Source organism: Paraburkholderia ferrariae NBRC 106233 (assembly GCF_000685035.1).
Lineage (GTDB): Bacteria > Pseudomonadota > Gammaproteobacteria > Burkholderiales > Burkholderiaceae > Paraburkholderia > Paraburkholderia ferrariae.
The window spans coordinates 1-55,338 of record NZ_BAYB01000038.1 but is presented as its reverse complement, the minus strand read 5'-3'; the positions used below and the strand labels follow the sequence as shown (position 1 = coordinate 55,338).

The following is a 55,338-nucleotide window of genomic DNA, read 5'->3' as shown; positions in this document are numbered from 1 at the left end:
TGCGGTCACGGATACGACGGTGACGGTGGGGCAGCTGCACTCGGCCACGGGCACGATGGCGATCTCCGAAACCGGCTCGATTCAGGCCGAGCGCCTCGCCATCGAGCAGATCAACGCCATGGGCGGCGTGCTCGGGCGCAAGATCCAGATCATCCAGGAAGATGGCGCCTCCGACTGGCCCACCTTCGCCGAGAAGTCGAAGAAGCTGCTGGAGAACGATCACGTCGCCGCGGTGTTCGGCTGCTGGACCTCGGCCTCGCGCAAGGCGGTGCTGCCGGTGTTCGAGAAGGACAACGGCCTGCTCTATTACCCGACCTTCTACGAAGGTCTCGAGCAGTCGAAGAACGTGTTCTACACCGGCCAGGAAGCCACCCAGCAGATTCTCTGGGCGCTCGACTGGGCCTCGAATACGAAGAAGGCCAAGACCTTCTTCCTGATCGGCTCGGATTACATCTGGCCGCGCACCTCGAACAAGATTGCGCGCCGCCATATCGAGCAGCACCTGAACGCGAAGGTCGTCGGCGAAGAGTATTACCCGCTCGGCACGACCGAGTTCGCCTCGCTGATGAACAAGATCAAGCTCGCGCGCCCCGACTGCATTTTCGCCACCGTGGTGGGCGGTTCGAACGTGGCGTTCTACAAGCAGCTCAAGGCAGCCGGCATTACGCCGCAGAAGCAGTTCCTGCTCACGCTTTCGGTGACCGAGGACGAAGTGCTGGGCATCGGCGGCGAGAACTTCGCGGGCTTCTACTCTTCCATGAAGTACTTTCAGTCGCTCGATAACGAGAACAACAAGAAGTTCGTCGCGGCATTCAAGGCGCGCTACGGCCAGAAGGCCGTGATTGGCGACGTCACGCAGGCGGCCTATCTGGGCCCGTGGATCTGGAAGGCCGCGTGCGAGCGCGCGGGGAGCTTCGACGTCGACAAGGTCGTGGCGTCCTCCGCGGGCATCGAAGTGGCCAACGCGCCGCAAGGGTACGCGAAAGTCGATGCGAACCACCACCTGTGGAGCCGTTCGCTGATCGGCGAAGGCCTGGCGGACGGGCAGTTCAAGGTGGTCGCCCAGTCGGCCCAGCCGATCCAGCCGAATCCGTTCCCGAAGGGCTACATGTAATCCGTCAACCGCAGCGGCGCGGCGACGTATGGCGGCGCCGCGCGAGGAGCGTTCGATGTCTGCCACCGACATTTTCAATATCACGCTGATGCAGGGCTTCGCGGGCCTGAGCCTCTTCAGCGTTCTGCTTTTGATGGGGCTCGGGCTTGCCGTGATCTTCGGCCAGATGGGCGTGATCAACATGGCGCACGGCGAGTTCATGACGATAGGCGCCTATACCGTCTACATGTTCTCGTGGTTCGCGCAGAACGTCTGGCACGCATTCACGCCCGTGTACTTCTTCTTCGCGATCTTCGCCGCGTTCGGGATTGCATTTGCCGCAGGATGGCTCGCCGAATGGGCGCTGATCCGCCATTTGTACCGGCGTCCGCTCGATACGCTGCTCGCCACCTGGGGCTTGAGCCTCGGCATGCAGCAGGTGTTCCGCTCGATCTTCGGGCCGAAGGAGGTGAGCCCCGCGCTGCCCGACTGGCTGACGGGGTCGTGGGAGCCCGCGCAGGGCCTGGACATTCCCGTGAGCGGCATGTTCGTGATGGGGCTCGCGCTGTTGATGACGGGTGGGCTGCTGCTCGCGCTCTACCGGTCGCGTTGGGGGCTGCGGGTGCGCGCAACGGTCGCCAACCGCCCCATGGCGAACGCGGCCGGCATCAACACGCGGCGCACCGACCGCATGACCTTCGCCATCGGCTGCGGCATTGCGGGCGTGGCGGGCGCGGCTTTCACCGCAATCGGCTCGACCGGACCGACGAGCGGCTCGCTCTATATCGTCGATTCGTTTCTCGTTGTCACGTTCGGCGGCGCGGCGAGCCTGCTGGGCACGGTGGCCTCGGCGTTCGGCATTGCGCAGATGCAGTCGATCAGCGAGTTCTTCCTCTCGGGCTCGATTGCGCGGGTGCTCACGCTGCTCACCGTCGTCGTGATCCTGATGCTGCGTCCGCAGGGGCTCTTCGCGTCGAAGGTCCGGCGCGTCTGATCGCCCGGTTTGGCAACACCCCGGCAACACCCCGGCGCGCCGGGTCATTCACAGTTTCATTCGTACGGAGAGGTGGACATGGAACCCATCCAACCAGCGGCGGGCGGCGTTTCCCCGCGCGCCGCGCGCGGCCCGGCGCCGGGCGGCTGGCGTGCGCTCGCGGTGCGGCTCGATGCGTCGGGCTATGCGGGCATTGCGCTGCTCGCGGTGCTGATCGTGGTTGTGTTTCCGCTTGCGCTCGACACGTTTCGCCTGAACCTGATGGGCAAGTACCTCACGTATGCGTTCGTGGCGGTCGGGCTCGTGATCGCGTGGGGCTACGGCGGCGTGCTCAGTCTCGGGCAGGGCGTGTTTTTCGGGCTCGGCGGCTACGCAATGGCGATGTTCCTCAAGCTCGAAGCGTCCAATCCGGCCGCCACGCACACGCAGACCACGCCAGGCATTCCTGACTTCATGGACTGGAACCAGCTCACTGCGCTGCCCGCATGGTGGCGGCCGTTTCACTCGCTGCCGTTCTCGATCCTGGCCGTGCTCGTGGTGCCCACGGCGCTCGCTTTCGTGATTGGTTATGCGATGTTCAAGCGCCGGGTGGGCGGCGTGTACTTCGCGATCATCACGCAGGCCGTCGCGCTGATTCTTTCGGTGCTCATCATCGGCCAGCAAGGCTATACGGGCGGGGTGAACGGCATCACCGACCTGCGCACGCTGCTCGGCTGGGACATCCGCACGGACCACGCCAAACTGGTGCTCTATTTCGTCAATGCGGTGCTTTTGATCGGCGCGCTGCTCGCGTGCCGCTGGGTCCAGCGCAGCAAGCTCGGCACGCTGCTGCTCGCCATGCGCGACAAGGAGGACCGCGTGCGCTTCTCCGGCTACGACGTCGCCATGTTCAAGGTGTTTGCCTTCTGTCTCGCGGCACTCCTCGCGGCAGTGGGCGGCGCGATGTTCACCCTCCAGGTGGGCTTCATGTCGCCTTCGTTCGTCGGCATCGTGCCGTCCATCGAAATGGTGATCTACGCGGCGATTGGCGGGCGCATGTCGCTGGTGGGGGCGGTGTACGGCGCAATTCTCGTCAATCTCGGCAAAAGCTGGTTTTCGGAGAGCTTTCCCAACCTCTGGCTCTACCTGATGGCGGCGATGTTCATTGGCGTGGTGATGGTGTTTCCGAACGGGCTCGCGGGCCTCTATGAGGAGCATGTCCGGCCGCGCGTGCGGCGGCTGCTCGGTGCGGCGAACAAGGGGGCGTGAGGCATGAGCAATACCGACTTTCTGCTCGCGATCGAAGACCTGACCGTGTCGTTCGACGGCTTCAAGGCAATCGATTCGCTGAATCTCTATCTCGAACGCGGCGAGTTGCGCGTGGTGATCGGGCCGAACGGCGCGGGCAAGACCACGTTGCTCGATCTCATCTGCGGCAAGACGAAGGAAACGGCTGGCAGCATCAAGTTTCGGAACGAGGAAATCACGAATCTCGCGGAGTTTCGCCGCGTGCGCAAGGGCATTGGCCGCAAGTTCCAGACGCCTTCGATCTACGAGAACCTGAGCGTTGCACAGAACCTCGAAGTGTCGTTCCCGCGCGGGCGCAGCGTGTTCGGCGCGCTGGCCTATCGCGAAGACGACGAGGTGGCCGGGCGAGTGCGCGACGTGGCCGAAGAGATCGGTCTGGTGGCCTCGCTCGATCTCGAAGCCGGGTTGCTCTCGCACGGCCAGAAGCAGTGGCTCGAGATCGGCATGCTGCTGATGCAGGACCCCGAACTATTGATGCTCGACGAGCCGATTGCAGGCATGAGCGTGCGCGAGCGCGAACTGACCGCCGAACTGCTGGACCGCATTTGCCGCAATCGCTCGATGATCGTGATCGAGCACGACATGGCATTCGTCGAACGCATCGCGCACAAGGTGACGGTAATGCATCAGGGCAAGATCCTCGCGGAAGGGCCGATGGCGCAGGTGCAGGCCGATCCGCGCGTGATCGACGTTTATCTCGGCCACTGAACGCCAGAACGGAGAACACATCATGCTTGAAGTGGACGATCTTGTCGTGAGCTACGGCCAGAGCGAAGTGCTGCACGGCGTCGGTTTTTCGGTGGCGAACGGCGAAAGCGTGGCGGTGATGGGCCGCAACGGCATGGGCAAGACCACGCTCTTCAAGGCGCTGATCGGCATGCTGCCGGCCAATCGCGGCACGGTGCGGGTGGGTGGCGCCGATGTTTCGAAGGACGAAAGCTATCGGCGCGTGGCGAAGGGCATTGGCTATGTGCCGCAAGGGCGGCAGATTTTCGCCTCGCTCACCGTCGAAGAGAACATTCAGACGGGCCTTGAGAATGCCCAGACCCAGCGTGTGCCCGACGATCTTTACGCGCTCTTTCCCGTGCTGTTCGAGATGCGCCGGCGCAAGGGCGGCAATCTCTCCGGCGGTCAGCAGCAGCAGCTTGCCATTGCACGCGCGCTCGCTACGGACCCGAAGGTGCTGCTGCTCGACGAACCCACCGAAGGCATCCAGCCTTCGGTCATCAAGGACATCGCGAAAGCGCTGAACCAGATTCGCGCGACCCGCAACATCGCCATCGTGGTGTCCGAGCAGGTGTTGAGCTTCGCGCTCGACGTGGCGGACCGGCTCTTCGTGATCGAGGGCGGCCGCTTCGTGCATCAAAGTACGCGCGACGCGGGCGATACCGACCGCATCCGCGAATACCTCTCCGTATGACTGCGGTGCGGTGTTTTCCTGCCGCACCATGTATCCCGACCCGCGAACCCGCCAACCTTCGAACCCAGGAGCGAACGCAATGCCCGAAACTCTCATCAAGGTCGATCTGAACCAGTCGGCCTACGAAAACGAGCAGGTGCACAACCGCTGGCACCCCGACATTCCCATGGCCTGCTGGGTCAAGCCCGGCGACGACTTCATTCTCGAAACCTACGACTGGACCGGCGGCTTCATCAAGAACGACGACAGCGCCGACGACGTGCGCGACATCGACCTGTCGATCGTGCACTTCCTGTCCGGCCCCGTGGGCGTGCACGGCGCGGAGCCCGGCGACCTGCTCGTGGTGGACCTGCTCGACATAGGGGCGAAGGCCGATAGCCAGTGGGGCTTCAACGGCTTCTTTTCGAAGACGAACGGCGGCGGCTTTCTCACCGACCATTTTCCCGACGCGCAAAAGTCGATTTGGGACTTTCACGGCGTGTATACGAGTTCGCGCCATATTCCCGGGGTGAATTTCGCGGGCTTGATTCACCCCGGCCTGATCGGCTGCCTGCCCGATCCGAAGCTGCTCGAAACGTGGAACGCGCGCGAGACCGGCCTGATCGCGACAGCCCCTGAACGCGTGCCGCCGCTCGCCAATGCGCCGTTCGCGGCCACGGCGCATATGGGCAAGCTGGCGGGCGAGGCGCGCGACAAGGCCGCAGCGCAGGGCGCACGCACGGTGCCCCCGCGCGAGCACGGCGGCAATTGCGACATCAAGGATCTGTCGCGCGGATCGAAGGTGTTTTTCCCGGTGTATGTGGACGGCGCGGGACTCTCGGTGGGCGACCTGCACTTTAGCCAGGGGGACGGCGAGATCACGTTCTGCGGCGCGATCGAGATGGCTGGTTGGGTGCATATGCGGGTGAATATCATCAAGGGCGGCATGGCGAAATACGGCATTCGCAATCCCGTGTTCCAGCCGAGTCCCATTACGCCCACCTACAACGATTACCTCATTTTTGAAGGCATTTCTGTTGACGAGCAGGGCGGGCAGCACTATCTCGACGTGACGGTTGCGTATCGGCAAGCTTGTTTGAACGCCATCGAATATCTGAAGAAGTTTGGTTATTCGGGGGCGCAGGCGTATTCGCTGCTCGGCTGTGCGCCGGTACAGGGGCATATCAGCGGTGTGGTGGACATTCCGAATGCCTGCGCGACCTTGTGGCTGCCTACGCAGATTTTCGACTTTGACATTCGGCCGAATGCCGAAGGGCCCGTTCGGTACATTCAGGGTGGAGTGGATTTGCCTTGTTCGCCCGATCTTGCGAAGGCTTGAAGGAATGTAAACAGGAGAGGATGTCGTGCCTATCTACGATTTCGAGTGTGGGAGTTGCGGGTCGTTTTCTGTCATGCGGCGCATCGCGGATCGTGAGAAGCCGTGTTCTTGTCCTGTTTGCGGGGGCGAGAGTGGGCGAGTGGTTAGTGCGCCTTCGCTTGCCTTGATGGGGAGTGCGCGGCGCGGCGCCCATGCAGTTAATGAGCGGGCGGCACATACGCCGCGGCAGTCTGGTGAGGGTGCTCCGCTGCGGCATCGTGCGGGATGCGGTTGTTGTTCGGGGAGCAGCGGAAGGCTTTCTGGTGCGGCGCCGGACGGGATCAAGAGGCCGGCTGGGCGGCCGTGGATGATTAGTCATTAGGGGGTGCCTTTTTTGCTCCTGTTTTTTGGTTTTCTGTTTTCGTGGTGGTCTGCCTGGGTTGCCCCTGTGCGGGGCGGCACCTACTTTTCTTTGCCGCTGCAAAGAAAAGTAGGTGCCGCCCCGCACAGGGGCAACCCAGGCAAACCACCACGAAAACAGAAAACCGCAAAACCGCAAAACCGCAAATAACACCCCCAATGCGCCCGCAAACCACCCCCCAAAACCAAACCTCAACCACTTTTCATAAAGAGGATACCGAACCATGCGACATGGTGACATTTCAAGCAGCCGCGATTGCGTAGGCGTAGCAGTAGTCAACTACAAAATGCCGCGCCTGCACACAAAGGCAGAGGTACTCGAAAACGCACGCCGCATCGCCGACATGGTAGTCGGCATGAAACAGGGCCTGCCGGGCATGGACCTGGTCGTGTTCCCGGAATATTCAACCCACGGCATCATGTACGACCGCCAGGAAATGTTCGACACCGCTTCGACCATACCCGGCGAGGAAACAGAAATATTTGCAGCAGCGTGCCGCAAGGCCAACGTATGGGGCGTGTTCTCGCTAACCGGCGAGCGTCACGAAGAACACCCCCACAAGGTCCCGTACAACACGCTCGTCCTCATAGACAATCGCGGCGAGATCGTGCAGAAGTACCGCAAGATCATGCCGTGGACGCCCATCGAAGGCTGGTACCCCGGCGACCGCACCTACGTAACGGAAGGCCCGAAGGGACTCAAGATCAGCCTGATCATCTGCGACGACGGCAACTATCCCGAGATCTGGCGCGACTGCGCGATGAACGGCGCAGAGCTGATCGTGCGCTGCCAGGGCTATATGTACCCGGCCAAGGACCAGCAGGTGATGGTTGCAAAGGCCATGGCGTGGATGAACAACACCTATGTCGCCGTGGCGAATGCCGCCGGCTGGGACGGTGTGTACTCGTACTTCGGGCACTCGGCAATCGTGGGCTTCGACGGGCGCACGCTTGGCGAATGCGGCGAGGAAGAGATGGGTGTGCAGTACGCCGAACTTTCGCTCTCGATGATTCGCGACGCCCGGCGTAACATGCAGTCGCAAAACCATCTGTACAAGCTGCTGCACCGAGGGTACACGGGCACGATCAACTCGGGCGGGAGCGCGCATGGCGTGGCAGCCTGTCCCTTCGGGTTCTATCGGGACTGGGTCGAAGATCCCGAAGGCACGCGACTGCGAGTCGAAGCACTTACGCGCGCGACACCGGGGACGGCCGAGTGCCCCATCGATGGCATTCCAAACGAAGGCTAGGCGCTACAGGGGTGCGTGCCGCGTTAGCCGCGCAACCTGTTCAGCAGTTTGAGCCCGCGCCGCGCCACGGCCGAGTAAAGCTCGGCGCCTTTCAACGCCGGATCGAAATGGCGCCGATACGCCTGGACCTTCACGGGAAAGTGCGGGGAGAGTTTTTCCACGACGTGCTGCAGCGGAATGCGCGTATTGCTCTGAACCACGGCGAACAGGCCGTCGCTCTCCGGCGCGAAATGACGTGCGCCACTCCAGGCTTCCATCTTCTCCGCGAACCAGACGCTTTCCGCGGCGTGCAGCGCGCGCTGGCCCGGTTGCGGCGTGGCGTGATAGCGCTCGAGCAGACCTTCGCGCTCCGCGTTCAGCCAATACAGCGTGTATTCGGTCCAGTCGATCGCGTAGTTGGCCAGCAGCACGCGCCGCCAGTCGGTGCCATGTACCGCTTCAAGTCGCTGCTGGAGACTCAGGCACAGCGTGCGCGACAGGATGGCCGGCGTCCACCAGATGCCGTCACGCTCCAGTTGCGGATCGACGTCGAGCAGTTTGGCCGAGGCTTCCCAGTAATACGGTTCGACGTTGCGCGGTTGCAAATGCGTAAGCGCCCGGCCTCCGGGCAGCAGGGTGCTCGCGTCGAACGCATGCGTGGCGAAGCAGTCGGGGTCGAGCACGAGAAAATACTCGGTCTCGATCCACGCGGGCGCGTAGAGCTTGATGATCTGCTGCCGGTGCCAGTTGCGGATCTGGTGACGCTGCGAAAATTCGCCAAAAATCCCCATGTACTGCGATTCGTCGATCACTTCGATCGGGAAATCGGACCATGCTTGCGCGTAGCCGCTGACTTCATCGACCTCGTCGTGCGGAACGACGAGAACGATGCGATGGAATGTATCCGGCTTCGCGAAGTGACGCAGCGACGAAAACAGGATGTCGCAGCGGCCGATATTGTCGGCGTAGTGCCTGCCCCGCGTTTTGATGGGCAAGATCGCACTGATCTGGGGCATGGTGTTCGGCGGGCGCTGCGCCACGTTAGAAGAAGCGGTAAATGAAGTCGGGGATATAACCGCGGCGGTGCGTGAGCGCGATGCCGATCAGCCGGCCGCCGGCGTCCTGAACCTGCGTCTTGAGCGTGAGTGCAATGGGCTTGCGCGTGGCTTCGGCGCGAACCGCGAGTATGGTCGCATCGGCGAGCGCGGCGTTTTCGATGCCGGCGAAGGACTGGCTGGCGGGCGGCGCATGCACCACGATGTAATCGTGCGACTTGCGCAGGGCCTCGAAGACGCTGCTGGTTTGCTGCCACGACGACGCGAACACCCCGCTGCGCGGCCGTGCGACCACGATGTTGTGGCCTTCCACGCGCTCGAAGACGAGATCGTTCGCGTGCACGGTGTCCGGCGGCAGCGCCGCCGTGCGGTCGTGAACGCCACCGTGGCCGGGCCAGGGCAGCAGTCCTTGCGCATTCAACGGGCCATAAAGCGGCGCATTGGGCGCGGACGCCATGTCGAGAATCAGGATGGGCTTGGCCGAGCGATGTTCGAGTTCGACGGCGAGTCCCCGGATCACCGGCAGCAGTCCGTCGTTCTGGCTGAACGAGAGCGCCATCACCACCTTGGCGGGGGCATCCGTACTCGCATTGATCGAGGCAATCATGCGCCCGTAGGCGAGGTGAGCGGGGCGTGGAGCCACGCTGCCCGTATCGGATGCGGCCATGCCCGATGCGCCGGGGCGCCGCACGCCGCCCAGCGAGAGCGGTGCGGCCAGCACCGGCAGCAGCAGGGAGCGCTCGACCTGCTCCGGGCTCAGGAAGGTTTCGCGCAGGCTGGCGAGAACCAGCACCACGAGCGCGGAAATGAGCAGCCCCGCCGCGACGCTGGCCGAGACGATCACGCTGCCCGACACGTTGCGCTCGGAGGGCGGGAACGGTGCCTGGATCACGCGCACGTTCGTGCTGTCGACCTGGCTGACCTGGCCTTGCTGGATTCGCGCGAGTTCGACCTGGCGGGAGCGCTCCTTGAAGCTGTCGGCCAGAATGTCGCGGTCCGCCTGGAGCTGGCGCATCTGGCTCGACACATCGCTCAGGTTCTTCAGGCGCGTGCGCGCGTTTCTGATCTGCTCGTCGAGCGTCTGCGCAAGCGCGGTTTCGCCGGCGATGCTGGCGTTCAGCGAGGACAGCTTGCCCTGCACCACGTCGTAATAGTCGTTGTGGCCGTAACGCGTAGCGGTTGCCAACTGCTGCTTCTGCTTCTCGATGCTGGCGCGCATGTCGGTCACCTGCTGATCGAGTTGCTGCACGAACGGCGAGTTGGCCATGTAGCGCGAGGCGAAATCGGCACGGCGCGTCTGGAGCTGCATCAGCGAAAGCTGCATCGTGTCCAGCGCGTGCGCGGCTTCCGAGTCGTCGGTGAAGATCGGGATGGTCGCCTTGACGCCCCTCGACGAAGCCTGCATCGACCGGAGTTCGCCGCGGTCCTGGGCCAGCTTGCTGTCGTTTTCGAGCTTGTGCTGCACGAGCTGGCTTTCGAGCAGCACGGAGCGGGAGATCTGGTCGTCGATATCGACAATGCCGTGCGTTTTCTGGAATGCGAGCAGGTCGGCATTGGCCTTGTCCAGCTGCGCCTTGACGTCGTCGCGCTGGCTGTTCAGGAAATCCACGCGGCCGGAAGTGAAGATGGTCGCGCGCCGGCGGAAGTACTTGTCGAGCAGGCGCGACAGGGCGTCCGCGGCCACCTTCGGGTCGGCGTCGTAGTAAGTGAGCTGAATGGTGTTGGCGGCATCGTTCTGCTCGATATGCAGATGCCGCTCGAAATCCTGAACCTGATTGTCGATTTCGCGCTCGCTGGCATTCGGTCCCAGCTTCGCAATGATGACGTCGCGATGAAGTTCAGGGCTGCTGAGGATCTGGGCTTCCACGCTGTCGAGCTGGCCGATCATCGGCTGCAGCCCGGCGGAGCCGTTAGGGTTGTTCGACTGGTCGTAATAACCCGCAAGCAATACGAGCAGCGTTGCCTGAGCGCGGTACGGCATGGGCACCATCACCGCCACGGCCATACCGAGCAGGACGACGGAAAGAAATACCGATATCGCGACCTTGCGATAGTAGAAAAACGTGTTGAGATAATCCCGAATCGTCAGTTCAACGACAGCAGTTTTTCGCTCAGGTCTTGTTCTAGTCGTAATAACCATACGGTGTGGTTCCAGACCCACAGGTTCAGTGCCGAAGGCGCATATAATACGTAAGAAAACATGCTGTAGCCTGATATTTTTATGAATTTGACGCAGGCTCTGTCGTTCCCAAAAGACACTTTTCTCATGTGAATCGTTTGCGGACCCGGACTCGGCAGTCAAAGCCATTTACCACACGCTCAATGAACAGACTCCGCCCGGTATTTGTCCTGGTGCTGATGTTGCTCGCCGCCTGCACCCGCACCTGGGTGGAGCCGCAATACCAGCGACCGGCCAGCTTCGCAACCTGGGTCGATACGACCCCCAGCGTCTATCGCATTCAGCCCGGCGACGATCTTTCGGTCGTCCTGCCGTTCAATGGCGAACTCAACTACCGCGGGCCCGTCGCGCCCGACGGCACCCTGAGCATGCCGTTTGCCGGCACGGTGCCGGCAGCGGGCCTTTCGGTGGCCCAACTCGCGGGCAACATCGACAAGGCGCTCGCCGCCAACGGCGTGGCCGCCCATGCTCAGGCATCGGTGGCCATCGCGCAGTCGTCGAGCCATGTTTATGTGGGCGGACAGGTTGCCAAGCCCGGTGAAATTCCGCTGCATCCGGGGATGAACGTGATGCAGGCCGTGATCGCCGCGCAAGGGCTGCTCGACACGGCGCGCACCCACGAGATCGTGCTGATTCGCCGCAGCCCCGACGGCCGGCCGATGCTGCGCACGATCGATGTCGATGCGTTCACGCAAACGGGCGATCCCGCGCAGGACGTCGTTCTCCAGACAGCGGACGTGGTGTTCGTGCCGAAGTCGTCGATTGCCGAGGTCGATCAGTGGGTCGATCAATACATCGACAAGGTGCTGCCGTTCAATCGGGGCTTCGATTACACCATCTCGAACAATCCCACCTATCCGTAACGCAGCGACGATGCCGGGGGCGGCGGCCTCGCCGCACGCTTCCGCCGCCGGCTTCACGCGTATTCAAGGCACGTTCAGGAAAGAGCAACGAGACGAGATGGAAACCGCCGCTTCGACGGCAGGGCTCGCCCCTGTCTTTTCGACCGAGCCGGCCAGAGCACGGGTCATGTGGTGCCTGCTCGCGCTATTGCCGCTGTTCGGCCAGACCTTTCACTATCTCAGTGCGCTCGCGCCGCTCTGGGCGCTTTCGAAGGCCTTTCCGGTCCTGTCGCTGCCTGCCGTTTTGCGCCTGGGTGGCGAGCAGCGCTTCCCGATGACGCGGCAGATACTGATCAGCTTTGCGTGGCTGGCCCTCGTGCCGAGTTTTGCCGCCGTGTTCTACTTTCACGAAAGTTTTTTCACGAGCATTACGGCGCAGGTGAAACTGCTGCCGATGCTGTACTTCTTTTCGTTCCTCGCCATTCTGCTTGCGTTGCGGCCCACGCTGGGCGAACTGCAGCGCAGCTTCCTGATCGCGGGCGCCGTGGTGATCGGCGCGTTGATCGTGCTGTGGGTCGTGGTGCCGTCCAGCTGGTATCAGGATTCTTATGTGATTGGCGTCGCACCGTTTTTCACGAACGATAACCGCGGCCATCGCATTCGCATGTCGATGTACTTTCCGCTCATCCTGCTGTTCTTCTGTTATCGCCGGGCTTTCTTCGAGCGGCATGCCGGCTACCTTGCCGGGGCGCTTGTCGCGTTCGCCGTGACGCTCTGGATCGTCAAGACGCGCGCCATGGTGATCGGCATCATGGGCGTGCTCGTGATCAACACGTTCTTCTGGATACGTCCGCTCGCACGCGTCGGGCTGCTGGTGTGCGCGCCGATCGCGCTGACTTCCATGTTCTCGGCGGGCTATCTCGCCACGGCTTTCAGCACGGACGCGGCTACGGGATTCGACACCCGCCGCATTTCGATGATTCTCGCGACGCGCTTTCTCGGCAGCGAGCCCGTGCGCTGGCTCTTTGGCGTGGGCACGATCAGTTCGACGAGCCGCGACAATCTGATCGACTACTTCCACCACTTCTTCTTTCTGGCCGATATCACGTGGCTCGGCATCGTATTCGAATACGGCCTGATAGGCGCGATGATCATTCTGTTCTTCCAGTTGCGCGGGCTGTTCTTCTACCGGCGCCTGCGGGCGAAAGTCGAAGACGATTTCCTGGGCGCGCTGTTCGACTACCTCGTCTACATCCTGCTCATCTCCTTCTTCTACCCGCCGACACTCACGCCGGGCGAAACGGCGGTGATACTCGCGATTTTTGTTTACGTGTGGCGCGCGGGCGATCTGGGCGAAGTGGATTCTCAGGCTGATGACCGGAGTGGCTATGCTGCGCCCGGAACCGCATAGGCTGTGTGCGCTTCTGAGTGCCGCCGCGCTGCTGTTGTCGGGCGCCGCTGCATGCACCGAAGCGAACTCCGATGATGCCTCGCCGGTTGCCATCTCGGTGGATGCGGCCGCCGCGCGGCATCCGATCAGCCCGCTGATCTACGGCATCAATTTCGGCAGCACCACGACGCTGCGCGATCTGCGCGTGCCGCTCAACCGCTCGGGCGGCAACAGCGCATCGGCCTACAACTGGCGCATCGACGCGCGCAATGCGGGCAAGGACTGGTATTACGAAAGTCTTGCGGTCGATCCGCTCGACATCAACGACCAGTTCGGCGACCGCTTCGTGATTCTCACGCAGGCGGCGGGCGCCACGCCCATCGTGACCATTCCGATGCTCGGGCGCGTAGCGAAGCTGGGCCCCGAACGGCAAACGCTGGCGAGTTTCTCGATCGTCAAATACGGACCGCAGCCGAACCACGATGTGGACGGCCACGCCGACGCCGGTAACGGCATGGCCCAGGGCGGCGCTCCGATCACGGGAAACGACTCTGACGACGCGACAGTGCCCGACGATCCGCAGAACGAAGGGGCGCGCGTGGCGTCGCTCGTCCGCCGCTTCGGCGGTGCGGACGCGGGAGGCGTGCGGTACTACGCGCTGGACAACGAGCCTAGCCTCTGGCAACTGATACACCGCGACGTGCATCCGGACGGCGCCCATGCCCAGGAAATGGCCGACAAGGTGCTGGCGTATTCGCGTGCCGTGAAGGCGGTGGATCCGCAGGCACAGATTCTCGCGCCGGAAGAGTGGGGCTGGCAGGGCTATTTCTACAGTGGCTTCGATCAGCAGTACGCGAACGCACACGGCTTCGATCATGCGCCCGACCGGCAGAACGAAACGGGCGGTTTGCCCTATGTGCCCTGGCTGCTCACGCAGTGGAAAAAGGCCGGGCATCCTGTCGATGTTTTCAGTCTGCACTTTTATCCGCAAGGCGGCGAGTATGCCGAGAACGGCGCTGCGAACACGCCGGCTATCGCACTCGCGCGCAACCGCTCCACGCGCGATCTCTGGGATCCGCACTACAAGGACCCAACGTGGATCAATAGCGTGGTGGCGTTGATTCCGCTGATGCGCCATTGGGTGAACACCTATTACTACCCGGGCACGCCCATCGCCATTACGGAGTACAACTGGGGCGGCGAGACGCTCATGAGCGGCGCCACGGCGCAGGCCGATGTCCTGGGCATTTTCGGTCGCGAAGGTCTGGATATGGCCACGCGTTGGGGCACGCTCGACCCTTCGATGCCGGTGTACAAGGCGATCAAGCTTTACCGCAATTACGACGGTAACGGTGGGGCGTTTGGCGCAACCAGCGTCGAGGCCACCGTTCCCGACCCGGACACGGTGTCCGCGTTTGCTGCCTTGCGCGAGAGCGATCACGCGTTGACGCTTGTCGTCATCAACAAGCAACTGGACCGGCAGGCAAGGGCCGCCGTTTCGCTCGCGCACTTCGCGGGCAGCGGCGCGGCCGAACGATGGCAACTGGCGGATGGCGTGCTGTCCCGCGCGGACGATGTGCGTTATGCGGACGGCACACTGAGCGCGGTGCTGCCGCCGCAAAGCGTGACGCTGTTCGTGCTTCGCGGGGCGCCCGCATGATGTGTCCACTCCACAACGGGAAAGCGCGCACGTGAGCGAGACGGAACCGCACGCCATGCCGGATGCTGCGCGCAATGGCGCGCAGCATAGCGCTTCGATCGTTCGCGGCTCGCTGATCAGCCTCGGCGTGCGGCTGCTCGATCTGCCGAGCCGGTATGGCTTCCATCTGCTCGTTGCTGCGGCGCTGGGCGTGGTCGAGACAGGCAATTTTTATATTGTGTTCAGCACGATGGTGGCGCTCGCGGGGTTTGGCCGCCTCGGCATCGATCAGGCGTTGACGCGGCAGATCGCAATGGATGTGGCGTCCGGCCGGCATGCGGCCGTGCGCTCCGCGATCCGCCGTGCGCTGGGGTGTGTGCTGCTGGCTTCCGCGGCCATTTCGGCGCTGCTTGCTTCAGGTGCTGCTGCCTTCGCCACGCATGTATTGCACAAACCGGCGCTGGCCGTGCCGTTGATGCTGGGCGCGCTCGCGTTCGTCCCGCAAAACGCGGGTGCCGTTTTTGCAGGGGCGCTGGCGGGACTGCAACGTGTGGGCTGCAGTCAGATGATCTATTCGTGGCTCTGGCCCGCGATCTTCTGCGCTGCCGCCGTGCCGGTCGTCATGGCCGGCGCGATGACCGTGACCCATGCCCTGCTTCTCATGACGGCCAGTTTCGCGCTGGCCGCGCTGGCCGGTGCGTTCCTGCTCAAGCGATTTCTCGAGGCAGTGCCGCGCACGGGCGAGTCGTCTTGCGAACCGCCGCGCCTGCTCAAACCGGGTCTCTCGCTGTTTACGCTCGAATTCACGAAGCTCCTGATTACATCGGCGCCGGCCATTGTGCTTGGCATCGTGGCGTCTTCGCGGGAAGCGGGTCTCTTCGCGCTGGCCTGGCGTCTCGCGCTCGTGGTCAATCTGCTGATTAGCGGCGTTACCGGCATGGCTGCGCCGCGATTCGCAAGTCTCTTTGCTCGCCACGATCGGGACGGATTGCAGAGGAGTGCTGCGCAAGCGACCGGTATCGTGCTGGCGTTGGCGCTACCGTTCACGCTCTGCATGCTGCTTGTGCCGGAACACGTGCTGACGATTTTCGGGCACGGTTACGGCGCCGGAGCGGCGGCGTTGCGCGTGCTGGCATTGGGGCAACTTGCCGCCGCCTGCTTCACGGCGATGCCGGAACTGCTCGGCATGACCGCGCATACGTCGGTGCTGTATCGCATCAACGTGGGGTCGGTCGCGGTGCTTCTGCTCGGGCTTGCGGCAATGGCACCGGGCGGTGGGAGCGTGGGCGCGGCGGCAGCGGCCTCGCTCGCCGTGGCCGTGAATGGTGCTCTCGCCGCCTGGGCGGCCCGGAAGCTACTCGGCGTTTCTCCGCTCGTCACGTTGTGGCGAGGCGTGTCTGGCCGCACGTAATTGCGTGCGGCCCGGTCAGGCAAGTCGCGGGTTTGCGTGCTTTGCTTCGGTCTGCAATGCCGCTTGCCACGGCGTCCATGCGAGGCCGAAAGTCTGCTCGGCGCGGCGCGAGTCGAGCCGGATATCCTGTTGCCACAGGTGCGCAAGCGAAGGCGGCAACGGCGGCGGCAGATTGCGGACTCCAACCTTGCGCGCAGCGATTTCCGCAAGCTTCAGAGCGGGCGCGAGCACGCGCGTTTCGAGCTTGAGGCGGCGTGCGCCGATCCGTTGCACCGGTGTAGCGCCCAGCGCACGCGCATACGCAACGAAGTACTCGTTCCAGCGCGGCGCGTTGGCCATCGCGAGGTTGTAGGCGTGGCCACCCGCTTCCGGCGTGCGCAGCGCAGCGAGCGCGGCGTGCACGACATCGTCGATATGCACGAGGTTGCTGCAACCGTCGCCGGCCGCACCGAGGTCTCCCAGTCGTTGCGCGCGCAGCAGATCGGCAATGCGTATCGACCACTGCGGGCTGCCGGCTCCATAGATGCAGCCCGGGCGCAGGCGCGTCACCGCAGGTAGCGGCGCGAGCAACTGCTCGGCCTCCTTCTTGGCGAGACCATAGGGGCTTGCAGCGTCGAGCGCAGCCTGTTCGTCGATGCGGCCTACGGCTGCCCCATACACGGCCATCGAGCTGAAGTGCACGACCGGCACGGGCGCGGTGCGCGCTTCGAGCGCGGCACGCAATGCACGCGCGTTTGCCACGATGGTTGCGGGTGCACCGGCTACGCAGTTCACGAGTCCGTCGATATCGGCGAGCGCGGCGCCGAGCGAGGCGGCGTCCGCGGCATCGACCTGACGCACGCCACTACCGGAGCGGCGCGATGTGGCCACGGGCTCGGCCCAATCGGTGCCGGCCAATGCCGCAACCACACGGCGGCCGACATAACCGTTTGCGCCAAGAACGAGGATGCGGGCTTTCATCACGCAGATTCCGTGGTGTGGGAAGTGGAGTCGTTCGGCATGGGCAATGCGGTGAGGTCCGCCGCGCTGCGCAGATGGCTGGCGAGCCGCAGCGCGAGCGCAACGATGCTCAAGGTCGGATTGGCCTGGCCCGAAGTCGGAAACACCGCGGCACTCGCGACATACACGTTATCGGTTTCATGCAGCCGGCAGTTGCGATCGACCACACTGGTGCGCGGATCGAGCCCCATGCGCGCGGTGCCGATGTGGTGGCCGCCATAGGCGCCGTAGCGCGTCATCTCCGCCTCGACCGTGTCGGGATCGTAGGTGAAGCGGCCCACGCCGCTGCGCTGGACTTCCTGCGCGAGTGCCTCCAGCGCGCGGCTGACCGTTGCGACGTCCTGGCGGGTATAGCGCCAGTCGACATGAATGCGGCGCAGCCCGAGCGCGTCGGTTTCGCGGCCGAGCGTAACGCGGCTCGCCGGATTGGGTTCCTGCTCCGCATGAAAGTCGAGGCTGAAGCGCAGGTTCGCCGGCCGCACGATCACGGAAGGGAACTTGCGGTCCGCCAGTGTGCGCTTGCGCAGCCAGTGCCAGAGGAAGGCGACCGTGTTCGGTGCGTCCGCAATGACGTTCTTCAGGTGGGCGAGCGCGGAACCGGCATCGTTGTCGGGCACATCGTCGTAAAGGCGCTTCGCGTACTCGTACGGGACGATGCTGCGTGCGAGGTACAGCGCGGACAGAATGCCGTTGCCGTGTCCGCTATCCGGAATGCGCGGGTGATGCAGGCGCGCGATAAAGTTGCCCGTGCGCAGCGCGCGTTGTGCGTCGGCGCTCAGCGCAAGCCGGCGCCGGCAATAGATGCCTTCGTCCGGGATATCGTAGCCGTGCCATACGGAACTGGCCTGCGCCAGGTCCAGCGTGCCGATGGTGCCCGCAAGATGGCTCATATAGTAGCGGCCGACCACGTCGTGCGCATTGCCGAGTCCGCGACCGCTCGCGCCGGGGCTGTTGAGCAAAAGACGGGGCACTTCGAGGCCGCCCGTTGCAAGCACATAGCCGCGTGCGGCAATGCGTAGCGCGGCGCCTCCCGTCACTCGCACTTCGGCCATGCCCACGCGCCGTGATTCGCCGGGCTGCAACGGCAGGCGGCACAGATTGGCATGCTGGAGCACGCGCACGCGGCCATTGGCCAGGCGCGCGCGGTAGCGTGCGCCGAAGTCGGTTGGGCAACTGAAGCGCTCTAGCGTGTGCGTGGTGAACACATCGCTGGCGAAGCCGCCGATCATGGGCCGCTGCGGCGTTTCGAATGCGCTCTCGCTCGTGTACGCGAATTCGCCGGCCTCGCACAGCGCGTTGGCTTGCGGGTACCAGGGCAGCAAGTCGGTTAGCGCAATCGGCCAGCCGCTGTGAGCGATCGCTTCGCGTGCTTCGAAGTCCAGCGCATCGAGCGGCATGCATCGGCCACCCCAGAGCGTGGTGGAGCCGCCGAAGCGGCGCACGCGGTAGTGTTCCGGCGAGGGATGGAGCCGCGAATCGGCCACCGTGCCCGCGTAGAGCGCCTGGATCGCGGGATCGGATTCGTCGCCGCCGCTTTCGAGCACGATGACGTCCAGACCGCTGTCTTCCAGTGCAAGCGCGAGCGTGATGCCGGCCGCACCGGCGCCTGCGATGCACAGGTCGGCGTGCAGCACGGTATTGGCGGGGATCTGGCGGGCGTCGACGATCATGATGCGCGACGTGCCGATGCGCGGCTTTGGGCTCGAGAAAGGCCCGTCAAAAGTCGCGCAAACGTTTTCGTCTGCATTTCGCACGGTTTATATGAGCACGCGGATGAATCTGCGTACATCGTTGCGTCGCTGCTTGCAATCCGTTCGAATACCGCCGGCATGTGTGCCGCTCCATTGCCCGCATTGTCGGGCCGCTGCGATGGTAGCCGATTCGCGCCGCGAATACGAAGCCTTTTGATGGGTCTTTTGAGGTTCTTTATTTGCTTTCGTGTATCGAAAAAAAGACGATGGCGATATCCGCCGCCACGAACGCGCTGTAACATCGCATCTGCAATAAAAAGCAAAAGACATTCTGGCATTGCCAGGAGACCAGAAAAACCACGCGTCGGACGCATGACGGGGCATGACGCCGGATTTCCGGCGCGGTGCCGGTTCAGGTCCGGCCGGGAAGTCGGGGATACAAGAACCAATGAGCAGTGTGCGTCTTCACGACGCGGCACCGAGCGTTGCCGCGCCTGCTGTATTCATGCCCAGTATTGCGCTGTTCGGACTCGATATCGCCGCCGTCCCGTTCGACACGGCGCTCGACGCGCTCTGCGACGCCGCGTCGCGCCGCGATGGCCGCGCGCGCGTGGCGGTCACGCCGAACGTCGATCATCTGGTGCGGCTCGATAAGCAGCCCGAACTCAAGCGTCTCTACCGTACCGCCGACTTCCTGTTTGCCGATGGCATGCCGCTCGTCTGGGCAAGCCGGCTGTGCGGCACGCCCTTGCCGGGCCGCGTGACGGGCGCGGATCTGCTGCCGGCGCTGTGCGAACGGGCGCGCACGCGCGGGTGGAAAGTCGTGGTAGTCGGCGGCCAACCGGGCCGCGAGCCGGAGCTTCTCGAAGGCATCGCGGCGCACTATCCGGGGCTGAATCTGGAGATCGTCGCGCCTTCCATGGCGTTCGATCCGCTCGGTCCCGAAGGCGACGCGATTGCCGGGCGCGTGTGTGCGATGGCACCGGATATCGTGTTCGTGTGCGTCGGCATGCCCAAGCAGGAACGCTGGGCGCTGCACAACGCAGGCAAGTTTTCCGGCGGCCTCGTGTTGTGTGCGGGCGCGGCCATAGAGTTCGCCGCCGGCCAGCAGCAGCGCGCGCCCGCCTGGATGCAGCGCAACGGGCTTGAATGGTGCTGGCGCATCAAGCAGGATCCCGCGCGTTTGTGGCGCCGCTATCTGGTGGACGACCGGCGCTTCCTGCGCATCTTCTGGCGTCAATGGCGGATCGCGCGTCTGGAGCGCGCTGCCGCGGGCATGGGTAGACTGCGCTGATCCGGTGGCCCGGCAGCGGGCCGCGCATCAGACCGCGTTGCGGCCCGCGATGATCTCGGGAATCGTTCTCAGCAGGATCTGCAGGTCGAGCCACAGCGACCAGTGCGTGATGTAGTAGCGGTCGTATTCGACGCGGCGCTGCATCTTGTCGGGCGTGTCGGTCATGCCCCGCAGTCCGTTGATCTGCGCCCAGCCCGTGATGCCCGGCTTGACGCTATGGCGCAGCATATAGCCGGGAATCAGGCGCCGGTACATTTCATTGTGCTCGGCCGCATGCGGGCGCGGTCCGACCAGACTCATCGAACCGCCAAGCACGTTGAACAGTTGCGGCAACTCGTCGAGCGAACTGCGGCGCAGATGCCGGCCCACTGCGGTGATCCGGCGATCGCCGGCATACGCCTGGCGCAGGCCGCTTTCGCGCGTGTATTCGTCGTCCTGAAACTCGACGTGCATCGAGCGGAATTTGTACACGACAATCGGCTCGCCATGTTCGCCGTAACGTAGCTGGCGGAACAGGATCGGACCTCGCGAATCGACGCGCACCGCAATCGCGATGGCGAGCATGACCGGCCACAGGAGCAACAGAAGCAGCGTTGCGCCGACGATATCGACGATGCGCTTGAGCATGCGCGAAAGGCCAAGAATCGGCATCTCGTGCAACGCGAGCAAGGGCACCCCGGCAAGATCCGTGCTGTTGGTCGCGAGATCTTCCACGAAGCGCGACTCGGGTACGAAGTAAATCGCGGCGGTCGAATCGTAGAGCTGCTTCACGATTTCGGCCGTGGCCTGCTCGCCGTCGAGCCGGCCCGTGGCGATGAACACGACCTCGAAGTCGTTGGCCTGAATGCGTTCGGCCGCATCGGCGTAGGCGCCTAGCCGCGGCGGCAGTGTTTCGCCGGCATCCGCCACCACGGGCACATCGCTGTAATAGCCGGTCACGCGGATACCGAGAATGGGCGAACGCGTGAGGCGCAGGTTCAGCTTGCGCGCCGCCGGGCCCAGACCGATGAAGATGGCGTCGCGCTGGTTGCCCGGTGCATTGTTGATGCTGTGCGCAATGCCGCGCAGCAGCGCGAGGCCCGCAAGCTGAAGCGGCAGCGCGAGTGCCGCCCATTGCGCGAGCAGCACGCACAACTCCCTCGCGCCACAGTCGGCGCCCGGCAGCAAGATCGCCAGTACGAACGGAAGGCGGCACCAGCGCAGTGCGCCGCGCTGGAGCATCCACGAAAGTTGACGTGCACTCGCGATCAAATGAAAGCGCACAAAGACCACGAACGCAGCGACGGCCAGCATGCCGGCCATGATGCGCAGCCAGGGCGAATCGGCCATTTTCCCGTGGTGCAGCAGGAGCGCGACGAATGCGCCGGCATTGAGCGCCGCGCTAACGCCCCCCGCCAACGCCATGAAAAGGCGGTGATGGTGACTCGACTGAGTGGACATGGCGGGCTTGGCTGGTTCGTGTAGCTAACGACTCGACAGCATTCATCAGGCCCGGCGCCTGCGCGGCAACCGGGGCGTGGCCAGAGTGTCGGGGAGTTTCTGTCCGCGCACGGAGCAACGCGCGCCAAGCGAGCGGCGCGATCCGGCGGCGTGGCGAAGCCGGCGCCGGAAGGGCGTTCGATTGGGAGCATGCGGTGAGCGGCTGCACTCTCCGGCGTAGCGGGTGCGTGGTGCGCTCAGGCATGGGAGCAGACGGCCGTTCCCCATCGGCCTGATGCGCAGACTTTCGATCCGGCGGCACGAGTGGTCTAGGTTCGGGTCGATATTCCGGAACGGCGGGCTGCCATCCTCAATTCGCGCAGATTTTACCAGTGCAATATGTCTTTTGCGTATGCGGGAGAGCGACTTTTGCCAGGAATGCCGGGATTGTGTGGTCAATTCGTCACTGAGCGGAATCGCACGCTGGTTCTCGATTCCCCGAATTCCCGAGCGAAGAGATACGGGGTATTTTCGGCAAGAGAATTTATCGTCCTCACGCAAACGTTTAATGGATGCGCGCAAACGTTTTTTGTTCCGGATTGGTCATTGCCATGGCGCATTCGTGGCATGCAGACTTTGCCCGCAACGCGGTTTTGGCCGCCTGGGGGAGGCCCGAGCTATCAAGGTACAATGCGGCGCGTTGTCTTTTCGCCGTCATTCGAGGTCGCCATTGAAGCGTCTAGCGCTGACTTTCTGCTTTGCTGCTGCCGCGTGCGCGGCGCCCGCCACCGTCTTTGCCGGTTGCTCGGGCAGTCTCGCGTTTCAGAACTGCGTGGACGAGTCCGGAAATAATTACACCGTGCAGCGCTTCGGCAATATGACGCCGATCGACAGCGAAGGCGCTAACGCGAACGAAACGGCCAACCATATCGCCCAGACTAACGGAAGCACGACTTTCGTCAGCGGTATGGCGGCGGACGGCTCGACCTGGAACGAAACCATTACCGATTATGGCAACGGCACCCGGACTATCTCAGGGATGGACGGGCATGGCATTGTCTATAACCGGTATTGCACGGCGAGCGGCTGTCATTGAGCCGGCTTTCTTCTGCTTTTGCGGCCTTGGGTCGATCCGCCGTCGCGCGACGGTTTTTGCAGCGCAGCTAACGCGGCATTCAATATTTCGAGCCACCCGCTCTCATATCCTGTCCCGGCCTGCAGCACCACGCGTTGCAGTGCCGCTTCGCGGTCCTGCGGTTCGTCCGGAAAATCGCGCTGCTCGATTGCGCGATATTGCGCAAGCTTGTCTTCATGCAGCGCAATGCGGCGCCGAATCTCTTTCTCCAGCCCCGTGGGTCCGACCACGGCTTCCGCACGCAGCCGCACCAGGAATTCATGGCGCAGTACGGCAGGCTCTTCTTCCTGCGTAATCCATTGCCTCAATTCGTCGCGGCCCGCCGGCAAGATCCGGTAAGCGCGCTTGCGGCCCCGGGTGGCCTCCTCCGGTAGCGACTCGATGAGTTTTGCCTCTTCGAGGTGTCCCAGTTCGCGATAAATCTGCTGGTGCGTAGCGTTCCAGAAGTAGCCGATCGATTTGTCGAAGCGGGCCGCCAGTTCGGACCCGGAGCAGGACCGTTCGACGAGAGCAGTAAGCAAGGCGTGAGGAAGCGACATCGGGCGGGAGCAGAGGCGGGCTGGACTGAAGATAAAGGATTTCCTCTAAAACTATACATTCCCTTGCTCGTTTATGAAACTGGTTGCATGATGATGCCACCCTCTATGCAACTAGTTTCATAAATACCATGGAACACTATCCGAATCTGCTGCGCCCGCTCGATCTGGGCTTCACCACGCTGCGAAACCGCGTCCTGATGGGCTCCATGCACGTCGGCCTCGAAGAGGTGCCGAACGGCTTCGAACGCATGGCGGCCTTCTATGCGGAGCGCGCAAGGGGAGAGGTGGGACTGATCGTGACCGGGGGCATTGCCCCCAACGAGCGCGCGCGTCCCATGCACGGCGGCGCCATGCTGACCACCGAGGCCGAAGCCGACCAGCACCGGCTGATTACGCGGGCGGTCCACGCGGAAGGCGGCAAGATTGCCATGCAGATCCTGCATTTTGGGCGCTATTCGTATCAGCCGAAACTGGTGGCGCCGAGCGCGCTGCAGGCCCCGATCAATCCGTTCGTCCCGCACGAGCTGACCGATGAAGAGGTCGAGCAGACCGTCGACGACTACGTTCGCTGCGCGGCGCTCGCTCAGCATGCAGGCTACGACGGCGTGGAAATCATGGGCTCGGAGGGGTATCTCATCAACGAGTTCATCGTGCCGCGCACGAACCATCGCAACGATCGCTGGGGTGGCAGTTACGAGAACCGCATCCGCTTTCCTCTGGAGATCGTGCGCCGCATTCGGGAGCGCGTGGGCCGCGACTTCATCCTCATCTATCGTCTTTCCATGCTCGATCTCGTGGAAGGCGGTTCCACGCTGGAGGAGGTCATCGGGCTCGCGCAGGCCGTCGAACAGGCGGGCGCTACCCTGATCAACACGGGTATCGGCTGGCACGAGGCGCGCATACCGACCATAGCCACGAAGGTGCCGCGCGGCGCCTACACCTGGGTGACGCAGCGGCTGATGGGCAAGGTGTCGATTCCGCTTGTTGCCACCAACCGCATCAACACGCCCGAACTGGCGGAACAACTGCTGGCCGATGGGGTGTGCGACATGGTGTCGATGGCGCGCCCGTTCCTCGCCGACGCTGCTTTCGTGCGCAAAGCCCGGGAGGGTCGCGCCGACGAAATCAATACGTGCATTGGCTGCAATCAGGCGTGCCTCGACCATACGTTCGCAGGCAAAGTCACGTCCTGTCTGGTCAATCCGCGCGCCTGCCACGAAACGCAGATCGTCATTCAGCCGGCGCAGCAGCGCAAGCGGGTTGCCGTGGTGGGTGCGGGTCCGGCGGGGCTTGCGTGTGCCGTGACGGCGGCCGGGCGCGGCCACGCGGTGACGCTGTTCGAGGCCGGCCCGGAGATCGGCGGGCAGTTCAACATCGCTAAAAAGGTGCCCGGCAAGGAAGAATTCGAGGAAACGTTGCGTTACTTCCGGCGCCAGATCGAACTCAACGGCGTGGAGCTTCGCCTCAATACGCGCGCGACGGCGGAGCTGCTGATGCAGGGAGCGTTCGACGAAGTGGTGGTTGCAACGGGTGTCGTGCCACGCGATCCGAAGATCGAAGGCGCGAATCATCCGAAGGTGCTGGGCTATCTCGACGTTCTGCGCGACGGCAAACCCGTTGGGCGCGAGGTGGCCATCGTGGGCGCCGGCGGCATCGGCTTCGACGTGGCCGAGTATCTGGTGCACGAGGGCAAAAGCGCCAGCCTCGACCCGGCGAAGTTCTTCGCCGAATGGGGCGTGGATACGACCTATGCGGAGCGTGGCGGGGTGCGCCAGCCGCATCTGGAAGCGCCTGCGCGCCACGTGCATCTCCTGCAGCGCAAGAAGTCGAAGGTGGGCGACCGTCTTGGAAAAACCACGGGCTGGATTCATCGCACGGCGCTCAAGGCACGGGGCGTGGAGATGGTTTCCTCGGTGGACTACCAGCGCGTCGACGAGGAAGGACTGCACGTGACGATCGACGGCGAGCCGCGCACGCTGCCCGTGGACAACGTGGTGATCTGCGCGGGACAGGAGCCCCTGCGCGAACTCGCCGATCAACTGCAGGCCGCCGGACGCACCGTGCACGTGATCGGCGGGGCGGACGAGGCCGCGGAACTGGATGCCAAGCGCGCCATTTATCAAGGCACGACACTCGCCGTCGCGCTGTGACGGCCATTTTGTTCGGAGAACGGAGTTTTCATGAGCCAGTCAACCTTTCATGTTCATCCCGCTGTCGCGCGTTCCCTCGAAAAGTGGCACGCGATGGTGGAAAGCGGGGATCTCAGCGCATTGAGCAGCATCGTGCACCCCGATGCCGTTTTCCGTTCGCCCATGGCGTTCAAGCCCTATGCGCCGGCTCCGGCGTTGCTGATGGCGCTGCAAACGGTCGTCACGATCTTTCGCGACTTCACCTATCATCGTCAGTTCAGCAGTGAGGACGGACTGAATGTCGTGCTGGAGTTCAGCGCCAACGTGGAGGACAAGCAGCTCAAGGGCATCGATATGATCCGTTTCGACGAGGAAGGCCGCATTGTCGAATTCGAGGTCATGATCCGGCCGTTCAACGCGTTGCAGGCCCTGGGCGCGCAAATGGGCGCGCGGCTCGCGCAGTTTCTGCCGGCCTACAAGGTTTAGCCTTGGAAGACGACGTAGCCGCGCTTTCCGACGAACCCCAACCGCAGAAAAAGGAAAATCACCATGCCTTATTCGATCGACTCTACCGTACGCGATCTTCTGGAAAGCGATAGCGCGAAGGCCGTCGTCGAGAAGCACTTGCCCGGCATTGCCTCGCATCCGCTAATCGGTATGGCGCTTGGCATGTCGCTGGCGACTGCGGCGAAATTCTCCGATGGCCTCGTTTCGGCAGAAGTGCTTCAGAAGGTGGATGCGGACTTGCGGGCTTTGGGTTGAGGGTTGACGTTTGACGTCTGACGCGAGAGGGAGGCAGGATCAGGCGCCCGCTGTATGGCACACCACTTCGATGTTGTGCCCGTCCGGATCGATGACGAACGCGGCATAGTAGTTCGCGTTGTAGTTCGGGCGCAGGCCAGGTCCACCGTTGTCTTTGCCGCCCGCCTTCAGCGCCGCGCGATGGAACGCCTCGACCTGCTGGCGGTTCGCTGCCGTGAACGCGAGATGAAGGTGCGCGGGCTTTTCGGTGGTCTGATAGAGACACAGCGAAGGCTGGCCCGGCGGGCTCAACTCCACACCGTAGGTCGGGTCGCCCTCGGAGACCACCGCTACGCCCAGCGGTTCGAGCGCTGCGAGATAGAACGCCTTGCTTGCCGCATAGTCGGTGACTCCGAATTTGACGTGATCAAACATGAGTTCTCCTGAAGTGTGCGTTTGGACCTGTATGGGACCTGTATGGGACCTGTATGGGACCTGTGCGGGACCTGTGCGGGACCTGCAGGGATTTTAGGGCGAACTGCCATCTCAGCAGCGTGTTGCTGCAACGCCTTCAGGTGCCATTGCTGCTGAAATTGAGCAAGACAATGCCGCATATGGCCATGCACAACCCCATGGCCTTGAGGGCGTTGAGCGATTCCTCGAACCAGACCACACCTATCACTGCCGTCAAGGCAGCACTGCTTCCCGCCCAGGCCGCGTAGGCCATACCCATTTCGATTCGCTTCGTTGCGACAGCCATCAGAAAGACGGCCGTGACGTAGCAGATCACGGTGAGCACGGAGGGCAGGAACCGGGTGAATCCGGCGGAGAGCGTGAGACTGGCCGTGCCGAGCGCTTCGGCTGCGACGCTCGCAGCAAGAATGAGCCATGCGGCCTGTGTGGAGGGCATATGCGTACCTCGCCAGTCCAACGTTTATACCGAACGTTGGAGCAAGCGAAGAAAGGTAGCGGTACCCCGAAGCTGAGGAAGCATGGTCTCAGAGCGGAAACCGGTTGTCAACGCGCTTGCTTGTGCGCAGCGGAGTCCTCGCCAACCGCGATCGCTCCGTCGAGTCCCTCTGTTTGCGATGGGGGCTCGAAGAGTCTGAACGCCGGGGCCGCTCGCTGAGCGCCGCTGTCAAATCCCTGTACAACTGCTCCCAGGCCGCGGCGTTGCGTTCGGCCGTGAACACACGGCCGGCACCGGTTTGCAGGTAGTGGTCCGGGTTCAGATGCATGCGAGGCGTCTTCGCGCGATAGCCATGGCCGGCTTCGCTAAACGGCGGCGGAAAGAGCGGCGAGTTTTTGCACCGTGTCCGCGCACGCGTGTGCCGCTTCAGCACCCTTTACGACGAAATGTTCGCGGAAATAGCGGACATGCTCTTCGCCGTGGAAGTGATGGGGTGTCAGCACGGCGGAAAACACCGGCGTATTGGTCTCGAGCTGAACCTGCATCAAGCCATTGATAACGGCCTGAGCCACAAACTCGTGGCGGTAGATTCCGCCATCGACCACCAGTCCCGCCGCAACGATCGCAGCGTAGCGGCCGCTACACGCGAGGCGCCTCGCGTGCAGGGGAATTTCAAATGCACCGGGGACTTCATAAAGATCGATGTCATTGGCCGTATAGCCGTACTGCGTGATTGCATCGAGAAAGGACGTCTTGCACTGGTCAACGATGTCGCGATGCCAGCACGATTGCACGAAGGCGATGCGCCGCCGTTCTGCTGGAACGGAATCGAGCGGGGAGTCTGCGTGAAGAGAGGTGACAGTCATTTGCATGGGCCTGTTTTGTGTGAACAGGGCGAAGAACGGCCGCGCCGCTGCAAGACGCAGAGGCGCGTACCGCTCCGTTCTCTTTCATCCGGACTATACCGTCGGCCCCGGAATCTCACCAGGTCTGCTGACCTTTGCTTCATCACGTACCGCCGTGTCTGGCAAAGCGCTCGCGGGCTACGGATCGTGCCGACCCGATTACCGCCGGTGGGGAATTTCACCCCGCCCCGAGAACATGTTCAAAAGCGAACGAGACGTAAATTAGCACGAGAACGAAAATATTGCTGCCGCGTACCCCTATGCGAGGTGAGGTCATTATCGTTCGCGGGCGGGCGGGTTTGCCGCGTTCCGCCGTGCCCCATCGTGCCCGGGTCGCGGGGCAGTTATCATATCGACCTGGAAACTGCTAAAGAGGCGCATATGTTTACGGGAATCGTTCAAGGTGTCGGCGTTATCAAGGCGATTGAAGATCATGCGGAACTGAGAACGTTCAGCATCGAATTTCCCGAGGGATTCACCGCGGGTATCGAAATCGGTGCCAGTGTCTCGGTCGATGGCGTCTGCCTCACGGTGACAACGATCCGTTCCGCTGTGCTGGTTGACTTCGACGTGATGCTGCAGAGCCTGAGAATCACCACACTCGCGGACTTGACGGAAGGCGCGAAGGTCAATGTCGAGCGTGCGGCAAAGGATGGCGCGGAGATTGGCGGGCATCCGCTGTCCGGTCATGTCGATTTCACCGGCACGATCGAACATATTTCGTTATCCGAACACAACAAGATGATTCGCATCCGCATACCGGCCGATTTTCGCCGCTATGTTTTCGCGAAGGGCTACATCGCGGTCAATGGTTGCAGCCTCACGGTTTCGGAGACCAATCGGGAAGAGGGCTGGTTCGAACTCTGGCTGATTCCCGAAACGCGCCGCGCCACCACGTTCGATGCCAAGGCGGTCGGCGACAAGGTCAACATCGAGATCGAACGCAGCACGCAGGTTGTCGTGGACACGATACGGGAATCGGTCAAGGAAACGCTGGGCGAGTTGACCGGCGTCGTCTCGAAGTTGCTGGCGGAGAAGGGCATCGACATCGAAGACCTGCTGATCAAAAACATCCCGCGGCTGCCGAAGCAGTAAGGGCGACGAGTCGCCGGCCAGGGCCACCGACTCGTCGTGTTCGCCAGCCCGATCCGCACGGGCGCGCTGCGAGCCTACTTTCCCGCGAAGTGGTCGTTCAGCCCGGCGAACTGCTTTGCATAGCCGTCGCGGCCCTGTTCGGCGGCAAAGCGCAGCGGCAGCACGCGTTTGACGAGCACTTCGCGAACCTCCGGCTGCGTATCCAGAATCGACATGACTTCGTCGATGAATTCCGCAAGCGGCATGGCGTTGGGGTCGCTTGCCTGTTGTTCGCCCATCAACTCGGTCTGGACGTACGGCGGCGCGATTTCGATAACGTCTACGCCCGTTCCGGCGAGCTGGTAGCGCAACGACTCGCTGAACGAGTGAATCGCCGCCTTGGTGGCGCTATAAGTGGGCGTGATGGCGAGCGGCAGGAACGCCAGCCCCGACGAAACGTTTAGTACAGCAGATTTTTCCTGCTTGTGCAGCAAGGGCAGCAGCGCGGCCGTGAGGCGAATGGGGGCGAGCAGGTTCGTGGCGATGGTTGCCTCGGCAATGCCGGTGTCGACCTCGGCCGCACGCCAGTCTTCGGGTTGCATGATGCCGGCGTTGTTGACGAGCGCGTTCAGGCCCGGATATTCGGTGGCGATTTTGGCCGCTGCGCGGGCGATGTCCTCAGGATCCGTGACATCCAGCACGAACGCTTCGATACCCGGATTCGCACGGACGACGTCTTCCAGTGCGGCTGCGCGACGCCCGGCAACGATGACCCGGTTGCCACGCTGGTGAAAGGCTTCCGCCAGTGCGCGCCCGATGCCCGAGCCGCCGCCGGTGATCAGAATGGTGTTTCCGCGAGTCTGCATGACTGTTCTCCTGTTTGAGGTTGTGCTAGCGTATGGCAAATACTCTCAATCGGGAAGTAGGCACCGTTTTGTGAGGTACGAACACATGGGTAACTAATAGGGCAGGACAAGGCATGAAAGGCAAACCCGTTCGCCGTGGGGTGGTATTCAAATCCGCCGAGGGGCACGCGTCCAATGCGGAGCTGGATGCGCTCGTGCTGGACGTGCTCGGCCGCGTGGCGGACAAATGGACAATGTGCGTGCTCGAAGTGCTGGCCCAGAACGGCGTGCTGCGCTTTACGCGCGTGGGTGAACTGGTCGGCTCGATCAGCCAGCGCATGCTGACGAAAACATTACGCGACATGGAGGCGGACGGCCTCGTGCTGCGAACGGTGTATCCCGAGGTCCCGCCCCGCGTCGAATATTCGCTGACCGAAATGGGAACGAGCTTGTGCGCGGCTTTTTGCGGCGTCTGGGAATGGGCCGAAAAACATGAACCGGAGTTGCGCGCGCTGCGCCTGAAGCGGGACGCGCGGGATTGATGTATCCCGTGTGACGGGACAAAAGGGGCGGGCGTGTTGGCCGGGTCCGCCGCAATGCGCCGTCTCGATGGTTTCGAGGCCGTCGTGCACCGTGCGGGTGTGATTCAACGCGCCTCGACGTTTCGCAGAACCTCGCGCGCCGCGCTCACCACCGCGTCCGCTGTGATGTCGAATTTTTCATAGACATCCTGAATCTTGCCGGACTCGCCGAAGCCGTGCATGCCGACGAATCGGCCCTCGGGTCCCAGATACCGGTCCCACCCCAGCTCCACCGCCGCCTCCACGGCCACTCTCGCAGGCGATTCGCCCAGAATGGCCCGCCGGTACGCGGCGTCCTGCTCTTCGAACAGCAGTCGGCAAGGCATCGAAACCACCGCAGTCGGAACCCCTTCGTTGTGCAGAATATCGCGCGCCTTGACGGCCAGTTGAAGCTCCGATCCGGTGGCAAGCAGGGTGAGCCTGCGCGGACCGCCCTCGGCATCCAGCAGAATATAGGCGCCCCGCGCCGACCGGTTTTCGCTCCCTGGCTCCTTGCGCAGCAGCGGCAGCGGCTGGCGCGACAGCGCGAGCAGTGCCGCACGGCGCGGCTGTTCCAGAATCAGCTCCCAGCATTCCGCGGTTTCGACGGCGTCCCCCGGCCGGTACACGGCCAGTTGGGGAATCGCCCGCAGTGAGGCGAGTTGCTCGACGGGTTGGTGCGTGGGCCCATCTTCGCCAAGCCCGATCGAATCGTGCGTCATGACGAAGATCGTGCGCACCCGCATCATCGCGGCCAGCCGGATGGCGGGGCGGCAGTAATCGGAGAAGCAAAGGAACGTTCCGCCATAGGGAATCAGGCCGCCGTGCAGCGCAATGCCGTTCATGGCCGCCGCCATGCCGTGCTCGCGCACACCGTAATGGATATAGGAACCCGCGTATTGGCCCGGCCCGATCTCGACCTGATGCTTCGCCTTCGTATTGTTCGACGGCGTGAGGTCGGCGGAGCCGCCCAGCAACTCGGGAATCGCGTCGAAGAGGTGGTCGATCACCTCGCCGCTCGCCTTGCGCGTGGCCATGTCGTCGGCGCTTGCGAGGAACGCTTCGCGCGCCGCCGTAATGGCCGATCGCCAGTTTTCGGGCAGCTTGCCGGCGTTGCGCCGCTCGAATTCGGCGCGCAGTGCCGGCGGTGCGCCTTGCACGCGCGCCTCCCAGGCGAGCCGTGCCTCGCGGCCCCGCGCGCCCACTTCGCGCCATGCTTCGAGCAGCGGATCGGGAATGTCGAAGGGAGGCGAATTCCAGTTGAGGAGTTTGCGTGCGCCGGCGATCTCTTCTTCGCCCGGTGCGTCGCTATGCGCCTTTTGCGTGCCCGCTTTGGTGGGCATGCCGAAGCCGATGATCGTTTTGCAGGCGATCAGGGTGGGCCGGTCCGCGCTTGCGCGAGCGGTTTCGATGGCGCGGCGAATCGCGTCCGTGTCGTGGCCGTCGATCTCCAGAACCTGCCATTGCGAGGCACGGAAGCGTTCTATTTCGTTATCCGAAACAGCGAGACGGGTGGCCCCGTCGATCGAAATGGCATTGTTGTCCCAGAACGCGATCAACCGCCCCAGCTTGAGGTGCCCGGCGAGCGAAATGGCTTCCTCGCTGATGCCTTCCATCAGGCAGCCGTCGCCCAGGAAAACATAGGTGTAATGGTTCACCAGATCGTTGCCGAACTGCGCATTCAGGATGCGCTCGGCCAGCGCCATGCCCACCGAATCCGCAATGCCTTGCCCCAGGGGGCCGGTGGTGAGCTCGATGCCCTCGGCATGCCCGTACTCCGGATGGCCCGGCGTTTTGCTGCCTACTTGCCGGAAGCGTTTCAGCTCGTCGAGCGGCATGTCCGCGTAGCCGGTCAGATAGAGCAGGCTGTACAGCAGCATCGAAGCGTGCCCGTTGGACAGCACGAAGCGGTCGCGATCGAGCCAATGGGGCTGCGACGCATCGAACTGCATGAAATCCTTGAAAAGGACCGTGGCGATATCGGCCATCCCCAGCGGCGCGCCGGGGTGGCCGCTATTGGCTTTTTGCACCGCGTCGAGCGTGAGGAAGCGGATACAGTTCGCCATCTCGCGCAGATGCGGGTCGCGGGGCGGCGGAACGGATTTCGGCGGGGTGGGGGCAGCGGGCGTGGGCGTGGTCATGGGGCGTACCTTTTGGGTCAGGGGCGTACCGGACCCTCGCTGCGCAATTTTCGTACCGCGACGGGTTGCTCTTACCGGCGGCCTGCCTCTGTCGCGGTTCTGCCGCCCCGCCGTTCAGGGCTCCACCGTTTGCCCGAGCGGTGCGCCGAACTGCAAGGCCGCGAGCTGGGCATAGAGCGGGGACGTGCGGAGCAATTCGGCGTGACGGCCCTGCGCCACGATGCGGCCATGTTCCAGCACGACGATGCGGTCGGCCTGCTGCACGGTGGCGAGGCGGTGCGCGATAACCAGCGTGGTGCGGTTCTGCGCGGCGTTATCGAGCGCTTTTTGCACGAGTTGCTCGCTGGCGGCGTCGAGCGCGCTGGTGGCTTCGTCGAGCAGCAGAATGGGCGGATTCTTGAGGATCGCGCGCGCAATCGCAATGCGCTGGCGCTGGCCCCCGGAGAGCCGCACGCCACGCTCGCCCAGAAACGTGTCGTAGCCTTGCGGCAGCGCTTCGATAAAGCCGGCTGCGGCGGCCATTGCGGCGGCGTGCTGCACCTCGTCGAGCGTAGCATCGGGCATGCCGTAGCGGATGTTGTCGAGCACGCTGCCCGAGAAGATCACCGACTCCTGCAGCACGACGCCGATCGCCCGGCGCAATCCGGCGAGCGGCACCTGCTGCGTGGGCACACCGTTGATCAGGATGCGGCCCGCATCCGGGTCATAAAAGCGCAACAGCAGTTGAAACAGCGTAGTCTTGCCGGCGCCCGAAGGCCCGACGAGCGCGACGTGTTCGCCTTCCCGCACGTCGAGCGAGAGGTCGGCAAGCGCGGCAATGCCGGGCCGGGAAGGATAGGAAAAGCCGATGTTCTCGAAACGGATGCCGCCGCCCCGGGCCGGCAGCGGCACGGTGGTTTCGGCTTCCACCACGGGCGAGCGTGCGGCCAGCAGTTGCAGGAGCCGCTCGGTGGCACCGGCAGCCCGCTGCAGATCGCCCCATACCTCGGCCAATGCGCCCACGGCGCCTGCGGTAAAGACCGCGTAGAGGATGAACTGGGAGAGCTGGCCCGCGCTCATGCGCCCGGCCAGCACGGCCTGTGCGCCCAGCCAGAGCACGAATACGATGGCCGCGAACACCAGTACGATCACCACGGCGGTGAGCCATGCGCGTGCCCGGATGCGCGTGAGCGCCGTTTCGAAGGCCATCTCTACCGCGCCGCCAAAGCGCCGTGCTTCGTAGGACTCCTGCGTGTACGACTGCACGGTGGGCATGGCGTTGAGCACTTCGCCCGCCAGTGCGCTCGCATTGGCCACCTTGTCCTGTGTGGCGCGCGAAAGCCGCCGCACGCGCCGCCCGAAGATGACGATGGGTGCGACCACCACGATCAGCGTGGCGATGATATAGCCGGAGAGCACCGGGCTGGTGGCCACCAGCATGGCGACGCCGCCCGTCATGAGGAAAAAGTTGCGCAAGCCCAGCGAGAGGCTGGTGCCGACCACGGTCTGGATCAGCGTGGTGTCGGTGGTGAGCCGCGACAGCACCTCGCCCGTCTGGGTGGTTTCGAAGAACTGCGGACTCATCCGCATCACGTGGTCATACACCGCGCGGCGCAAATCCGCCGTCACCCGTTCGCCCAGCGACGAGACCAGGTAGAAACGCAGCGCCGTGGCCGCGGCGAGGATCAGCGACACGGCGAACAGCGTGAGGAAATAGCGGTCGATGTGCGTGCGCTCGCCGCTGGCGAAGCCGCGGTCGATCAGGTATTTGAACGCCACCGGCAGCGCGAGGGTCGCGCCCGCCGACGTGGCGAGCGCGAGGAACGCGAGCACCCAGCGCCCGGCGTAAGGGCGCAGGAAGGGGAGCAGGCCGAGGAGCGGGCCGACGCGGGAGCCGGCGCGCGGCGACGAAGAGGCAGAAGTGGGCATGAGGATACGCGGGCGGACCGAAACGCAGTGATTGTGCCAGTACCGCGACGCGAAGCGCGTTCACGGATGCGACAGCCGTTGGACGGTCAGGCGAGATTCTCCTCGCCCCGCGCGGCTTCTTCGCGGCGGCGCTGGCGCGCGAGCCGCGCGGCGGCATCCAGCAGCGACACGCCAGCAGGCGTGAGGGTGGGGCGACGGGGTTCGCCCAGGCGCGGCTCGAGCGAGATGAGCTGGCAGTCCAGCAGGGTATCGAGTTCGAAGCGTGTCATGTCGAGCTGATCGGGCGCATTGCGCACCAGCATCAGGGTGGAGAATTCATGGGGGCTGAGCATGGTCATTGCGTGGACTCCATAGAGTGCGGCTGGGGGCGCGGCGTGGCGCTTTCGACTGCGCCGCGGTCAGCATGTTCGGGCGAGCGTGATGGCGTGCTCGGGGCACGCGGAAACGCACAGGCCGCAGGCGCGGCACGCTTGCGCGTTGGGAGCATAGGCCACTTTCATGCCGTGCACGCGCAGCTTGAACCGGTTCATGAGCCCGAGCTTTTCGTAGTCCGATGTGTCGATGCGGCGGATCTCGAATACGTTTTCGGGGCACACCACGGCGCAGTCGGCCTTGCCTTCGCAGCGCGTGAAATCGACGGACGGCGCGATCACGCCGGGCGGCTGCTTGCAGGCCGCGGTAGTGTTGCGTGTCATGCTCCGGCCTCCGTGTTCGGGCGCGACGCGCGCGGCGCCATGTTGCGCAACTGATCGCGTTCTTCCTGCGTCATGCGTTGCCAGCGGTGCCAGTGTTTGTGTTCGCGGCAGCGGCCATGCCCGCGGAATCCGCCGAACAGGATGCGGCTGAGCACCAGCAGGCCGATCGCACGCGGATAGTCGATGGCATGCGCCCCGGTCACGAGATCGGGAATGACCCAGTTCCACAGCCGCATGACGACCAGCCCCAGCACGGCGATAAACGCGATCACCAGCAGCGCCTTGAAGAAGAAAAAACGGCGATACCTCATTTGCAGCTCCTTCGTTTCAAATCTCGAATCCGTCGTACACCGGTTGCAAGCGCTCGCGCAGATGCAGCACGGCGTACCGTTTGCGGGCCAGCAGGGTGTTGATGCCGGTTCCCGTGGCCTCGGCCATTGCCTTGAAGCTTTGCCCGTCGAGTTCATGGGCAATGAAAATCTCGCGCTGATTCGCGGGCAGTTCGTCGAGCGCGGCGCGTAGTGCGTCGAGCAGCGCCGTGCGCGCATAAGCGGCCTCCGGTCCGGCGTCGGCGGAGGGCAGTTCGAGGTCGAGGCGATAGTCATCCCCGGTCTCCGCGGTTTCCGGCAGCGGCTCTTCCCTGCGCTTGCGGAAGCGATCGACGATGCGGTTCTTCGCCACGCGAAACAGCCACGCCCCGACCTGCTCGATGGAGTCCGGCAGCCGGTAGGCCTCGACCAGCTCTTCGAAGACGTCTTGAAGAATGTCCTCGGCTTCGTCCTGATCGATGACCCGGCGCCGGATGAAATTGCGCAGCCGCGGGCGCTCGCGCGCCACGGCGGTGGCGATTTCGCGGTCCTGCGGACTGGGCTGGGTCGGGGTGAGCGGCGGTTCCATACCTGTGTTGACGATTCAGGATGGGAAATATTGTGGGGCGGCGGAAATTTCTTGTTGAGGGTAGCGGGGCGCGGAATCTGCGGTTGTATGCAGTACGAGGGCGACTGGAATTTCCCTCAGCGGATCATGGAGTCCGATGGGCTATGCAGCTATTTCTCCGGCCAGGCCAGTCTCATTCAATGGCATGACTGGCTACACGGGCTCCGGCGAATTCTACGATCATCCGAAACCTCATCGACCCCGGTAAGCACGACCGACCTCGCGGGCTTTATTGATCGACGGAACGACATTTCGGCGGGCAACGGGGAGAGCCCGCAAGCGAGTAGTGAAACTCGTCGCTCGTCGAACCTTTGAACTCGTCGGCGTTCCTGACGTGCTCGACGAATTCGAAGCCGAGCGACTCCACAAGCCGGATAGACGCCACATTGCGCGTATCGATTTCGGCATGGATCCGTTGAATCCCGTATGCTTCGCGCAGCGCCGGCAAGAGCGCGTAGAGCGCTTCACCTGCATAGCCCCGGCGCTGACTCGACGCAAAGACGAAGTAGGCGATCCAGGCTTCTTTCGACGCCAGTTGAACCGTGGCCTGGAGGTAGCCGTGCGGCTCGCCGTTGCAGTCGATCAGCGCCCAGTTCAGCCACGCCTCTTCACCCTCCGGCGAGCGGCGGTTCGCAAGCATCCGATACCGCGCCGCCAGTTCTTCGAGGCTGCGCGGCGGGTCCTCGGGAATATGGCGGTAGGCCGCCGGATCGCGCAATCCGTCGAACATCTTTGCTGCGTGATTTTCAGTCAGCGGTTCGAGACGAAGGCGGGGAGTCTGCAGTATCGAAGATTCAAAAACCTTTGTCATTGGCAATAAGCGCTGAGAACGACGTCGAGTATGCGGAAATAGAAGACGATAAACATCAGGAAGACAAGCAAGACGACAACGGCCGCCTTTGAGAAACCGAAATTGCGGAACAGCGATACCGCGAACACAACTGCAGACACGGCCGTGCCCCCCGCCAGCAACAAGATGTAGGTGGCAGCCCCGAAGCCTTTCGAGCTTCGGACCCAGGGCATGCATCCGCTGAACATCGTTACCGAGAGAAGCGCACAGAAGCAGACGAACGAAACGACTAACGGCGTTCTTTTTCCCATGAGTGGCGTTCGCGCTCAGGATCGTCGATGGAGAGCATCCTCATGCCCGCTGGAGTGCGCTCAGACTTCGATCAGAACGGGCGTTCCTGGCTCGACCAGATCGAACACCTCCACGATGTCCGCATTGCGCATCCGGATACAGCCGAAGGAGGCGGCGACGCCCATCGGCTCGGTATCGGGGCAGCCGTGAATATAGATGTAGCGCCGCATCGTATCGACTTCGCCCCAGCGATTCTTGCCGGGTTCGCAGCCGCCTAGCCAGAGGATACGGGTGAGCATCCAGTCGCGCTCCGGAAACTGCCCGGCTAGCTCGGCCGAATAGATTTCGCCGGTCGCCCGCCGTCCGACGAAGATCGCACCAGGCGGGCACGCGGCGCCGATCTTCGCGCGAATCACATGGCGCCCGCGTGGCGTGCAGCCGCTGCCCATCATTTCTCCCGGACCGTTTTTGGCGGTGGAGACCGGCCAGGTGCGCACGGGCTCTGCGTTGCGCAAGAGGGTCAAGGTTTGGCGGGAGAGATTGGCTATGAGCATCGTCGTGTTGCTAAAGGTGCGTCGCGGGAGGCGACCCGCTGCGGCCACGGCAGTAAAAATAGCGAATCGCCGATCTTCCATCAACTCCACGATACGCCTACGCAACCTCGCGCCCATTGCGCACGACCGCTCCCGTCTGGAGCTGCGCCAGGTGGCGCAGCAGTTTCGTCACCATCCAGACCACCGTGAACGCGACGATCACGAAGAACCCTGCGAGCGGCGCGAGAATCTGCACCGAGACGAAGCCGGCGAGTGCCATCATGGCCGACGAAACGAGCAGCAGCGCGCATCCGAGAATCGCGCTCGTCAGGCCTGCGATGTGCGGGAACAGCGAATTGCCCTTCGCCATGAAGGTGGGGTACATCGCGCCCGCGCAAAAGCCCATCACGATCACCGGCGCCGCGAGCGTCCAGACCCGCAGGCCGATCGCGAGCGCGAGCACCAGCATGACGATCGCAGCCAGCGCCATCACGCGCGCGCCGATACGCAGGCGTTCTTCCGCGCTCGGCAGCTTCGGCCCGTGCACCCGGTTCGAGAGGCCGCCGAGGAAGTAGGCCATGCCCACGCCCAGCGCGAGATAGCCGAAATAGGTGGGCGGCAGGTGCAGCGTGCTTTGCACCATGAACGGCCCGACGATGTTGAACACCAGCAGGATGCTGTAGCACAGCCCTTGTGCGAGAAAGCAGCTCTGGAACACCGGGCTCGCCAGCACCTTGGCCGCGTTCGTCATCAGCGTGCGCAGTTCGAGATGAACCGGCTGCGGCAGCGTTTCGCGGTAGCGCAGCAGCGCGCCCCACATCACGAGCGAATAGACGAGCAGGAAGACGAGGCAGGCCTGCCAGCCGAACCACGTCTGAAGATGCGCGCCGATGACCGGCGCGATGATCGGCGCGAGCCCCCATGCAATCGACATATAGGTGAACATGTGCATCAGCGCCTGGCCCTTGAACGAGTCGGTGATGATGGCCTTCGCCAGCAGGTTCGTAGTGGCGATGCCGAAGCCTTGCAGGCAGCGGGCGAGGATGAACGTCTCCAGATTGGGCGCGCACAGCGCGAGCACGCAGCCCACCGTATAGACGACGAGGCCGAAGGCCAGCACGGGCTTGCGTCCGTGCGCGTCGGCGATGGGGCCGAATATGAGCTGGCCGAGCGCGTAGGCCGCCATGTAGCCCGACACGCTCGACTGGATGGCCTGCGGCGAGGTGGCGAAGTCATGCGCCATGGCGGGCAGGGCCGGCACGTAGATGTCGATGGCCATCTGCCCGGCGGAGGCGAACAGGCAGATCAGGAACAGCAGGAAGCGCGGCGAATTCGGCGCGCGCGCGGCAGGGGCCGCGCGGTGAGTGGCAGGCTGGGTCATGACGGCAACGAGAGGACGGATTGCAGCGGCGCGATACCGATTTCGTTCGAATGTCGAACTGGATCTTGAATCGATTCGGGGACCGATTCGGGAATCGATTCGGGAATATAACGCTGCGGCAGCGGTGTTTTCCCTATTGTGCCTGTAGCCGGCCGGATTTGCCCGACTGAATCCCGACCGGCAGGCCGTGGCCGCGGGCAATCCCGCCTCATTGGTCGAGGTGTCGCCCGCGGTGTGGGCGCCGCGGCCCGTGATCTATCGCGTGCCGCCGCAGGCCGGTCAGAGCAGCGGCAGCGTGAGCCGGATGTGCTCCGCGAAGGCCGTGGTGAGATGCGACGCCCGTTTGCGTCCGAACTTCAGCGCGATGCCGACGGCAGGCAAGGGCGGCAGGGCAGGGTCGCCGTTCAGGATGGCAAGGTCGGCGGGCACGGCGGTCTGCGTCATGATGGCGAAGGCTTGCCCCGAGCGCACGAGCGCCGTGAGGCCCGCGAGGCTGCTGCTCGCATAGGCGATACGGTACGCCCGGCCCGCGCGCTGCAGGGCTTCGCAGGCGGCGATGTGGTCGAGCGTGTCCGGGTCGGAGAGTGCGAGCGGCAGCGGATCGAAGTGCGCGGAATCGAGCCCGGGGTAGCCGATCCACACGAGCGGCTCGCGGCGGATGATGTCGTCGTTCCCGCCGCCCGCGTCCCGCGCATCGCCGGGCAGCGAGATCATGGCGAGATCGAGGGCGCGCTTGTCGAGTTGCTCGACGAGGCGGGGTGTCGGGCCGCACACCACTTCCACGAGCGCCTGCGGGTGCTGGCTCGAAAACTGGCGCAGGAGCGAGGGGAGGAACACGGCGGCATAGTCGTCGGGGCAGCCAAAGCGGATGCTGCCCGACAAGCCCTTGCCGAGCAGATCGGCCAGCGCCTCGTCGTGCAGGCGCAGCATGCGCTGCGTGTGGATCAGGAGCCGCTCGCCGGGATGCGTGAGCACTACGCCGCGGCCGGTGCGCTGGAACAGCGGTTGATCGACGATCTCTTCCAGGCGTTTCATCTGCTGGCTGAGGGCGGACTGGGTCCGGCCGATCCGGCCGGCCGCGCGGCTCAACGACCGGGCCTCGGCAATGGCGGCGAAGGAACGCAACAGATCGATTTCGAGGGTGCCGCTCAAGATATTAGCCTCGCTTCTAGCTTCCATAAGAACTATTCGTTTCTATAAAAGCAGACCGGCGTCTAGACTGCAAGTCATTCCCGCATCCCACGAGGAGAATTCCGTGTCCCGCAACGACGACGCAACGTTCTGGCGCAACGCGCGCGAGCATCTCATCCGCTACGGCGGCACGTTCGAGCCGATGATTATCGAGCGCGCGAAAGGCAGCTTCGTCTACGACGCCGACGACCGGCCCATCCTCGATTTCACTTCGGGGCAGATGAGCGCGGTGCTGGGGCACAGTCACCCGGAGATCGTTTCGGTCATCAACGAATACGCGGGCAAGCTCGACCATCTTTTCAGCGGCATGCTTTCGCGCCCGGTGGTCGAACTCGCGACGCGGCTGGCCAGGATCACGCCACCGGGCCTCGACCGGGCGCTGCTGCTGAGCACGGGGGCGGAGTCGAATGAGGCGGCCATCCGCATGGCGAAGCTCGTGACGGGCCGCTACGAGATCGTGGGCTTTGCACAGTCGTGGCATGGCATGACGGGCGCCGCGGCCTCGGCCACCTATAGCGCGGGCCGCAAGGGCGTGGGCCCCGCGTCGGTGGGTTCGTTCGCCATTCCCGCGCCGTTCGCGTACCGGCCGCGCTTCGAGCGCAACGGCGCCTACGACTGGCTGGCGGAGCTCGACTATGCGTTCGATCTGATCGACCGCCAGTCGAGCGGCAATCTTGCCGCCTTCATCGCCGAGCCCATCCTGAGTTCGGGCGGAATCATCGAGCTTCCGCCGGGCTATATGGCGGCGCTCAAACGCAAGTGCGAGGAGCGCGGCATGCTGCTGATCCTCGACGAGGCGCAAACCGGCGTGGGGCGCACCGGCACGATGTTCGCCTGCGAGCGCGACGGCGTGACGCCGGACATCCTCACGCTTTCGAAGACGCTCGGCGCGGGCTTGCCGCTCGCGGCCGTGGTGACTTCCGCACAGATCGAGGAGACGGCCCACGAACGCGGCTATCTCTTCTACACCACGCACGTTTCCGATCCGCTGCCTGCCGCGGTGGGCCTGTGCGTGCTCGATGTGGTCGAGCGCGAAGGGCTCGTTGCGCGCGCGAACGCGATGGGCGCGCGGCTCCGGGGCGGGCTGCTGGATTTGATGGAGCGCTTCGGCTGCATCGGCGACGTGCGCGGCCGGGGCCTGCTGCTGGGCATGGAAGTGGTCAAGGACCGCCGCACGAAGGAGCCGGCGGACGGGCTGGGCGCGAAGATCACGCGCGAGTGCATGAACCTCGGGCTCAGCATGAACATCGTGCAGTTGCCGGGCATGGGCGGCGTCTTCCGCATCGCGCCGCCGCTTACGGTGAGCGAGCAGGAAGTCGATCTGGGGCTGGAATTGCTGGAGGAGGCGATCCGGCGCTCGGTGTAACCGCGCACGGCGGGCGGCAGCCGTGCTTCGGCAACCGGCACGGAGCCCGAATCAGGACTGCCTTCGCTTGATGTAGAGGCGCCGGTAGAGGATCGTCCATACCGTGAGTCCGGTGTAGACGCCGTACCGGATCAACGTGGAGAGCCGGTCGGCGTCGTGGCCGCTCATGTCGCTCGTGATCCAGAGCCGCACCACGTTCTCGCCGACAAGCCCGATGCCCCACACGGCCGTCATTAGCCGCACGGATCTCACGAGGTCCGGGCGGACTGGCCATGTCCGGTCGAACTCGATTTCCTGGCCGGAGCGCTCGCGTGCCAGCGTCGATCTCGCGAGGTAGAACACAAGAGGCCGGCGCGACGCCAGCGAGAGCAGAAAGAACACGCCAATCACGCCGCTTACCAGCGGATCGCGCGCTTCGCGCAACCCTCGCCCGGGTTCCGACATCAGCACGGCGAGCGAGAGGACAATGCTGGCGAGCACGAGCGCGCTCAGTGCGTCGAAGTGCCGGAATCTCAGCAGATCGATGGCCATCCACGCCAGCACGGGCAAGCCCGATGCGATCAGCGCATCCAGCAGGCCATAGTGCGGAAGGGCCAGCCGGTAAGCCAGCGCGGGCAACGCCACGTTGACGGCGAACGCGAGCGCGTAGCGGGTAGAGGGGATCATCGCGCGCTCCTTCACCGGCAGGGGACGTGTGGCGAGTGCATGTTTGCGCAGGTGTTTGCGGCGGTGGTGAATGCTCAGGCGTGCGGCACGGCTACGAAGGTAATCGCTATTTTGCTGCGTGTCCACGGCAGGCGTGTGGTCTTGCCCGCCCGCGAAGGTGGCTCGCGAACCCGGAGCCGCCGCCGTTCACGTTCGGTTCGATGTATCCTGGCTGGCAGCCCGACGTGCTCAACTGCGCAGCCAGCCCGACGCATAAACGGTCCACACCGGTTCCGCAAGCGCAATGGCGCTGCACAGGCGCCCAGGCATGGGGAGATCGAGGACGTGATACCTCTGGCCATCGTTCGCGTCCAGCGTCGAACTCGCACCGTTTTGCCGGAAGAAAGCGACATCCGCATCGGACAGCGTGCGTCCGGCCAGATCGGAGAGGCTCGCGTATCGCGCTTGCCAGTGCGTTTCGGTGCTGTGTTCCATCGCTGCAGATGAGTCCGACTGGTCTGCGATCGCGCGGCGATGGGGCAGCGTTGGCGCGCCCGCGTTCGGCGCCGTCATTCTTCGCCCCGGCGTGGCCGACCCGATGCCCATCGCCGCATTGCTGACGGCAATGAGCACCCAGACACTGGCAAAGGCAATGTGAATCTGGATTGCGCTGCCGGCTTCGGGGTGCAGCAGCGCGAGGCGCCCTTCGCGTGCGCTCCCGAATTCCAGTTGCTCCGGGGCGCAGGCAAGCATGGGAGCGAGCGCGAAGCGCAGCGCGGCACATCCTATCAGGTAGCGTTTTGCCAAAGCGGAGTTGGGGTAGTGCTTCGCCCACTGATATTCGGCCCGGGAAATGCACGAGCGCGGGTCGTCGTGCGAGATCGCTTGCCACTCCGCGTGATATCGCCACAGGTATAGCTCGCCGGGTGCGGGCAAGGTCGTGCGGAAGGGCGCGGACGCATGGTGCGGCAGGGCGACGAACTCGAGTGCAGGCGTCGAGTAGATCGGGTGCCGTCTGGTTCTGGCGGTCCTGGCGGATACCTGGGCAGGATCGACTTCTGCGGCTAAAGGCATCAAGTTCCTCAGGGTAGGGAGACGACGTCCCGTTTGCGGCCGCTGCGGCCGCTGCGATAACTGCGCATCGCGGGCATGAACCCCCGCAGCGGCCGGTTTGCGGAGGCGCGCGCAGCGCAGTCTGCGGAATTCAGATGGAGCTGCGCCCAAACCACTCGCGAACGTGATTGGCGCGGGGCGGACGCAGCGCACTGCGTTCCCCGGACTTCGGTGTCCCAATGAAAAGGAATCCCAGCAGGCGATCGGTCGGCTCGAAATCGAGTGCGCTTTGCAGGCGCGGATCGTACGCATCTGCGCCGGTGGCCCAGAACCCGCCGTAGCCCAGTGCGTGGATCGCGTTGAGCATGTTCATGGCCGCCGCGCCGACACTGAGGAGCTGCTCCATCTCCGGGATGCCGCTGCGGGGCGTAACGGCCGAACCCAGCGCCACGATCACGGGTGCGGCGAATGCCCGTTGCCGCCGGTGCTCGTGCGCGGAGCGCGGCTTTTCGGGCTCGCGGGCCGCCGCGATATCGACGAGCACTTCGGCCAGTTCCGCGCGGGCATCGTCGCGCAGGTACACGAAGCGCCACGGGCACAGCCGGCCGTGGTCCGGCGCGCGCAACGCGGCGTCGAAGATCAGATCGAGTTCGGCATCGCTGGGCCCCGGGCCGGTGAGCGGCCAGCACGACTGGCGTGAAAGCAGGGTATCGAAGAAGGCCCGGCGCCCGGCTTGCGGTTGATCCTGCTGGTGATCGCGCGGGTGATTCGTGAGTGCGGTTTGTTCCGGAATGGCGGTTGCGGCTGCGTCCATGTGCGTGTCCCTACGAAAGTCACCGGCACATGATGACGAAAATCAAGTCTTTATGCAAATGATTCTCATTTAGTTGAAAGAAATTTGTTTCTGTCCTATGCTCCTGTGCCATGACCCATCGCGACACAACGGCACGGCCGCCCACGCAGCGGGCAGTCTTGATGGCGCCTCGCGGACGCTGGCCGTCCGGCGTGGACGTCTGGCACGTTCCTGTCGATCATTGGGGAGCAGACGAAAACGGATCGCATCTCGAACCGGACGAACGGGCCCGAGCGCTGCGTTATCGTCACCCGGCGGACCAGGCGCGCTTCGCGGTCACAAGGTCGGTCTTGCGCGAATTGCTGGGCCGCTATACGGGCGCGGACCCCGCGGCGCTGCGCTTCACCTCGACCGCGCGCGGAAAGCCGATACTCGCCGCATTTCCCGACCTCTTCTTCAACGTTTCCCATTGCGGAGCGCATGCGCTGATCGCGGTCTCAGGGTGCACTCGCGTCGGTATCGATATCGAACGGGTCGATGCCGACCTGCGCTGGCACGAACTACTCGATCTGGTGTGCACCGCGGCCGAGCGCGCGGCGATCGAGGCGGCGCCCCTGGCCGCGCGTGCCGATCTGTTCTTGCGTTGCTGGACGGCCAAGGAGGCATTGCTGAAGGCAGTGGGCCTGGGCATCACGGAAGGCTTGCTGAAGCTGACTGTCGATCTGGGTGGCCACGCTCACGCTCCCGCGCGCCCGGAGGTAGCGGACGATCCGCTGGTTGAGGAGGCCCGCCGGTTGAGGTACTGCTGGATCGACGACTTGCCGGGTTATACGGGCTGCCTGGCCTATGCGTTTGCCGGCGCGCCGCAAGACTTGCCTCGCGCCTGAAACGCCCGATTGGGAAGAAGCCGCGCGGATAGCCATACCTGGACTTCGCGTCTGGACTTCGCGTTGCAGCGGGCAATGGAATCGGATATTTACCTGGTAATGCAGAATAAAAAGCGAAGCATGAATTTTCCCGTTCGTCCACGAATAGAAATGATAACGATTCCCGTCAGTATTAGCTTTACGGGCGTTCTATCTCGTTAGCTATATCTAATCGGATCGCAGTCGTCGTTACGCTAAGATCAGGGCCTCGGCATGAGCGGTTCCGCCGGCAAAGGCGGCGATCGACCGCCTGCATGCGCATCAACCCGGTCCCCTTTCCATACGATATATGTCCGCCCCGGTTTTCGAAGAGTTGCAGAGTGCAGGCTTGCGCGCGACCATTCCGCGCGTGAAGGTGCTGGAGTTTTTCCGTCACGCGGACCATCGGCATTTCAGCGCGGAAGATGTGTTCCGGCATCTCGTCGAGGACAAGGTCGATATCGGGCTCGCGACCGTCTATCGCGTGCTTGCGCAACTGGAGGAGGCGGGGCTCCTGACGAGCGGCATGCTCGACTCGAGCAAGGTCGTCTACGAACTCAATGAAGGCAAGCGCCACGATCACATCATCTGCCTGAACTGCGGCAAGGTGGACGAATTTTCGGATCCGCTCATCGACGCCCGGCAGAAAGCAGTGGCCGACGCACTGGGCTACATGCTCACCGGCCATCAACTCGTCCTGCACGGCTACTGCGCCAAATGCCGGCCCAAACCGCACGGCGCGAAGCCGGGCAAGAAAGCGTAGTTCATCCCGTTCAACCCGCGCTTTGCCCGGCCCCGCGGGTCCAGCCGCCGCCCAGCGCACGGTACAGCGAAACCGCGCCTTGCAGGCGGGCGAGCCGCAACTGCACGCCTTCGTCCTCCGCGGCAAAGAGCGTTTGCTGCGCGTCGAGCACCGTGGTCAGCGTTTCCGCACCCGCCTGGTAGCGGCTTTGTGCGAGCCGGAGCGCGCGGCGCGCTTCGTCCCGTTCTTCGTCCTGCGCGGCGACCTGTGCATCCACACCGTGAATCGCGTTGAGGGACCGGTCCACGTCGCCGAATGCCGAGACAATCGCCGCACGATAGGCGGCGAGCAATTCCTCCTGCTGGGCAATGGCGAGATCGCGCCCCGCGGCCAGCGATCCCGCATTGAAGATCGGCGCGGAAAGACCCGCGGCGACGCTGTAGAGCGAGTTGTCGAAGATCGTATGAATGCGCTCGCTGCCGAAGCCGGCCGTGGCGGTGAGCGTGAGGCTCGGCAGCATGGCTGCGCGCGCCGCGGCGATGTTCGCGTCGGCGGCCGTAAGCTGGGCCTCGGCGCGCGCGAGATCGGGCCGTTGCACGAGCACGTCCGAGGGGACCCCGGCGGCGATATCCGGAACGTGCAGGGCGTCGAGCGACGTGGTAGCGATCTGCAACCGGGATGCCGGTTGACCGAGCAGGACCGCCAGGGTCGCGAGGCTGTCGTTGGCCTGCTCGACGCTTGCTTCGAGTGCGCGGCGTTGTGCGGCAACGGCCGCGCGCTGCTGGGCAACGTCGAGCAGGGTTACGGCGCCCGCACGCAGGCGCGACTCGACGGTCTTCAGGATCTGCGTGGCCGTATCGAGGTTCTGGCGCGCAATCGCGGCGCGCTGGCGCAGGGCGACGGTTTGCAGCCAGGTATTGGCCGTATCGGCCGAGACGGTCAGCGCCACGGTGTCGCGATCGAAGCGCGATGCGTCGACATTGGCGAGCGCTGCGTCGCGTAGCGCGCGATTGCGTCCCCAGAAGTCGAGTTCGTAGCTCGCCACAAGGCCCAGGTCGAAGCTCGTGCCCTCCAGTTCGCTGTCGTTCACGAGCAAGCCGCCCTGGCGGGTGGCATCGGCAAAACCGTTCACGTTCGGCAGCAGGGCGGCGCCCGCGATCTTCGCACTGGCCTGAGCCTGCTTCACGCGGGCGACGGCCGCGGCAACGTCGAAGCTGTTCGCGCGAGCCTGCTGCACGAGGCTGTCGAGTTCGCGGCTTCCGAACGCTGTCCACCAGCCGGGGCGCACCGGTTCGCCCAGAGCGTCGGTGGCTGCCGCGTAGCGCCAGGCGGCCGGTGCCGGCAGCGCGGTGTCGTTGGGGGCAGGCGTCGTGCAGGCGCAAAGCGCGAATAGCGGGAGCAGGGCGAAGCGGCGGGTCCGGTTTCTCATGGGGTCATTCGTTCGCCAGTGCGACGACAGGATCGAGCCGGGCTGCCTGGCGGGCCGGCATGAAGCCGAAAACAAGGCCGGTCAGCAGCGCGCAGACGAACGCGCCGATGATGGCCCGCATCGGAAAGATGGCAGGGACGCCGGCTGCGATCAGGCCCGCGCCGATGGCGAGCCCGCAGAAGACGCCGAGCAGGCCGCCTACGCTGGAGACGAGCGTCGCCTCGGTCAGAAACTGCCTGAGGATGTCGCGCTGGCGGGCGCCGGTCGCGATGCGGATGCCGATTTCCCGCGTGCGCTCGCGCACCGTCATGAGCATGATGTTCATGACGCCGATGCCGCCCACCACCAGCGAAATCGCCGCGATCAGGCCGAGCATCAGCGTTAGCGTGCTCTGCGTTTCGGTTTGCGCCTTCACGGAGGCCGCCTGGTTGTAGACCTGGAAGTCGCGGATGTGGTGGGCCGTTTCGAGGGCATCGGTGATCTTCCGGGCGGTCTGGTCCGCGAGATCGAGGCGGTCGATCAGCACCGAAATCCACGAAAGATTCGTTGTACCGACAATGCGATAGCTGCCAGTCGACCAGGGCATGAGGATGACGTTGTCGTCGTCCGTGTCGCCGGACGTGGCGCCTTTTTCTTCGAGTTCGCCGATGACCTGGAAGGGGACGTTGTTGACCAGCACGTAGTGGCCGACCGGATCGGCCGTGCCGAACAGCTTTTCGCGCACCCGTTTGCCGAGCAGCACGACCGTGGAGAGATGGCGTTCGTCGCTGGCGGTGAAGAAGATGCCGCGGCTCGGTTTCCAGTTGAGCACACGCGGCGCCTCTTCGGTGACGGCCCAGAGGGGCACGCGAATATCCACGCTGCCGTAGCGCGCCGTGACGCTGCTGCTGAGGAACGGCATCGCCGCGCTCACGTTGGGGACATCGCGCACGATTTGCGCGTCCGCCTCGGAAAGCGTGCCGCCGGGTCCGCGCGGATTGTCGCCGCCGGGAATGACGTAGAGCCGGTTCGTTCCGAAGCTCGCCATTTTTTCGATCACCTGCTGTTCGGTGCCGGCGCCGATCGCCATCATCACGATCACGGAAGCCACGCCGATGATGATGCCGAGCAGCGTGAGCAGGGTGCGAAAGCGGTTGATCCACAGAACCCGCCACGCTGCGCGCAGGGCCTCGCGCGTGTCCGCGACGAACGAAGCCGTATGGGCCACGCCGGTCGCCATCGAAGCGATCAGCGCTGCGGCGTCGAGCGAGGCGCGGCTGCCCGCATCGCTGCGCCTGCCCGAATCCGCGATGATCTGGCCGTCGCGGATTTCGATGGTCCGGTGCGCGCGCGCGGCGATGTCGCGGTCGTGCGTGATGAGAATGACCGTGTGCCCGGCGCGCGCGAGATCTTCGAGCAGCAGCATCACCTCGGCGCCGCTCTTCGAATCGAGCGCTCCGGTGGGCTCGTCGGCGAGCACGATGTGTCCGCCGTTCATCAGCGCGCGGCTGATCGAGACGCGCTGCTGCTGGCCGCCGGAAAGCTGACCCGGGCGGTGATCGAGCCGCTCGCCCAGGCCGAGGCGCGTGAGCAGCGCGGTGGCGCGGCGTTCGCGTTCGTGCGCGGAAACGCCGGCGTAGATCGCGGGTATCTCCACGTTTTCGCGCGCCGTTTCGGTGGCGATCAGGTGGTAGCCCTGAAACACGAAGCCGAACGCTTCGCGCCGCAGCCAGGCCAGTTCGTCGGCGCTGAATCCGGCGATGTCCTGGCCCGCGAACCGGTAATGGCCCGAAGTCGGGCGGTCGAGGCAGCCGAGGATATGCATCAGCGTCGATTTGCCCGAGCCCGATGCGCCGACGATGGCGACGAACTCGCCGGAGTGAATCGAGAGGCTGAGGCCGCGCAGCACCTCGGTTGCTGCCGCCGGGTTGCCGTCCGGACCGCGGGCGTTGCTGCCGTACGATTTGCGGATCGCCTCCAGTTCGATCAACGGCGGCGCTACCACGTGAACCTCCCGTCGGCCAGGTGCGTGCGGGTGACGTTGGTCACGAGCCGGTCGCCCGGTGCGAGGCCTGCCAGCACCTCGCCGCTGAGGCGGTCGTGGATGCCGATGCGCACGTCGCGCGAGACGATGTGCCCGCCCGCGTAGACGCGTGCCGTGTAGCGGCCGGGCGCGCCCTCGACGGGCGTCATCGGGGCGAGCGGGGCGAGGACGACGTGCTTTGCCCGGGCCGCGACGAAGAAGACCTGGGCGCTCATCTGCGGCATCAACTGGCCGTCGGGATTGGCGACGTCGAACAGGACCGTGTAGAGAACGACCTTGCTGCTCGCCGCCGTGCCGGCCTGAGCGGCCGTTGACTGGCCGTTGCTGTCGGGCGACGTGGCGGGATTCGGCGGAGAGGGAAGAATCTGGCGCACCGTGGCCGTCCAGCGGCGGTCGGTCGAACCGAGCGTCGTGAAGTACACCGGCATGCCCGGCTTCACGCGCAGGATGTCCGCTTCGGACACCTGGGTCCAGACGGTCATCGTCGAAAGATCAGCAATGCGAAGGATGTTCGGCGTCTGGTAGGTGGCGTTGAGCGTCTGGCCTTCGCGGGCGTCGAGCGTGACGACCGTGCCGCTCATCGGCGCATAGATGCGCGTGTAGCCCAGTTGCGCCTCGTCGCCTTTCAGGTTCGACTGGGCGCCCGCAATCTGCGCGGCCAGATTGTCGATTGCGGCGCGTGCCTGATCGAGTGCCGCGCGGGCGGTCTGCACGTCCTCGTCGCGGGTCGAGCCGTCGGCGGCCATGCGGCGCTGCCGGTCGTACTGCTGCTGCGCGAGCACGCGCTGCGCCTCGTCGCCCACGCGTTGCGCGCGCAGGCTCGCGAGCGTGGACTGGTCCACATCCACTTTGGCCTGCTGGACGCTCGGATCGATTTCGACCAGCAACGTGCCCCGGCTGACCGTCTCGCCGGGCCGCACATGAATGCGCCGGATTTCGCCGGAGGCCTGTGCGCCGACATCGACGTAGCTATGAGGCTGCACCGTGCCGAGTGCCGTGACGTTGGCTTCGATGTCGCCGCGTCCGATGGTGACGGTGCTCACGTGCTCGATCACCCGAAAGAAGATTGCCCAGATGGCCCATGCGAACAGCAGCAGGAGGATGGCGACGAAGGCGCTTCGTCGATGTCGTCTGGCGATTTTTCTCATCGGTCTTCAAAGGCGGGTGTCGCGCGTCCCGAACCTGGCGATGCGGGCAAGTGGATACGTTGAGCCATGGTGCTGCGGTAACGAATCCGTCACCGGCGGCTTCTAAGATGGCTGCGTTGAGGGATCGGCTGCGAGGCCGGCGAACTTCGCGTGGAAGTATAAGCGATTCTCATTTGCAAACGAACCGTGTAACCCTGCGAAGCTAACGGGCAATGGGATGGGCGAGTTTGCATGCGCCGACGCGTTCTGTGTTGATGTGTCGACGTATTGCATGCGAAGTGCATCGCCGAGCCGTAGGGTCTTCGGCAAAACAACTTGACAAGGTATCGGAGAAAGCATAATTTTCCCGGACTTTTGCGAATAATTCTCATTAACAAAGATTCGATGAGCGATTCGCAACAGAGCTGGGGCCCTGCCGGGGTGCATTGATGCGCCGGCAGGCAGGCGTGTCGAAATGGACTTGGGGGTACGAATGAGCTGGGACGACGAGAACGCGGAATTCGAGGTGGTGATCAATCACGAAGAGCAATACTCGATCTGGCCGGGCTACAAGCCGATTCCGGGCGGCTGGCGCGCGGTGGGCAAGAAAGGCAAGAAGGCCGAATGCCTCGCGTATATCGAGGAGCACTGGACCGACATGCGCCCTGCGAGTCTGCGCAGGGCGATGGACGGTGCCGCTCCCGCGGGCGATCCGGCACCGGCGCCGCTGCATTGACGGTTCGCGCCATGAGCCGCACCGAGGCCGCAACCGAGGCGCTCACGTTGTTCTGCCTGCCCTATGCGGGCGGCAGCGCCGCGATCTATCGCGACTGGCCGGCGCGGCTGCCGCAGTGGATACGCCTCGTGCCGCTGCATATGCCGGGGCGCGGCGTGCGTCACGCCATGCGCCCGCTGCACGGCTGGCGGGCGTTGCTGGATCTGCTCGTCGAAGACGCGCAGCCGTTCGCGGCGCAGCCATTTGCGATCTTCGGGCACAGCATGGGGGCGCTCATCGGCATCGAGCTTGCGCAGGCGCTGCGCCGCCGTCATGGCGTGTCGCCCGTGTGGTTCGGCGCGTCCGCATGCAAGGCGCCGTCGCGCCGCGAGCCTGAGCATCACTGGCTCACGTGTCCGGAGAGCGAGTTTATCGACGAGGTGCGCTCGCTCAATGGCATGCCCGACGAACTGCTCGAGAACCGCGAGTTCATGGAACTCGTTCTGCCGTTCCTGCGGGCGGATTTTCATTTGTGCGGCAGCTACGAATACCGGCAGCGCGAGCCGCTGGACTGCGCGATGCTGGTGCTCGGCGGCATTCAGGACACCGAAATCAGCGGCGAGCCCGAGAACCTGGCTGCGTGGGCTCGGGAAACGACGGGCCCGTACGAGCAGAAGGAAATCGACGCGGGCCATTTCTTTATCAACACGCATCGCGCCGGGGTCATCGATCACGTGGTCGGGAGCCTGGCGAGGGCGTTTCTTGCACACGGGCCGTCCGGCGCGCCGCTAGAGCGGTCGTATGCCTGATAGCCCGTGTATCTCGTGGAGTTCAGTATGGTGGACAAATCGTCTCCCCTTTTCGATTTCACGCCTTACCTCGTGCAGCGCGAAGAAGTGATCGCGCTGATCCGCGAATTCGCTTCTCACCATGCTTTTCGCAGCGCGGCGGTGGAGGAGCTGGAGCTCGACGAGGACTTTTACCGCCGCCCCCTGCGGCCCGAGGACCTGGAGTTCCTGAAATTCATGAAGCCGGTGCCTGCCGCGCACGTGAGCCGCCTGCCTTCGCTCGCCACGCAGCGGCTCCTCATGAGCCTGAACGAAGTCGCCGTCGCGCGCCTGCCGCGCGCAGACGAGGCGGGTGAATTCGCGCGCTTCGATGCGTTCTATGGCGAGCGCAATCAGGTGCTGGGGGCGCGCATCCGGCCGTTCCTCGAACATTACGGCTTCACCTTCGTCGGCAACGAGGCGCAGCGCGGCGAGACGGCGGCGAGCTACGTGGAGCGTCTACGCGACGTGATCGCGCAGGAAAAGGCGTTCTGGGCGGAGATGTTCGCGCTGCTCATGCGCAACGACTACCTCGTCGAGGGGCTGCGCTTCATCATGATCCAGCGCTGGAGTCACGCGCCGTCGCGGCGCGTGGCGGTCGAGCGCGCGGTGGCGTCGGGCTATTTCGACAGCGTGGCCGCAGAGGATCGCCCCGATGTCGCATCGCAGGCGTGCGATCCGCTGCTCGAACGCGTCGCGGCGTTTGTCGGCGTCACGCGGCGCGAGCATTCGTACTGGCAGTTCTATCTGCCGACGAGCATGGCGAAGTCCAACCTGCTCTACGCGCTCGGTTCGCGTCCGGACCGCGCGTTCGCGCTGCTCGGCGCGGCGTTCGTTGCCGAGGCCGAAGCGATGGCATTCAATGCGGCGCTTGCGAAGGCTTGCCCGCATCTCGTCGCACCGGGCAGCGCGAACGCCGATCCGGCCTCCGCAGCGGATGCGCTCGTTGCGCGCTTTGCGCGGGCGCTCGCGCAGGTCGAGCGCCGCTTCGGCGCCGAAGGGCTCTTCCGCGTGGGGCAAGGTCTGGGTGCGGGGCAGAAGCTGGCCGAGCGCGCGCGCTGGGATCTGGGCGAACAACTGAAGTGGCTGTCGTCGATCGATCGCTACATCGCGTTCGCGGAAAAGATCGACCGGCGTATCGAGGCCGAGTGCCCCGGCATCGACCGCGAAACCTTTATCGAGCCGCGCGACATGTGCTCGACTACGCACGTCCACAACGATCACCGGCTCGTGGTGATCCGCAGCAGCGCACCGCAGGGCACCATACAAATGCACTTCTGGGGCAACCTGGGAATGCGGCTCGAAATGCGGGAAGGCGACAAGGTGCTGATTCCGGACGGCCGCCTCCACGGATCGACCGTCCTCTGCGAGGAATGCACGTACGACCAGCCGATCATCCCCGACGAGTGGATCGCCGGGTTGCTGGACGAACAGTGCGCACCGGCAACCGCTGCGGCGTAGCGTTCGCAGCATTTCGCAGCAGGTCGCGTTAAGTCGCGTTAGGTCGCGTCAGGCGCCGGATAAATTCGCCAGGCAAGCAGTCTCTCCCCAGCCCCGTTCTTCCGTAGAACGATCCGGACAACTTAAGAAAACAGACCGGACCGCCGCGTGGCGGCCCGAGGGGTTTCTTTTGCTTCACGCCCGGTCCTTTGTGTGCGAAGGGCGCAGGGAAACCCGGACATCGCAACGTTTCTGATGGAGAGGGCCATGCAGCCTGAAGAGAGCAGCAATCGAGCACCGGAAAACCGCAAGCGGCCGGCGAGTGATTGGCGCACGCGGATCATTCTCAAAGACCAGGTCGGCCTGACCGACTTCCCGCCGTGGCTTGAGCGCTCCTACGACAAGCTGCACGCGCTCGTGACACACCCGGAGTATCCCTGCTTCTTCGGCACGATTGCCGAGCGGCGCGGCGAGATGTTCTATTCGTACGTGAGCGGCAAGGACACGGACGACCTGCCGGCGACCATGGCGACGTTCGCGCGCCTCGCCGCGCAGCCGGAGTACCGGCGCAACAACATCGCGATCTTCTTCGAACCGGACCCGGTGCCGCTCTCGCACGAGGCTTATCACGACCTGTTCTGGGACACGCTGCAGTTCCTGCACGATGTCGATCCGGATCCGCTGGCGGAGCAGCAGCCCGATCCTTCCGACGAGGCCTGGGAATTCTCGTTCGGCGGCGTGCAGATGTTCGTCGTCTGCGCCTGCCCCTCGTTTGGGCAGCGTCATAGCCGCAATCTCGGGCCCGGCATGGTGCTGCTGCTCCAGCCTCGCGCCGTGTTCGTCGACACGATCACGAACAAGGTGATCGGCCGCGAAGCGCGCAATCAGGTACGCGAACGCCTGCGCCAATGGGACGACGTCGCGCCGCATCCGGATCTTGGCTTCTTTGGCGATCCGGGCAATCTCGAATGGAAGCAGTACTTCCTCGCCGACACCAACGATCCGGCGCAGGGGCAGTGCCCGTTTCTCAACCGGAAGCGGCGCCTGGCCGAAGCGAGAGAGGTGATGCGTCATCTCAATGACGACACGCAGCCGGTTGTTGCGGAAGACATGGAACGGTCGGCGGAAGACAGGTGATCAGGATGGCGAAGGATACGAGCAACGAAGCCCGGTCGATCTCGACCGCCTATGCGGCGCTGCCGGCTGAGCGGCGCAGGCAGTTCAGGGAGCGTCTGCGGGAAAAGGGCATCGCCAGCGACCGCTTGCCGGTCGTGCCGCTGTGCGACCGCGGGGAGGTGTTTCCGCTTTCGTGGGCCCAGGAGCGCTTGTGGTTTCTGTGGTGCCTCGAACCGGAAAGCGCGAGCTACAACCTGGCGGAAGCGGTCCGCCTGACCGGCGAGATCGATGTCGATGCGGTACGGCGTGCGGTGCAGGCGCTCGTTGCGCGGCATGAAGTGCTCGGGCTTCGGTTTCGCACCGGCGAAGACGGCTCGCCGCAACAGATTGCGGGCAACGCGAATTTCGCCTGGTCGGAACCGGACCTGTCACAGGAGCCCGAGTCTCTGCGCGCGGACGTGCTCGCGAGCCTGCTGTCGCAGCGCTCGCACGAACCGTTCGACCTCGAACGCGGCCCGCTGCTGCGCGTGTCGCTGGTGAAGCTCGCGCCTCACGAGCACGTGCTGCACTTCGCCCTGCACCACATCGTCTCGGACGCCTGGTCGCTCGGCATCCTCACCCGGGAATTCGCCCGCACCTACACGGGCACCTGCGCGGGCACCTGCGCGGCCCTGCACGCCGGCGTGATCGACGCGCTGCCGCCGCTGCCGGTGCAGTACGGCGACTACGCCGCCTGGCAGCGCGAGTGGCTCGACGAGGCGCGTCTGGACGCCCAGCTTCGCTACTGGCGCGAA

54 protein-coding genes and 1 riboswitch (1 of these 55 only partly in view) are annotated in these 55,338 nt (G+C 64.3%); of the genes, 27 read left to right on the top strand and 27 right to left on the bottom strand.

From position 1 onward, the window contains the following. The 8 genes from urtA to BFE01S_RS31310 all read left to right on the top strand — a co-directional run. Window positions 1-1,114 carry the 3' portion of an urea ABC transporter substrate-binding protein gene (gene urtA / locus BFE01S_RS31345; protein ID WP_028228909.1) on the top strand. It extends 161 nt beyond the left edge of the window, so 1,114 of the gene's 1,275 nt are visible here — the last part of the coding sequence; its start codon lies off the left edge, out of view; the stop codon is at window positions 1,112-1,114. 55 nt (window positions 1,115-1,169) lie between these two features. Continuing rightward, complete coding sequence (gene urtB / locus BFE01S_RS31340; protein ID WP_028228908.1) at window positions 1,170-2,087, top strand: urea ABC transporter permease subunit UrtB; 918 nt, start codon at window positions 1,170-1,172, stop codon at window positions 2,085-2,087. A 78-nt stretch (window positions 2,088-2,165) separates the two neighbouring features. Then, window positions 2,166-3,335 carry an urea ABC transporter permease subunit UrtC gene (gene urtC / locus BFE01S_RS31335; RefSeq protein WP_028228907.1) on the top strand — a complete coding sequence of 390 codons (1,170 nt, stop codon included), beginning with the start codon at window positions 2,166-2,168 and terminating at the stop codon, window positions 3,333-3,335. A gap of 3 nt (window positions 3,336-3,338) precedes the next feature. Continuing rightward, the gene (urtD, locus tag BFE01S_RS31330) at window positions 3,339-4,082 is read left to right on the top strand and encodes an urea ABC transporter ATP-binding protein UrtD (RefSeq protein WP_028228906.1); all 744 of its coding nucleotides are present in this window, start codon (window positions 3,339-3,341) and stop codon (window positions 4,080-4,082) included. Between the two features lie 22 nt (window positions 4,083-4,104). After that, window positions 4,105-4,794 carry an urea ABC transporter ATP-binding subunit UrtE gene (urtE, locus tag BFE01S_RS31325; protein WP_028228905.1) on the top strand — a complete coding sequence of 230 codons (690 nt, stop codon included), beginning with the start codon at window positions 4,105-4,107 and terminating at the stop codon, window positions 4,792-4,794. 79 nt (window positions 4,795-4,873) lie between these two features. Next, window positions 4,874-6,112 (top strand): formamidase, encoded by a 1,239-nt coding sequence (fmdA, locus tag BFE01S_RS31320; RefSeq protein ID WP_028228904.1) that lies wholly within the window; start codon window positions 4,874-4,876, stop codon window positions 6,110-6,112. 25 nt (window positions 6,113-6,137) lie between these two features. Then, window positions 6,138-6,473 carry an FmdB family zinc ribbon protein gene (locus BFE01S_RS43605; protein WP_028228903.1) on the top strand — a complete coding sequence of 112 codons (336 nt, stop codon included), beginning with the start codon at window positions 6,138-6,140 and terminating at the stop codon, window positions 6,471-6,473. A 262-nt stretch (window positions 6,474-6,735) separates the two neighbouring features. Continuing rightward, window positions 6,736-7,761 carry an aliphatic amidase gene (locus tag BFE01S_RS31310; RefSeq protein WP_028228902.1) on the top strand — a complete coding sequence of 342 codons (1,026 nt, stop codon included), beginning with the start codon at window positions 6,736-6,738 and terminating at the stop codon, window positions 7,759-7,761. Window positions 7,762-7,784: 23 nt separating this feature from the next. On the opposite strand, the gene BFE01S_RS31305 is transcribed toward BFE01S_RS31310, so the two are convergent. Then, window positions 7,785-8,756 (bottom strand): DUF6492 family protein, encoded by a 972-nt coding sequence (locus BFE01S_RS31305; protein ID WP_028228901.1) that lies wholly within the window; start codon window positions 8,754-8,756, stop codon window positions 7,785-7,787. 25 nt (window positions 8,757-8,781) lie between these two features. Next, window positions 8,782-10,935: a GumC family protein gene (locus BFE01S_RS31300; protein WP_169742684.1), complete on the bottom strand. Its 2,154-nt coding sequence runs from the start codon at window positions 10,933-10,935 to the stop codon at window positions 8,782-8,784. 182 nt (window positions 10,936-11,117) lie between these two features. Between BFE01S_RS31300 and BFE01S_RS31295 the strand changes: the two genes are divergently transcribed. The 4 genes from BFE01S_RS31295 (at window position 11,118) to BFE01S_RS31280 (ending at window position 16,256) form a co-directional block, all read left to right on the top strand. After that, window positions 11,118-11,837 (top strand): polysaccharide biosynthesis/export family protein, encoded by a 720-nt coding sequence (locus tag BFE01S_RS31295; RefSeq protein ID WP_028228899.1) that lies wholly within the window; start codon window positions 11,118-11,120, stop codon window positions 11,835-11,837. Between the two features lie 97 nt (window positions 11,838-11,934). Then, window positions 11,935-13,227, top strand: coding sequence for a hypothetical protein (locus tag BFE01S_RS31290; RefSeq protein WP_042339173.1), 1,293 nt, complete (start codon window positions 11,935-11,937; stop codon window positions 13,225-13,227). After that, window positions 13,205-14,866, top strand: a complete 1,662-nt coding sequence (locus BFE01S_RS31285) for a glycoside hydrolase family 44 protein (protein ID WP_028228897.1) — start codon at window positions 13,205-13,207, stop codon at window positions 14,864-14,866. The genes BFE01S_RS31290 and BFE01S_RS31285 overlap by 23 nt, the downstream gene beginning before the upstream one ends. A gap of 31 nt (window positions 14,867-14,897) precedes the next feature. Continuing rightward, the gene (locus tag BFE01S_RS31280) at window positions 14,898-16,256 is read left to right on the top strand and encodes a lipopolysaccharide biosynthesis protein (protein ID WP_245621245.1); all 1,359 of its coding nucleotides are present in this window, start codon (window positions 14,898-14,900) and stop codon (window positions 16,254-16,256) included. A 15-nt stretch (window positions 16,257-16,271) separates the two neighbouring features. Here the strand turns inward: BFE01S_RS31280 and BFE01S_RS31275 are convergent, their stop codons facing one another. Together BFE01S_RS31275 and BFE01S_RS31270 are read right to left on the bottom strand one after the other, a co-directional pair. Beyond that, complete coding sequence (locus tag BFE01S_RS31275) at window positions 16,272-17,216, bottom strand: NAD-dependent epimerase/dehydratase family protein (RefSeq protein ID WP_028228895.1); 945 nt, start codon at window positions 17,214-17,216, stop codon at window positions 16,272-16,274. Beyond that, complete coding sequence (locus BFE01S_RS31270; protein ID WP_028228894.1) at window positions 17,216-18,925, bottom strand: GMC oxidoreductase; 1,710 nt, start codon at window positions 18,923-18,925, stop codon at window positions 17,216-17,218. Before BFE01S_RS31270 ends, BFE01S_RS31275 begins: the two co-directional genes overlap by 1 nt. Window positions 18,926-19,394: 469 nt before the next feature. Here BFE01S_RS31270 and BFE01S_RS40900 point away from each other — a divergent pair, with 469 nt between their 5' ends. Continuing rightward, window positions 19,395-20,240 (top strand): WecB/TagA/CpsF family glycosyltransferase, encoded by an 846-nt coding sequence (locus BFE01S_RS40900; RefSeq protein ID WP_245621244.1) that lies wholly within the window; start codon window positions 19,395-19,397, stop codon window positions 20,238-20,240. 27 nt (window positions 20,241-20,267) lie between these two features. Here BFE01S_RS40900 and BFE01S_RS31260 read toward each other — a convergent pair whose 3' ends face one another. Next, window positions 20,268-21,680: an undecaprenyl-phosphate glucose phosphotransferase gene (locus tag BFE01S_RS31260; protein ID WP_156967222.1), complete on the bottom strand. Its 1,413-nt coding sequence runs from the start codon at window positions 21,678-21,680 to the stop codon at window positions 20,268-20,270. Between the two features lie 547 nt (window positions 21,681-22,227). Between BFE01S_RS31260 and BFE01S_RS40895 the strand changes: the two genes are divergently transcribed. Next, window positions 22,228-22,755, top strand: a complete 528-nt coding sequence (locus tag BFE01S_RS40895) for a hypothetical protein (protein ID WP_156967221.1) — start codon at window positions 22,228-22,230, stop codon at window positions 22,753-22,755. On the opposite strand, the gene BFE01S_RS40890 is transcribed toward BFE01S_RS40895, so the two are convergent. Then, window positions 22,749-23,333: a PadR family transcriptional regulator gene (locus BFE01S_RS40890; protein ID WP_042339168.1), complete on the bottom strand. Its 585-nt coding sequence runs from the start codon at window positions 23,331-23,333 to the stop codon at window positions 22,749-22,751. The two genes, BFE01S_RS40895 and BFE01S_RS40890, sit on opposite strands and share 7 nt — an antisense overlap. 128 nt (window positions 23,334-23,461) lie before the next feature. Between BFE01S_RS40890 and BFE01S_RS31245 the strand changes: the two genes are divergently transcribed. The 3 genes from BFE01S_RS31245 (at window position 23,462) to BFE01S_RS40885 (ending at window position 26,224) form a co-directional block, all read left to right on the top strand. After that, entirely contained in the window at window positions 23,462-25,483 is a 2,022-nt protein-coding gene (locus tag BFE01S_RS31245) for an NADPH-dependent 2,4-dienoyl-CoA reductase (RefSeq protein ID WP_028228892.1), read from the top strand. A gap of 30 nt (window positions 25,484-25,513) precedes the next feature. Further along, window positions 25,514-25,948: a nuclear transport factor 2 family protein gene (locus BFE01S_RS31240; RefSeq protein WP_028228891.1), complete on the top strand. Its 435-nt coding sequence runs from the start codon at window positions 25,514-25,516 to the stop codon at window positions 25,946-25,948. A 63-nt stretch (window positions 25,949-26,011) separates the two neighbouring features. Beyond that, entirely contained in the window at window positions 26,012-26,224 is a 213-nt protein-coding gene (locus BFE01S_RS40885) for a hypothetical protein (protein WP_042339165.1), read from the top strand. A 39-nt stretch (window positions 26,225-26,263) separates the two neighbouring features. Here BFE01S_RS40885 and BFE01S_RS31230 read toward each other — a convergent pair whose 3' ends face one another. The 3 genes from BFE01S_RS31230 to BFE01S_RS31220 all read right to left on the bottom strand — a co-directional run bounded on the left by BFE01S_RS31230 (window position 26,264) and on the right by BFE01S_RS31220 (window position 27,979). Then, window positions 26,264-26,638 carry a VOC family protein gene (locus tag BFE01S_RS31230; protein ID WP_028228890.1) on the bottom strand — a complete coding sequence of 125 codons (375 nt, stop codon included), beginning with the start codon at window positions 26,636-26,638 and terminating at the stop codon, window positions 26,264-26,266. Between the two features lie 136 nt (window positions 26,639-26,774). Further along, the gene (locus BFE01S_RS31225; RefSeq protein ID WP_028228889.1) at window positions 26,775-27,113 is read right to left on the bottom strand and encodes a DMT family transporter; all 339 of its coding nucleotides are present in this window, start codon (window positions 27,111-27,113) and stop codon (window positions 26,775-26,777) included. Between the two features lie 365 nt (window positions 27,114-27,478). Then, window positions 27,479-27,979, bottom strand: coding sequence for a 6,7-dimethyl-8-ribityllumazine synthase (locus tag BFE01S_RS31220; protein WP_028228888.1), 501 nt, complete (start codon window positions 27,977-27,979; stop codon window positions 27,479-27,481). Window positions 27,980-28,051: 72 nt separating this feature from the next. Then, window positions 28,052-28,218, bottom strand: a riboswitch (FMN riboswitch). Window positions 28,219-28,399: 181 nt separating this feature from the next. On the opposite strand from BFE01S_RS31220, the gene BFE01S_RS31215 reads away from it, so the two are divergent. Then, a complete protein-coding gene (locus BFE01S_RS31215) occupies window positions 28,400-29,113 on the top strand; it encodes a riboflavin synthase (protein ID WP_028228887.1) in 714 nt (237 codons plus the stop codon). 74 nt (window positions 29,114-29,187) lie between these two features. Here the strand turns inward: BFE01S_RS31215 and BFE01S_RS31210 are convergent, their stop codons facing one another. Then, window positions 29,188-29,958, bottom strand: a complete 771-nt coding sequence (locus BFE01S_RS31210; protein WP_028228886.1) for an SDR family oxidoreductase — start codon at window positions 29,956-29,958, stop codon at window positions 29,188-29,190. Between the two features lie 113 nt (window positions 29,959-30,071). Between BFE01S_RS31210 and BFE01S_RS31205 the strand changes: the two genes are divergently transcribed. Then, complete coding sequence (locus tag BFE01S_RS31205; RefSeq protein ID WP_028228885.1) at window positions 30,072-30,479, top strand: winged helix-turn-helix transcriptional regulator; 408 nt, start codon at window positions 30,072-30,074, stop codon at window positions 30,477-30,479. 104 nt (window positions 30,480-30,583) lie between these two features. On the opposite strand, the gene tkt is transcribed toward BFE01S_RS31205, so the two are convergent. The 11 genes from tkt to BFE01S_RS31150 form a co-directional block, all read right to left on the bottom strand. Beyond that, window positions 30,584-32,638: a transketolase gene (tkt, locus tag BFE01S_RS31200; RefSeq protein ID WP_028228884.1), complete on the bottom strand. Its 2,055-nt coding sequence runs from the start codon at window positions 32,636-32,638 to the stop codon at window positions 30,584-30,586. A 114-nt stretch (window positions 32,639-32,752) separates the two neighbouring features. Next, window positions 32,753-34,546 (bottom strand): ABC transporter transmembrane domain-containing protein, encoded by a 1,794-nt coding sequence (locus BFE01S_RS31195; protein WP_028228883.1) that lies wholly within the window; start codon window positions 34,544-34,546, stop codon window positions 32,753-32,755. Between the two features lie 86 nt (window positions 34,547-34,632). Further along, window positions 34,633-34,878: a hypothetical protein gene (locus BFE01S_RS31190; RefSeq protein WP_028228882.1), complete on the bottom strand. Its 246-nt coding sequence runs from the start codon at window positions 34,876-34,878 to the stop codon at window positions 34,633-34,635. 66 nt (window positions 34,879-34,944) lie between these two features. Continuing rightward, entirely contained in the window at window positions 34,945-35,241 is a 297-nt protein-coding gene (locus BFE01S_RS31185; protein WP_028228881.1) for a 4Fe-4S binding protein, read from the bottom strand. Beyond that, window positions 35,238-35,552, bottom strand: a complete 315-nt coding sequence (locus tag BFE01S_RS31180) for a hypothetical protein (protein ID WP_028228880.1) — start codon at window positions 35,550-35,552, stop codon at window positions 35,238-35,240. The genes BFE01S_RS31185 and BFE01S_RS31180 overlap by 4 nt, the downstream gene beginning before the upstream one ends. Window positions 35,553-35,568: 16 nt before the next feature. Continuing rightward, entirely contained in the window at window positions 35,569-36,138 is a 570-nt protein-coding gene (locus BFE01S_RS31175) for an RNA polymerase sigma factor (protein ID WP_028228879.1), read from the bottom strand. Between the two features lie 268 nt (window positions 36,139-36,406). After that, window positions 36,407-36,988: a GNAT family N-acetyltransferase gene (locus tag BFE01S_RS43595; protein ID WP_042339162.1), complete on the bottom strand. Its 582-nt coding sequence runs from the start codon at window positions 36,986-36,988 to the stop codon at window positions 36,407-36,409. After that, window positions 36,985-37,278, bottom strand: a complete 294-nt coding sequence (locus BFE01S_RS45190) for a hypothetical protein (protein ID WP_028228878.1) — start codon at window positions 37,276-37,278, stop codon at window positions 36,985-36,987. Before BFE01S_RS45190 ends, BFE01S_RS43595 begins: the two co-directional genes overlap by 4 nt. 60 nt (window positions 37,279-37,338) lie before the next feature. After that, window positions 37,339-37,893 carry a L,D-transpeptidase gene (locus tag BFE01S_RS31160; RefSeq protein ID WP_245621246.1) on the bottom strand — a complete coding sequence of 185 codons (555 nt, stop codon included), beginning with the start codon at window positions 37,891-37,893 and terminating at the stop codon, window positions 37,339-37,341. Window positions 37,894-37,909: 16 nt separating this feature from the next. Next, window positions 37,910-39,172, bottom strand: coding sequence for a multidrug effflux MFS transporter (locus tag BFE01S_RS31155; protein ID WP_028228876.1), 1,263 nt, complete (start codon window positions 39,170-39,172; stop codon window positions 37,910-37,912). 279 nt (window positions 39,173-39,451) lie between these two features. Next, the gene (locus BFE01S_RS31150; RefSeq protein ID WP_028228875.1) at window positions 39,452-40,351 is read right to left on the bottom strand and encodes a LysR family transcriptional regulator; all 900 of its coding nucleotides are present in this window, start codon (window positions 40,349-40,351) and stop codon (window positions 39,452-39,454) included. Between the two features lie 76 nt (window positions 40,352-40,427). Here BFE01S_RS31150 and BFE01S_RS31145 point away from each other — a divergent pair, with 76 nt between their 5' ends. Beyond that, window positions 40,428-41,729 carry an aspartate aminotransferase family protein gene (locus tag BFE01S_RS31145; protein ID WP_028228874.1) on the top strand — a complete coding sequence of 434 codons (1,302 nt, stop codon included), beginning with the start codon at window positions 40,428-40,430 and terminating at the stop codon, window positions 41,727-41,729. 51 nt (window positions 41,730-41,780) lie between these two features. On the opposite strand, the gene BFE01S_RS31140 is transcribed toward BFE01S_RS31145, so the two are convergent. From BFE01S_RS31140 to BFE01S_RS31130, 3 genes are all read right to left on the bottom strand, one after another. Further along, complete coding sequence (locus tag BFE01S_RS31140) at window positions 41,781-42,395, bottom strand: VC0807 family protein (protein WP_028228873.1); 615 nt, start codon at window positions 42,393-42,395, stop codon at window positions 41,781-41,783. A gap of 228 nt (window positions 42,396-42,623) precedes the next feature. Beyond that, window positions 42,624-43,448, bottom strand: a complete 825-nt coding sequence (locus BFE01S_RS31135) for a 4'-phosphopantetheinyl transferase family protein (RefSeq protein WP_156967219.1) — start codon at window positions 43,446-43,448, stop codon at window positions 42,624-42,626. Window positions 43,449-43,578: 130 nt separating this feature from the next. Next, entirely contained in the window at window positions 43,579-44,241 is a 663-nt protein-coding gene (locus BFE01S_RS31130; protein ID WP_028228871.1) for a nitroreductase family protein, read from the bottom strand. Between the two features lie 110 nt (window positions 44,242-44,351). On the opposite strand from BFE01S_RS31130, the gene BFE01S_RS40875 reads away from it, so the two are divergent. Next, window positions 44,352-45,107 (top strand): 4'-phosphopantetheinyl transferase family protein, encoded by a 756-nt coding sequence (locus BFE01S_RS40875; RefSeq protein WP_084170262.1) that lies wholly within the window; start codon window positions 44,352-44,354, stop codon window positions 45,105-45,107. A 328-nt stretch (window positions 45,108-45,435) separates the two neighbouring features. After that, on the top strand, window positions 45,436-45,888 hold the full coding sequence (fur, locus tag BFE01S_RS31120) for a ferric iron uptake transcriptional regulator (protein ID WP_028228870.1): 453 nt from the start codon (window positions 45,436-45,438) through the stop codon (window positions 45,886-45,888). A gap of 10 nt (window positions 45,889-45,898) precedes the next feature. On the opposite strand, the gene BFE01S_RS31115 is transcribed toward fur, so the two are convergent. From BFE01S_RS31115 to BFE01S_RS40870, 3 genes are read right to left on the bottom strand one after another with little or no spacing between them, the layout of a single operon-like run. Further along, window positions 45,899-47,296 carry an efflux transporter outer membrane subunit gene (locus tag BFE01S_RS31115; protein WP_042339159.1) on the bottom strand — a complete coding sequence of 466 codons (1,398 nt, stop codon included), beginning with the start codon at window positions 47,294-47,296 and terminating at the stop codon, window positions 45,899-45,901. Between the two features lie 4 nt (window positions 47,297-47,300). Beyond that, window positions 47,301-49,280 carry a MacB family efflux pump subunit gene (locus BFE01S_RS31110; protein WP_028228868.1) on the bottom strand — a complete coding sequence of 660 codons (1,980 nt, stop codon included), beginning with the start codon at window positions 49,278-49,280 and terminating at the stop codon, window positions 47,301-47,303. After that, window positions 49,274-50,467, bottom strand: coding sequence for an efflux RND transporter periplasmic adaptor subunit (locus BFE01S_RS40870; protein WP_042339157.1), 1,194 nt, complete (start codon window positions 50,465-50,467; stop codon window positions 49,274-49,276). Before BFE01S_RS40870 ends, BFE01S_RS31110 begins: the two co-directional genes overlap by 7 nt. Before the next feature lie 472 nt (window positions 50,468-50,939). Here BFE01S_RS40870 and BFE01S_RS31100 point away from each other — a divergent pair, with 472 nt between their 5' ends. From BFE01S_RS31100 to BFE01S_RS31080, 5 genes are all read left to right on the top strand, one after another. Beyond that, window positions 50,940-51,182, top strand: coding sequence for an MbtH family protein (locus tag BFE01S_RS31100; protein WP_028228867.1), 243 nt, complete (start codon window positions 50,940-50,942; stop codon window positions 51,180-51,182). A gap of 11 nt (window positions 51,183-51,193) precedes the next feature. Beyond that, entirely contained in the window at window positions 51,194-51,970 is a 777-nt protein-coding gene (locus BFE01S_RS31095) for a thioesterase II family protein (protein ID WP_028228866.1), read from the top strand. 27 nt (window positions 51,971-51,997) lie between these two features. After that, entirely contained in the window at window positions 51,998-53,449 is a 1,452-nt protein-coding gene (locus BFE01S_RS31090) for a cupin domain-containing protein (RefSeq protein WP_028228865.1), read from the top strand. Window positions 53,450-53,695: 246 nt separating this feature from the next. Continuing rightward, window positions 53,696-54,565, top strand: a complete 870-nt coding sequence (locus BFE01S_RS40865) for a YqcI/YcgG family protein (RefSeq protein ID WP_042339155.1) — start codon at window positions 53,696-53,698, stop codon at window positions 54,563-54,565. Between the two features lie 5 nt (window positions 54,566-54,570). Further along, on the top strand, window positions 54,571-55,338 hold a 768-nt coding region (locus tag BFE01S_RS31080; protein WP_028228864.1), incomplete at its 3' end, for a condensation domain-containing protein.

Excerpts from the sequence above, each read along its gene's own strand:
- BFE01S_RS31225 (WP_028228889.1), bottom strand. The coding sequence starts at position 27,113 with ATGCCCTCCACACAGGCCGCATGGCTCATTCTTGCTGCGAGCGTCGCA.
- BFE01S_RS31130 (WP_028228871.1), bottom strand. The coding sequence starts at position 44,241 with ATGGACGCAGCCGCAACCGCCATTCCGGAACAAACCGCACTCACGAAT.
- BFE01S_RS31150 (WP_028228875.1), bottom strand. The coding sequence starts at position 40,351 with ATGGAAGCTAGAAGCGAGGCTAATATCTTGAGCGGCACCCTCGAAATC.
- BFE01S_RS40870 (WP_042339157.1), bottom strand. The coding sequence starts at position 50,467 with ATGAGAAAAATCGCCAGACGACATCGACGAAGCGCCTTCGTCGCCATC.
- BFE01S_RS31290 (WP_042339173.1), top strand. The coding sequence starts at position 11,935 with ATGGAAACCGCCGCTTCGACGGCAGGGCTCGCCCCTGTCTTTTCGACC.
- BFE01S_RS31155 (WP_028228876.1), bottom strand. The coding sequence starts at position 39,172 with ATGACCCAGCCTGCCACTCACCGCGCGGCCCCTGCCGCGCGCGCGCCG.
- BFE01S_RS40875 (WP_084170262.1), top strand. The coding sequence starts at position 44,352 with ATGACCCATCGCGACACAACGGCACGGCCGCCCACGCAGCGGGCAGTC.
- BFE01S_RS31195 (WP_028228883.1), bottom strand. The coding sequence starts at position 34,546 with ATGCCCACTTCTGCCTCTTCGTCGCCGCGCGCCGGCTCCCGCGTCGGC.
- BFE01S_RS31220 (WP_028228888.1), bottom strand. The coding sequence starts at position 27,979 with ATGACTGTCACCTCTCTTCACGCAGACTCCCCGCTCGATTCCGTTCCA.
- BFE01S_RS31260 (WP_156967222.1), bottom strand. The coding sequence starts at position 21,680 with ATGTCCACTCAGTCGAGTCACCATCACCGCCTTTTCATGGCGTTGGCG.
- tkt (WP_028228884.1), bottom strand. The coding sequence starts at position 32,638 with ATGACCACGCCCACGCCCGCTGCCCCCACCCCGCCGAAATCCGTTCCG.
- BFE01S_RS31295 (WP_028228899.1), top strand. The coding sequence starts at position 11,118 with ATGAACAGACTCCGCCCGGTATTTGTCCTGGTGCTGATGTTGCTCGCC.
- BFE01S_RS31100 (WP_028228867.1), top strand. The coding sequence starts at position 50,940 with ATGAGCTGGGACGACGAGAACGCGGAATTCGAGGTGGTGATCAATCAC.
- BFE01S_RS31185 (WP_028228881.1), bottom strand. The coding sequence starts at position 35,241 with ATGACACGCAACACTACCGCGGCCTGCAAGCAGCCGCCCGGCGTGATC.
- BFE01S_RS31230 (WP_028228890.1), bottom strand. The coding sequence starts at position 26,638 with ATGTTTGATCACGTCAAATTCGGAGTCACCGACTATGCGGCAAGCAAG.
- BFE01S_RS40895 (WP_156967221.1), top strand. The coding sequence starts at position 22,228 with ATGGATGCGCGCAAACGTTTTTTGTTCCGGATTGGTCATTGCCATGGC.
- urtC (WP_028228907.1), top strand. The coding sequence starts at position 2,166 with ATGGAACCCATCCAACCAGCGGCGGGCGGCGTTTCCCCGCGCGCCGCG.
- BFE01S_RS31300 (WP_169742684.1), bottom strand. The coding sequence starts at position 10,935 with ATGGTTATTACGACTAGAACAAGACCTGAGCGAAAAACTGCTGTCGTT.
- BFE01S_RS31305 (WP_028228901.1), bottom strand. The coding sequence starts at position 8,756 with ATGCCCCAGATCAGTGCGATCTTGCCCATCAAAACGCGGGGCAGGCAC.
- BFE01S_RS31275 (WP_028228895.1), bottom strand. The coding sequence starts at position 17,216 with ATGAAAGCCCGCATCCTCGTTCTTGGCGCAAACGGTTATGTCGGCCGC.
- BFE01S_RS31210 (WP_028228886.1), bottom strand. The coding sequence starts at position 29,958 with ATGCAGACTCGCGGAAACACCATTCTGATCACCGGCGGCGGCTCGGGC.
- BFE01S_RS31115 (WP_042339159.1), bottom strand. The coding sequence starts at position 47,296 with ATGAGAAACCGGACCCGCCGCTTCGCCCTGCTCCCGCTATTCGCGCTT.
- BFE01S_RS31180 (WP_028228880.1), bottom strand. The coding sequence starts at position 35,552 with ATGAGGTATCGCCGTTTTTTCTTCTTCAAGGCGCTGCTGGTGATCGCG.
- urtB (WP_028228908.1), top strand. The coding sequence starts at position 1,170 with ATGTCTGCCACCGACATTTTCAATATCACGCTGATGCAGGGCTTCGCG.
- BFE01S_RS31140 (WP_028228873.1), bottom strand. The coding sequence starts at position 42,395 with ATGATCCCCTCTACCCGCTACGCGCTCGCGTTCGCCGTCAACGTGGCG.
- BFE01S_RS31160 (WP_245621246.1), bottom strand. The coding sequence starts at position 37,893 with ATGGAAGATCGGCGATTCGCTATTTTTACTGCCGTGGCCGCAGCGGGT.
- fmdA (WP_028228904.1), top strand. The coding sequence starts at position 4,874 with ATGCCCGAAACTCTCATCAAGGTCGATCTGAACCAGTCGGCCTACGAA.
- BFE01S_RS31135 (WP_156967219.1), bottom strand. The coding sequence starts at position 43,448 with ATGCCTTTAGCCGCAGAAGTCGATCCTGCCCAGGTATCCGCCAGGACC.
- BFE01S_RS40890 (WP_042339168.1), bottom strand. The coding sequence starts at position 23,333 with ATGTCGCTTCCTCACGCCTTGCTTACTGCTCTCGTCGAACGGTCCTGC.
- fur (WP_028228870.1), top strand. The coding sequence starts at position 45,436 with ATGTCCGCCCCGGTTTTCGAAGAGTTGCAGAGTGCAGGCTTGCGCGCG.
- BFE01S_RS43595 (WP_042339162.1), bottom strand. The coding sequence starts at position 36,988 with ATGACAAAGGTTTTTGAATCTTCGATACTGCAGACTCCCCGCCTTCGT.
- BFE01S_RS31215 (WP_028228887.1), top strand. The coding sequence starts at position 28,400 with ATGTTTACGGGAATCGTTCAAGGTGTCGGCGTTATCAAGGCGATTGAA.
- BFE01S_RS40885 (WP_042339165.1), top strand. The coding sequence starts at position 26,012 with ATGCCTTATTCGATCGACTCTACCGTACGCGATCTTCTGGAAAGCGAT.
- BFE01S_RS40900 (WP_245621244.1), top strand. The coding sequence starts at position 19,395 with ATGAGCAGTGTGCGTCTTCACGACGCGGCACCGAGCGTTGCCGCGCCT.
- urtE (WP_028228905.1), top strand. The coding sequence starts at position 4,105 with ATGCTTGAAGTGGACGATCTTGTCGTGAGCTACGGCCAGAGCGAAGTG.
- urtD (WP_028228906.1), top strand. The coding sequence starts at position 3,339 with ATGAGCAATACCGACTTTCTGCTCGCGATCGAAGACCTGACCGTGTCG.
- BFE01S_RS31175 (WP_028228879.1), bottom strand. The coding sequence starts at position 36,138 with ATGGAACCGCCGCTCACCCCGACCCAGCCCAGTCCGCAGGACCGCGAA.
- BFE01S_RS31245 (WP_028228892.1), top strand. The coding sequence starts at position 23,462 with ATGGAACACTATCCGAATCTGCTGCGCCCGCTCGATCTGGGCTTCACC.
- BFE01S_RS31205 (WP_028228885.1), top strand. The coding sequence starts at position 30,072 with ATGAAAGGCAAACCCGTTCGCCGTGGGGTGGTATTCAAATCCGCCGAG.
- BFE01S_RS40865 (WP_042339155.1), top strand. The coding sequence starts at position 53,696 with ATGCAGCCTGAAGAGAGCAGCAATCGAGCACCGGAAAACCGCAAGCGG.
- BFE01S_RS31240 (WP_028228891.1), top strand. The coding sequence starts at position 25,514 with ATGAGCCAGTCAACCTTTCATGTTCATCCCGCTGTCGCGCGTTCCCTC.
- BFE01S_RS31310 (WP_028228902.1), top strand. The coding sequence starts at position 6,736 with ATGCGACATGGTGACATTTCAAGCAGCCGCGATTGCGTAGGCGTAGCA.
- BFE01S_RS31190 (WP_028228882.1), bottom strand. The coding sequence starts at position 34,878 with ATGCTCAGCCCCCATGAATTCTCCACCCTGATGCTGGTGCGCAATGCG.
- BFE01S_RS31285 (WP_028228897.1), top strand. The coding sequence starts at position 13,205 with ATGCTGCGCCCGGAACCGCATAGGCTGTGTGCGCTTCTGAGTGCCGCC.
- BFE01S_RS31090 (WP_028228865.1), top strand. The coding sequence starts at position 51,998 with ATGGTGGACAAATCGTCTCCCCTTTTCGATTTCACGCCTTACCTCGTG.
- BFE01S_RS45190 (WP_028228878.1), bottom strand. The coding sequence starts at position 37,278 with ATGGGAAAAAGAACGCCGTTAGTCGTTTCGTTCGTCTGCTTCTGTGCG.
- BFE01S_RS31095 (WP_028228866.1), top strand. The coding sequence starts at position 51,194 with ATGAGCCGCACCGAGGCCGCAACCGAGGCGCTCACGTTGTTCTGCCTG.
- BFE01S_RS31270 (WP_028228894.1), bottom strand. The coding sequence starts at position 18,925 with ATGATCGTCGACGCCCGCCAGATCCCCGCCAATACCGTGCTGCACGCC.